Here is a 50,253-nt window from a genome sequence, read left to right as displayed (position 1 = left end):
GGTGCCTACAGCGACTATGTCTATGTGGGAAGTCCGACCGCAGCGGGTAGCTACAAGGTTCAAGCAACCGCGACTGGCATTGCCACCGGCACGTCGGCGGTGCAGACGGTGAGTGCTCCAACGTTGCGCATCTTCAATGCGAACAACCAAACCACCGCCGTAGCCGGCAAGGGCATGCGCTCGTATCCATATGAAGTGCGGGTTCAGCGCATTGCGAATGGACAGGCGTTCAATGGAGCCTCACCGCTAGTCGTCAATCTGACCAGCAATGATCCGAGCAAGTTGACGGTCCCGGAGACGGTCACGATCCCGGCCAACGAAAGCGAGGTCATTTTCCCGATCACGGGTGTGGATCTGACGTCTGGCACACCGGTGACCGTGGACGCTTCAGCCGAGGGTGCAACATCGCCAGTGACCAAGTTGACGGTGAGCGTGGTCGCACCGATAGCAACGATCGAGTCGCTGGATGGGAATCGTGCGATAGGCAACGCGCGGGATAACTTCCGTGTTCGCCTGTACGTCCCAGGAACGGTTTACCAAGGCAATGAAACGGCTGCTACTAATCTGCCGTTTGACCTAGCCAGGGTGGAAGCCAGCCCCGCCGACATTGTCGATGGGTTCTACAGTGCACTGACCGGTGGTTCTGCGATCACCCAGGTCGTGGTGCCGGCCCGCGGCGACTACGGCGGTGCCTACAGCGACTATGTCTATGTGGGAAGTCCGACCGCAGCGGGTAGCTACAAGGTTCAAGCAACCGCGACTGGCATTGCCACCGGCACGTCTACGGTGCAGACCGTCAGTGCACCTGCATTGCGCATCCTCAATGCGAACGGCCAACCGAAAGTCATCGTTGGCAAGGGAATGAATTCATATGTGAACGAGGTGTACGTCGAGCGCACGGCGAACGGACAAGCTTTCAACGGAGTACTACCACTGGTCGTTAACTTAACCTGCAGTTCCACCGCAGTCTGTTCAGTTCCTGCGACAGTCACTATTCCGGCCAATACTAGTTCGTCTTACTTCTACGTGAGCGGTGTCGGACTAGGCACCACTACGGTCACCAGCACTGCAACAGGTTATCTCCCATCACCAGACGTTCCGGTGACGACCGTGCTTGCAGAGTTGTTATTCAATGGGTTGTCTGCCAGCACCAAAGCGGGGATGAACGACAATTTCAGCGTTTATCCGAGAGTTCCCGGGGCAGTCTATGCCGGTAACGAGACGGTCAGCTCCAGCCTGGTCGTTAACCTGACCAGCAGCGCACCTGGCGTAGCCACAGTTCATGCCGCGACGCCAATCGCGGCCGGAGACAGATTCTCGGCATTAGTGAACCTCACCGGTGTCGCTCCCGGCACCACCACCGTCACCGCCAGTAGCTCGGAAACACAGAGCGCGACCAGCGGCACGATCACGATTACACCCTGAGGCAGTGATGACCATGCATGGAGCGAATCTAGCCTCTCCGGTGAAGTCGACGCGACCAGCGCGCAGCTTCTCCAGAACGTCTTTGTACGCGACAGCGGTAGGCGTGCTAGCTGCGGCCGCGTCGCTTTCAGGACAATCGGCCGAGCTGATTGTCGACGAAGGCGTGGTGGTGAAGTTCGGCGATCAGGCCCAGCTGGTAGTGCGCGACAAGGTGGTGGCTGGCAAGGGCATCATCCTCACCAGCCAGAAGGACGACCAGACGGGCGGCCAGGTCGAGGCCGCGGCACAAAGCGCTGCGGTGGGGGATTGGAATGGCTTCAGACTGGAAAAGTCTTCGGCTACATACGGAGCTCTGACGCTGGAAGATCTGGCTGTCCGCTATGCGGGCCCTACGGTTGGCGACAAGACCGAAGCTGCGGTCACCGTGCGTGGCGTGAATCCAAGCTTGCGCTACGTGCAAGTGACCGACAGCGGGATAGGGATGCGCCTTCTCGATGGCGCGTCGCCGGCAATCGAAGGATCCAGCTTCCTGCGCAACCGCATCGGTCTGGAACTCAATAACAGCAGCAAGCCTTCAATCGCAGCTACCCAGTTCTCAACGAACAGCGAGTACGCGGTTCTCAACAACACGCCGGCCACGTTAGTGACAGCGACCGGGAACTGGTGGGGGCATTCCACCGGACCCAAAGACATCATCGCGAACCCGGCCGGGCAGGGCGATTCCGTATCGGCTGGGGTGAACTACGGAAGCCATCTTCTTAGCGCTCCATTGCTCAATCCCAGCATCGTGCTCGTCGCACCGGCTCCGTACTTCGAGCAAAGTCTGGTCGCCCTTCAGTTGTCTTGCGTGAATGCAACCGAATACCGCATTGCCGAGAACGGTGCCTTCGCGGGCGTGCCCTTCGTCGCGCTAGCCAGTGGCCGCACGACCCTCGATTTCCCGGTTTCTCCGGGCGATGGCCGTAAGACCCTCTCCGCCCAGTTCCGCAATGCCAGCGGAACCGTCGTTTCCGCGACGCTTACGGGTGGCGTGTTGATCGATAGCGCCGCCCCGATCGTCACCTTGACCAACCCGGCTTCAGGCAGCTTCATCAGCGAACCCATCGTTATCGAAGCCACCGCCACCGATGGATCGGGCATCAAACAGGTCAGGCTGTATCGCGACCAACAACTGCTGGTCACCAAGACCTCCGCACCTTACACCTACAACTGGGACACGAACGCGGTGGCCGAAGGCACCTACACGATCCGCGCCGTGGCCACCGACGAAGCGGACCGCACCAGCGAGCAAAGCGTCGATGTGACCATCTCGCGGGCGCCTCCGTTGCCCGATACCGAAGGTCCGCAAGTCGTCAACGTCGCGGCGGGAGGCAGTCCGTTGGCCAACGGTGCGACTTTCGCGCAGAACACGCCAATTACGTTCTCCGCGACCGACCGCAGCGCGATCTCGCGCATCGAACTGCTGATGAATGGCGCCGTGGTCGGCACTGCGTCGGGCAATGGCAACTACACCGCTCTCCTGAACCTCGACACCGTTGCCAACGGCCCGCACACGCTGGGCATTAGAGCCGTCGATTCCCTTAGCAACCTTTCCACAATCGAATACTCGATCACTGTCGCCCACGCGGCTCCGGCCGCTCCCACGTTTACCCAGCCCCAGAATGGGTTGACCACACGCACCGCCGCGCTTCAAGTAGCCGGCAATGCACTGCCGGGCGGCAGCGTTCAACTGATGCTCAATGGCGTGGCGGCCGGCGATGCGGTGACCGCAGGTACGGATGGCCGCTTCCTTGCGACGGTTTCCCTTGCGCCGGGTGCGAACTTGATTCAAGCCACAGTGACGGATCAGTACGGCACCAGTGCGCTGTCTGGCGGTGTCAACGTCACGCTGGATGTCACCGTTCCCGCCTCGCCGGGTGCGCTGACTGCCTCGAGCCTTGCCGCGGGCAAGATCCGCCTCGCATGGACCGCCGCCAGCGACCCGAACGTCGTCGCCAATGAAATCTATCGTGCAACCAGCGATTTCACCGTGATCGGCGAAGCGACCAAGCTGGCGCGCGTTTCAGCGACAACCACTACTTATGAAGATGTGCCCCTCAGCGATGGGCGGTACTTCTATCGCGTAGTGACGGTCAATTCGGCCGGCACGCCCAGTGTGCCGACCAATCAGGTCAACGTTTCCGTCGACAAGACCGCGCCCTTCGCGCAGAAGATCGAATACCAGACCGACGGTGCCTATGAACCGTCCGGCCGGATCTACGGCCAAGGCCGGATCACCGTCACGGTCACTGTCAATGAAGCCTTGGTCGGCGCACCGTACTTGAGCCTGGTGCCCGAGGGCGGGTTGCCTATCCCCGTCGACCTGGTCAAGCAGGACGACACCCATTATCAGGGCGCTTTCAACCTGGGCGCCGGGGCAGGTGTCGGCATCGCCAACGCCTTGTTCTCGGCACGCGACCTGATCGGCAACCGCGGCACCGAGGTGCTGGAAGGCGCCACGGTGCCGATCGACACCCAAGGTCCGGAAGTCGACGAAATCGTGTTGATTCCCGCTGCACCCATCAAAGTCGATACGTCCCGCCAGGTCACGGTGACTTTCAAGTTCAATGAGCCGCTCGCCGATTCCCAGCCGCCTGCGCTGCAATACCAGCTGTCCGGGGTGGGCCGTACTCCCGTCGTGATCGCGTCGCCGCAACGGCTTGCGGCGGACGAATGGCGCGTCGTCTTCGACCTGCCGCTGGATGCCGGTCAAAGCGCGCCGGAGCGCCTGCAGTTCAGCCACGTTTCCCGCGATGGCTTGGGCAATCTGTCCAACCTGATCCGCATAAGCAATGAATTCCAGGTCTATCAGGGCGAGCTGCCTGCTTTGAATGTTCCCTTGGGACTCCAGGCAAGTGCGCTTCCCGGCGGCCGAGTGGGCCTGCAATGGCAAGCGGTAGAGGGCGCCAGCGCCTATCAGCTCTACCGCCAAGCCCCGGGTGAGGATCAGCGTACGCCGCTGAGCCGCAGCACCTCGGCAAGCGCGACGGACCAGACTGCGGTGGACGGCTTGTACCGTTACTCGGTCGCCTCGGTTCGCACTTCCAATGGCCAGGAAACGCAGAGCGGCGAGTCCTCCGTAATCGAAGTCACCACCAGCCGCACCGCGCCGGGCGCGCCGCAGAATCTGGAGCTTTCGTTGACCAGCCAGGGTGTGCTCGCCACCTGGCAGCCGCCGGTGGGCACAGCCCCCGCCAGCTACCGGCTCTATAGAGCCGCCGGCGAGGCGATCACTTCGGTGACTGGACTGACCCCCATAAAACAGGGCCTCAAGGTCACCCAGGCGGTAGACGCATCGCCTTCCGAGTTGGAACACGCCTATGCCGTGACCGCGGTGGATAGCGCGGGCAACGAGTCCGCTATCTCCAATTCGCCGTATTTGAACTTCAGCCTGTTGCCGGTGAAGCGCTTGGAGGTGCAACAGCTCGGTTCCGAATTGCCGGTACTGGCATGGACCGCCAATGGCAACGGCGCCATCGGCTATGACGTTTATGTAGGCGAGGGCGATGCGCGGATCAAGCTCACCGCTACTCCCACTACGGCCATGACGCTGACCGACAGCGGGTTCACCAGCGGCGAGCGTCGTTACACGGTCGAGGCGGTGGACGAGGGCGGCGCGCGCCAGGCCCGTACGCTGGTCATGCCCAACGTCAATGCGCAGATCGTCAGTGGCCTGCCGCTCAAGCGCAATGTGATGAATCGCCTCAATGTGCAGGTTTCGAACCTCTCCGCGCTCCCATTGAACACGGCTCGCGTCACCCTGGCCTTGGGTGCACGCACCTTCGCGTCCGAAGACTTTGCGCTGGCTGCCAATGGAACCCGCGTGGCGTCGGTGATCGTCGGCGGCTATCCGGACTTGCCCGGCACGGCCGCGGCCATGCTCACCGTCGAAAGCGCACCCAACGAAGGCGAACTGGCCCGTGTCGGCACGCAGAAGCAGCTGTCGGTGGTGGACAGTGCGCTAGTGGTGGGTCTGGATGCGGAAGAGTTCATCCGCGGCGCCAGCGGTAAGGTGCGCTTAAGCGTGGAGAACACGTCCGAAGTGGAGGTGGAGTTATTGACCGCCACCGGCAACGGCAGCAAGGCCTCGACCGACCTGCGCCTGAAGCTGATGGACAACGACGGCAATCTGCTCAGCAGCGTTCCCTATCAGCAGGTCACCGGCAATGGTGTGGTGACGCTGGCCAGCGGACAGACCGTAGCGCGCATCGGCGCCGGTCAACGTTATCTGTCCGACGCCTTCTTGATGCCGGTGCCGGCCAATAGCCCGGATCAGGTCAAGCTGCGGCTCGAAGTGGACAAGCTGCGTTACAACACCGGCCAGCCCGATGAGATTTCCATCCCGGGCATGGGCAGCGAACGCACGCTGTCGCTCAGCGAAACGCCTTACTACGGCGAAATCACCAATGTGCAGCCGGTAGTGTCTTACGGACAGCAGGACATCACCATCGAAGGCCGGGCACTGGATCGCGCCACGCAAGCGCCGGTGTCCAATGCCCCACTGAAGCTGGCCATCAATCAGGAAGGCTTCGAGCGGATGGCGGAAGTGATGAGCGCGGCGGACGGCTCTTTCCGTTACGTGTTCAAGCCCACCCTGACCGATTCGGGTACTTATCAGGTGGGTGCGATCCATCCGGACATGACCGACCGCCCGGATCAGTCGCGCTTCACCGTCAACCGGATCAACGTCAATCCAGCCACGTTCAAGTTGACGGTGCCACGCAACTACGCTTATCGCATCGAGTACCGAGCCATCGCGGGTACGGGCTCGCAGGCCAGCGGCTTGCGCATCGCCTATCTGCCCGAGTTCCAGCCCAGTGGGTCGCTGGCGACCGGTATCAAGGTATTGCCAGCCGCACCAGTGGCCATCGTCTCCAAACAAAACCTGGCGCTGCCTGTCAGCGTTTCCGGCGATAACACCTCCGCGCCCAGTGGCCGGATCGTGTTGGCCGTGCTGGCGGAAGAGACTGGCGCGCAACCCTTGGCCTTGCTCAACGTGGACTACACGCTGACCGAGGCTACCCCAGCGCTCTTCGTCACTCCCAGCTACGTGGAGGCAGGTCTGGCGCAAGGCCAGTCGACGATCGAGAACGTCGTCATCGAGAACAAGGGCTTCGTTGCCATGAACAACGTGTCTCTGGCGTTGCTCGATGAGAGCGGCGGTCCGGCCCCGGCCTGGATCACGCTGGCGTCAAACCCGGTACTGGGCAACATCGCGATCGGCGAGAAGCGTAGCGTCGATTTGAATATCGCGCCCGGCGCACAGGTGAACGAGGGCGTGTATCCGTTCAAACTCCGCGTTAGCGGCGATAATCTCACGCCCGAGAACGTCAACGTCTTCGTCTCCGTGACGCAGTCGGGACAGGGCAGCGTGCTGTTCAAGGCCGCGGATATCTACACGGCCACGCGCGACAAGAACGGCAATCTGATTCCGGGCTTGGCCGGTGCGCGAGTGACGCTGCAGAACGAAAGCGTGATCAGCCAGAACTACGAGCTGACCACCGATTCGTTTGGCGAGGCGTTCTTCCAGAATCTGCCGGCCGGCAGCTACAAGTTCAGGGCCAGTGCCTCAAACCACCAGGAAGCTTCCGGTCGCCTGTCGATCAAGCCAGGGGTCACCAGCAACCAGTCCATTTTCCTCGAGTACACGCTGATCAACGTGGAGTGGTCGGTGCGCGAAGTCACCATCGAAGACCGCTACGAGATCACCCTCAATGCGACTTTCGAGACCGACGTGCCGGCGCCGGTAGTGGTAATGCAGCCGACCAGTATCAACCTGCCGAAGATGGCACCAGGTGAGGTGTTCCAGGGCGAGTTGGTGTTGACCAACTACGGTCTGATCCGTGCCGATAACGTGGTGGCGCGCCCACCGGGAGCGGATCAGTACTACAAGTTCGAGTTCTTGACGCAGCCGCCTGCCAGCCTGGAGGCCAAGCAGCGCGTGCGTTTACCGTATCGCGTGATCGCGTTGCGCCCTTATGGTTTCTATGAAACCCCGCCCGATGGTGGTTCTGGGGGTGAATCTGGTAACGGCGGCGATGGTGGAGATGGTGGCGACGGCACCGGCGGCGGTATCGAGGCCGGTCAGGGCAATGGCGACGGATCCGGTCAGAACCCGGGCGGCAGCGTCAGCGGACAACCGGGCTGCTACACCTACACCGCTCGCTATCCCGTGGCATGCAAATACATCTGCGCCAATGGTCAGGAAAGCAGCAATTGCGGATCAAGCGCCAACTGGTTCTTCATGGATCGCTCCGCGTGTCCTGTCGGCACCCCTGCACCATCCGGGTCGGGTGGAGCTGGCGGTGGCGGCTGGGGTGGGTCGGGTGGTCCTGGATATGGCAGCCTGCCGGGCATACCGCTTTGCGCCAAGGGCAGTGGCGATTGCGACGACCCAGGCGGCAAGGAAGACGGCAAAGAGGGCGGGGAATGATCGTGGGACCTATCGGGAGTGCGTTGATGTCGTGGCACCGAAATACCTGTATTGCGAGTGGCGTGGGTCTTGCCCGCGCTGCACGTGGATGGCTGCTCTTCGGATTGCTCCTAATCCCGGGTTTGCTGTGCGCCCAGACACAGTTCCCGCTAGGCGGCAATGGCTGGATGGGGCTCGGCAACCGCAATGGCGATTTCTTCATTGAGCAGGATGATCTTGAAGTAAAGGTGCCGGGCGGCTATGTGCGCATCAACCGCGACTATGACGGCAAGTACTGGGTGTTCAACAGGCAGTGGTCAGGCTTGGCGCGGCCCTCGTACAACCAGGGCAGTTATGCGTCGATAGGCACCTTCCTGAGTTGCACCAGCATCGATGGGATCAGCAGCTGTGACAACACGGCCACTGCAAGCGTGGCGGCGCGGGAATTCCTCGACGGCATCGAGGAAGCGCGGATCCCCAACGATCCGCTCTTCGGCCGCGGTGCGGATGGGCAGGCTCTATCTGACCCGTATTCGACCGAATTCGTGGCGCGCAAGGGTGTGGGTTTTTCCCGCAGCAGCGACGGCACTTCATGGGTCAGTAGCGACCATCCACGCTTCGTCGTCCGGCCGATGTCGGTACCGACCTTGCCTGCCAGCAACGGATCGGATGCGCATCCGGCCGCAGGCAAGCCGGGAGCTGGGGGAGTGCCGACGACACTGGTCAACGGCTTTCGCTGGATCGACCGCTCCGGGCAATGGATCGAGTACGACCAACTCGGGCGAATCAGCAGCTACGGCGATCGCAACAATGTGCGGGTGTGGTTCCAGTATGGCTCGCACGGGCAGGTGGAGCGAGTACTCGACGACAACGGTCGTACCGTACTCACCCTCCTGTACGCGGACGATGGCAAGTTCGTCAGAGAGGTGCGTGACCATACTCCGGTAGACGGCAGCGTGCGGAACGTGCGTTACGACTACGATGGGCAAGGCAGGTTGCGTCATGTAGTCGACGCGCGGGGTAACACGACCACGTTCGAGTACGGCGGTATAAGCAACGAGGCCGTCGAATATGGTGGATCAATCTACGGATCCACCGGTAGCTCCAGTGGCGATGCTCTCCGGATGAGTGTGGACCTGCGCAACAAGGTCACGAAGGTGATCGATGCGGCGGGCCGGGCGACGGAGATCGGCTACGGCGTTACCCAGCGAGTCGCGCGGATCAAGGCGCCGGATGGGGGCGAAACCCGGTTCGACTACGCATACGACAAGCTGAAGAAGGAGTTCAGCACCACTGTCCGTTATCCGCAGACCGATGCCGGGCAGAAGATCGAGACGGTCCGTTTCGACCAGGAAGGCCGGCCGGTCCTGCGCGAGATCAACGGTAAGACGGTGATGTCGGCGACCGGTAGCGGTCGCACGCTGACGTTCGTCGACGAACGAACCGGCAGCACTACGGTGCAGCGCGACAACTTCGACGAGATCACGCGAATTACCTATGCCGATGGCAGTTCGCAGAGTTACACGTACGAAGCCGGATCCACTGATATCCGCGAATTCACGGATGAGGCGGGCACGGTGTGGCGTTACCGTTGGGACGGGCGCGGCAACCTGCTTGATGTAAAGGCTGCGGTGGGCAAGCCCGAGGAGCAGGTTACCGAATACATCTACAACGGTCGCGGCGAAGTGGAACTGACGCGCCGAAAGGGCGGCACCAATCCCGATGGCTCGACCGACAACGACGCAGAAGTCCGCCTCACCCGCGATGATAACGGCAATATCGCGACGCTGCTCGATGGCGAGGGAAAGCGCTGGGAGTTCGAGTACGACAATTTGGGCAACGTCATCGAGGTTACCGATCCGTTGAGCAAAGCGTGGACCTATACCTATGATGCCCATGGCAACGTGCTGAGTGAAACCGATCCGAACCAGCATGCCGTCACCTACGCCTACGATCCCACTGGCCTGCAGTCCAGCGTGACGGACGCGCGGGGCAAGACCACGCAGTTCAGCTACGACGCAGCAGGCCGCGATGCCAGTATAAAAAATCCCTATGGCAATACGTTCTTAGACCAATACGACCAGGCTGGCCGCTTGGTTTCGCGTACCGATGCGTCCGGGCAGAGTTCCACCTTGTCTTATGACAGTACCGGCCGCCTGATCAGTGTAGTCGACGGCGAGAACTATCAGAGTCTGTTGGATTATGCGGAAGGCGATGGCGTCGACCGTGGTGGTCGTCAACCGGGCAAGATCAGCTATCCGACCTTTCAGCGGTTGATGCGCTTCGACGAGCGCAAGCGGCCGACACAGCAAACCGACCTCCTGGCCGACGACTCGTTGACGATTGGCGCCAGTTACGACAGGCGTGGATTGCTGAGAACGCTGACCGACCCCAATGGCCACACGCAAAGTACCGAGTACGATGCGTTGGGGCGTGCCGTGGCGGTGATCGATGCACTAGGCGGCACCGTTCGGATGGGTTACGACCACCGTGGAAACCTGGTTAGCGTGACCGATGAGAAGAACCAGGTCATGCGCATGACTTACAATGGCCGTGGCCTGTTGACCAGCGAAACCAATGCGCTCGGTCAGGTCACGCGTTATGTCTATGACGATGCGGGAAATCTGACCGAAGTGCAGCGACCGAATGGCGCGAAGATCGTCAGCCAGTACGATCCCGCCGGCAGGCTGGTGCAGCAGCAGGGTTACCGCGCTACCGACGGAGCGCTGGAACAGACCCAGACCTTCCAGTGGGATGCGGCCGACAATTTGACGGGCTGGACCAGCGACCGCGCCAGCGGCACGCTGACTTACGATGATGCCGACCGACTGCTCAGTGAAGCGGTTACCGTCGATGGCGTCACGTTGTCGCGGGGCTACACCTACCATCCGAATGATCAGGTAAAGACCTACACCGGTCCGGATGGGGTAACGCTGACCTACAGCTACGACGGCAACGGCCAACTAGAGCGCATTGACATCCCGGGCGAGGGTTCGATCAGCGCCACCGAGTGGAACTGGCTGGCACCAAAGAAGATCGTCCTGCCCGGCGGCACGGTGCAGGAGATGGACCGCGATGGCCTGATGGGATTGACCCGGTTACGGGTGAAGAGCCCTGGTCAGGCGGTGTTATTCGAATTGGAGAACCGATTCGGCAAGCTGCGCGAGCTGACAGAACGCAGCGCTGACGGCAAGGCCACGCGTTACGAATACGATGAGGCGGTGCGACTGGTTGAGGCCGATCCGGCGTTCGCCGGCGGCACCAGCGAAACCTATGTAATCGATGCAGCGGGCAACCGCGAGCAGCACAGCCTGGTTAGCGGCACCTGGGAATACGACGCCGCAAATAGGCTGCAACGCCGGGGCCAGGTCAGCTACGACTACGATGGTGCCGGCAACCTGATCCGCAAGGTTGACGCCAACCTGGCCGAGCCAGTGCGCACCACGCGCTATGCCTACGATGCCTTCAACCGCCTGGTCGAAGTGCGCGATGGGGCCGATGCGGTAGTCGCCACTTACGCCTACGATCCGTTCGACCAGCGGTTGGCGAAGGAGGTGCTGGTCGCCCGCAACGGCACGGCTATCGGCAAGACGCTGTATTTGCACGGCGAAGAAGGCTTGCTGGCTGAGGTCGATGCAAGCGGAAGTGTGATGCGCAGCTATGGTTGGCATCCGGAAGGCGAGTACGCGACCGCACCGCTATTTCAGCACACCGGTGCCGGCTACTTCTATTATCACAACGACCACTTGGGCACGCCATGGCGTGTGACCAACCGTGATGGAGTAGTGGTGTGGTCGGCCAGCGACTACACCGCGTTCGGCACGGCCAAGGTCGCTGCTGGCGCGCAGATCGTGCAGCCATGGCGATTCCCGGGCCAATACCTGGACCTGGAAACGGCACTGCACTACAACCTGCGGCGCTATTACGAGCCCGACAGCGGGCGTTACGTCACCGAGGATCCGCTGAGGCTGGAGTCATCGAGCAACTTCTACGCCTACGTTGGTCACTCGCCGACCAACAACATCGACCCGACCGGTGAAATCCTGCCGGCCGCCGGCGCCGCAGCGAGATGGGCCTTCTGGCGCTACAGCACCTGTTTGCTGGAATGTGCCGCGGTTGATGCGGCAATCGACTTAATCCGTAACCCTTGCAACATCGATGTCAGCGACTGTTTGAAGGAGTGCCTGTGGAGTCTTGTGCCGATCAAGGTGCCTTGTAAGTTCAGGGGAATGCTGGGTTCTTTGGCGGGCGCTGCGGCAGGCATGCTCAACAGCTTTACGGCCGATACCGAGGTGGCGACGCCGGAAGGTCTGAAGCGCATCGCCGATCTGCGGCCGGGCGATAAAGTGCTGGCGTACGCGGAGTGGAAGGATGAGACACAGATCGAGGAGGTGACCGATCTGATCCTGTCGCATCACGAGCAGACGATCGTGACATTGACGCTGGCCAGCGGCGAGAAGCTGGAAGTGACGGGCGGGCATCCGCTGCATACGCCGACGGGGTGGCGGGCGGCGCAATTGCTGCAAGCGGGCGGTCAACTCGATATCAAGGGGCCGGACGGAAACTTGCGGCCGGTCGGGATTGATGAGGTTGAACTGCGCCAAGAAACAATCCCGGTCTACAACCTAGAAATAAGCAATGCACATACGTTCTTTGTCGGAGCGGATGGCGTGCTAGCTCATAACGCTGTTCACCATGTTTGCACCAACAAAAACAAGAAGTACTCGGACAAGTTTCGTGATCTATTCGAGAAAAACGGGCTCGGAAAATTCAAGAATGGAAATAGCCGAAAGGATGTGTTAAACGATCCATTAAACAGACTCGATTTACCAGGTCACCAAGGCCCACACAATCCGGAGATGAATCAACAGACACTTGACCGGCTGAGAGATGCAGATAGGAATGGGCCAGGTGCGTTTAGGGATGAACTTGAAAGAATTCGCCAGGAAACAGCAACGCCTGGAACGCCGATGCATGATTCGGCCACCGGAAATTGGAGATAGCGATCGTGACGAAGAAGAAGCTCTTCCTTCTTACCGAGGACGGATCCGACAAGAAGTGGAGCGGCAAAGAACTTCTTAAAGATTCCGTTTTTAATGCCGATGGTATCGATGTAAGCAATGAAATTGCCTATGGCAAAGAGCGTTGTGATGAGGACCACTATTATTGTGAATTCTTGAGGCGCGGGAAGCCCGCACCAATACAATTCATACATACAACCAGAATACTGGCAATTTCCAGTGAGGTGACCGATCTGCATTTTGACAAAGAGATTGAAGCTGTGCGGCTTCTTGAGCGAGAAACTGACCGGCGGTTCAATATTTTTCGCCCAGCTTGCGCACTAAGCATTGTTGACTTTGAGAAATCAAGAATAGATCGATGGCCAGATGATGCTGATCTTCGACCTTGGCATGACCCGAGAGGACGAATGTTCCTAGAGCCCGCGCTGCGCTGGGACGATATCCCATCTGGAGTGACGGCATTTCGGCTGGCAGATTGGCCCGGTATCTCGAACATAGTTGTTTCTGATGGTTACAAAAAACAAATCGAGGCTAGGATTGAAACTGGATACATCTCATTTCGAGAGCTGTCTCTCTAATTGATTCGAACGACATGGGTTCATTCTCGGTTGAAAGCAGGCTCTGGCAATCCGATATTTTGCATATCCCTTGTCTTGCTGTTTGCGAGAGGATTGATATGGGTGAGTTTTCCGTAGTGAATAGGTCGGATATGAATGCATTAAAGCTAATTGCTTCGCTAGTACTTTTAGTCGTGGCGACTGCGCTCTGGAAGTTCGGAGTGTTGGATGGAATTAGAAAGCGAGTCGATGGTGCAACACAGCGAGTGGGTTCAACTGGATTCGTTTCTATCCCGATGCCAGATGGAATGCCCTCGCAAGGAATCGTGATATTCGCTCCCGAGAATTGCCCGTCCGATGCCGCACAGCGAGCCAGGAAGCTGGCCAGCTTCTTGTCGGACCGTCATATCGGTTATGTCCATTCAGAATCCGCCAACTACAACAATCTTTCGTCGCAGGAAGAGGTCTCACAGGTGATGTCGGTAATGAATGGCCGGATACCGATCGTTTATGTCAACGGGAAGGCTAAGGCAAACCCGACCCCGGAAGAGGTCGAAATAGAATTCCGGCGATCCAAGTCGGGATGAGATAGCTGGAAATAACTTCACATCGAAGGAAACGTGGCCGACTTGCAAGGCGGCTCTTGGGGAAGGAATAAAAGGGGTAACAGGATGAATTGGGGCGTACGAAAGTCCGTTGGCGCGGCAGTGGTAGCACTGTGTCTGCTCGGCTTGGCCATTGCGCCAGTCGCCGCGCAGGAGTCCGTCTGCGCGCGGGTCAAGATCGAGATCAAGCAGGAACTCACCCTGGAGCGCCAGGCGTTCGATGCTGAGATGCGCATCACCAACTCGTTGCCCACTACGCCACTGACCGAAGTCAACGTGGAGGTGCGCGTCACCGATGAGGTCGGTACGGCAGTTGCGATCACTACCGATCCCAATGACCTGACCGCGAAGTTCTTCCTGAGGCAATCGCAGACCCAGAACATCGACAACGTTTCCGGCACCGGCCAGGTGGCGGCTCAAGCCACCGCGATCGTCAATTGGTTGTTGATCCCCGCACCGGGTGCGGCCGGCAATACCCCGTTCGGCAAGCGTTACCTGATTGGCGCCACGCTGCGCTACAAGTTCGGCAACGAAACCCATGTGATGGAGCTCAACCCCGATGCCATCACCGTCAAGCCCTTGCCCTCGCTGACCTTGGATTACTTCCTAACTCGCGACGTTATTGCCGACGACCCGTTCACCACTCCCATTGAAGCTCCCGAGCCCTACACCTTGGGCGTACGCGTCAAGAATAGTGGCTTCGCTGCGGCCCGGCAGCTCAAGATCAACTCGGCCCAGCCCCGTATTATCGGAAATCAGCAAGGTCTGCCTATCAACTTCGTCATCCTGGGCAGCTACGTGCAAGACGTGCCTGCGACCAGCTCACTGCTGATCGACTTCGGCAATATTCCGGCTAGCGGCAGCAAGATGGGGCGCTGGCAGATGGAGAGCAACCTGGCCGGCACCTTCGTCGACTTCAGCGCCACCTTCACCCATTCCGATGAACTCGGCGGCGCGTTGACTTCACTGCTGCAAGCCACCAATGCCCATTTGCTGGTACGCGATGTGCGCGTGGATCTGCCGGGACGCGATGTGGTGCGCGACTTCCTGGCGGTGGAAGGCTCGGTCTATCGCCTTTACGAATCCGAAGGCCAGGACAATGCAGTCACCGATCGCTCCGCCGAAGCCGTCCTGACCACGGCCAGCGGCGCCTACCAGTTGAACCTGCCGCCGTCGCAGGGGTTCTTCTACGTCCGCAAGCCCGATCCATTCCAAGGCCAGAAAGCCCTGGGCCCCGTGCTGCGCGCCGACGCCAAGGCCATGGCCGTGGAGAATGTCTGGCTGTCCAAAACCAAGAATCCCGACACCCAGCAGTGGGAACACTGGTTCAACGTGTTCGACGTCAATTCGCCGGGTAGCTACAACGTCGCTTTCAAGGATCTGGACCAAGTGCCCCGGCCACCGGCCCTCCAGTTCATTCCCGATCGCGTGGTCAAGGAAAACGAGCAGATCTCATTCCTGGTGGAAGCCTCCAGCCCCATGGGCAAGCCTGTCGTACTGTCCGCCGCGCCATTGCCTACCGGCGCCACGTTCCACGATCAGAGCGATGGCGTAGGCGTGTTCGACTGGACGCCGGAAGTTGGGCAAGCCGGCAGCTACCTCGTCAATTACCTGGCCAGCGATGGCACGTTGTCGGCCTCGCGTTCGGCCAAGATCCGCGTCGAATCGCTCGAGCCGCCGCCGGGCCCGGCGATTCCGCAGATCGTCGCACCGCTGCCGGGCGCCGAGATCGCCAGCCTGCGTCCGCAGTTCCAGGTGCTGACCGGCGAGGCCAGCAACGATCCCACCGTATCGGTGCAGTTTGAACTGTATGCCGACGCCGGCTTCACCGAGAAGCTGGGAGAAGCCGTCGTCGCGGAGAACACGACAGCAGGCCAACCGACGACATGGACGCCAGGACAGGATCTCAACGACAACACCCATTACTACTGGCGTGCGCGTGGTGTCGCCGCCGGCGTGAACAGCGAATGGACCAATGGCGCCTTCTTCGCCAACCTGTTTAACGATGCGCCGGAAAGCTTCAACCTGACCGCGCCTGCGGCAGGCATCGATGTCGACAGCTTGACGCCAGTACTTTCGGCCACCAATGCGGTCGACCGAGATGGCGACACGGTCACCTACGGCTTCGAGGTATACACGGATTCGACCTTGACCGAGCGCCACGACGGCGTCTCCGATATGCCCGTCGATACCGGAGGCACGACCCAGTGGACGGTCGCCATTCCGCTGACCAACAACGCCACGTACTACTGGCGCGGTATCGCCACGGACGAGCACGGCGCGCAAACGCAAACGCCGGCGCGTAGCTTCCGTGTGTCTACGGGCAACCAGGCGCCGACAGAGCCGACCATCGTCAGCCCGGCGCCGGGATCCGATGTAACGACTCCAGGTGCCGCCCTTCTACGCGTCAATAACGCCACCGATGCCGATGGCGACGTGATGCGCTACGTGTTCGAGATCGACACAGTCAACACTTTCGACTCGTCCAATCGGCAGTCGTCGGGTGCGATCCCCGCGGACAGCAGCGGCATTACCGGTTGGCAGGTGACCGGGCTGACGGAGAACGAGCACTACTACTGGCGCGCCAAGGCGAGCGACGGCCGCGCCGATAGCGGCTGGGTGGTGGGCGACTTCGTCCTGGATGCCAGTAATGACGCGCCAACTACACCAGTAGTTGCGAACCCTGGCGACCGGGCCTGGGCAGCCACTTTGACCCCGATGTTCGAGGTGCATCCGTCGATCGATCCCGAAGACGACGAGGTGCACTACCGCTTCGAGGTGTACCGCGACGCGGCGTTGACCAACCTGGTCGCCTCCGGCACCAGCAACACAGGCACCTGGCAACCCACTACGTCCCTGGTCGACAAGACCACGCACTACTGGCGCGTGCGTGCCGAGGATGCCAGCAATAACGCCAGCGCCTGGTCGACGACTAGCGTACTGTTCGTCAGCACGGGTACCTACGTTGCACCCATCCTGTACATGAGCGGTTTAGGCAATGCCCGGGACGCGCGCGATGGCGATCTAAACATCCGATGGATGGGTACCGGCTATTACAGTATCGAGCCGACGGTTGCCCTCTATTACGATCAGATCGGTTCTGGTTTCGCGGGTACCAAAATTATCGACGGGATCCAAGATGTCGGCTGGATGGGCAGCTACGTCTGGGATTTGGCAGGACTGTCTGCAGGGGTGTACTACGTCTACTCTGTCATCTACGACGACAAGGGCCTGTCCCGTTCGTACGCGTCGGGCTCTCTGGTGGTACCTACCAATCCGCAACAGGGCGTTTTGCAAACGACTGCAAGCCCGAGTCTCGACTTGAGGGAAGGGACGGATATCGGACATATTTCGGTAGTGCTCGGAAGGGCGCCCACCAAAGACGTGGTCATATCGGTCACGTCGAACGACTCGTCCGAAGCTTACGTGCAGACTAGCCTATTCAACCACGTGACCGCATCAGGCGAGCTCAGATTCACGCCCGATAACTGGTCGACGCCGCAGCCGATCAAGGTGATCGCCGTGAAAGACAATTCGGTGGATGGTGACCAGAGCTTCGCGGTGACTTTGGGCAAGGCAGTGAGCTTGGATCCAGACTACAACGGTTTGCCTGCGCAATCCTTCTCTGGCGTGGTGCGCGACCAGGATACGAGTTCGGGTGTCGGGCTGAGCGTGTCGGACTACATCCTGACACGTAAGGAACAACAACAGGACGGTCAGTGGGACTACCACTATAAGGTTGTGCTCTCCAACAATGGACGGGCTATTTTTTGGGCAATAGGTACTGCACTCAGCGCGCAAGGTTTTACGATCGTTGCCCCACAAATATACTTTGGCTCAACAGAACAGAACGGGGTCACGGTAAGCGCTTCCGAACTCATCCTCCGTAGCACTTCGGACGTGACGATCGAACGACCTGAGGTCGTATGGCAACTGGAGCCGTCCTCATTATGAAACGGAGCATCCGCTGCAAATCAGGTGGCTTCACCCTGATGGAACTGCTGGTGGTGGTGGTCATCATCGGCCTGCTAGTCGCATTGGTGGCGCCGCGCTACTTCCAGCAGATCGGTAAGTCCGAGCGCACCGCAGCCATGAGCCAGATCGACGCGCTGCGCAAGGCTATCGATACCTATCGAATGGACACCGGCCATTTTCCGGCGACAGAACAGGGCTTGAGTGCGCTGACCGTCAAGCCCGATGCCGAAGACAAATGGAATGGCCCCTATCTGCAGAAACAAGCACCGCTCGATCCATGGGGCAACGGGTACGTGTACCGCACTCCCGGCGCTGATGGCGATTACGACCTGTTTTCCTATGGCAAGGACGGCAAGCCCGGCGGGCAGGGCGAAGAAGCCGATATCGGAGCAGGTGGGCAGTAACCAATGAAGCACAGGGTTCTTGTTTCTGTCGGCGGCGCGTCGCAGTGGGTGGATATCGAGGCGGACTCGGTGGCGGCCGCCGCGACGGCTGCAGCGCGTACCGGCGGCAGGATTCTGCGAGTCGAGTCGGAGACAGCGCGTGTGCCCACGCTGCGCGTGAGCTTTGCGCCAACCGTGTTCTTCCAGGAAGCACTGACCTTGCTCAAGGCAGGGTTGAATGTGGTGGAGATGCTGGAAGCGCTCGAGCGCAAAGAGCCCAACCCCGGTTTTAAAGCCGTGCTGGGGCGTTTGCTGACGAAGTTGCGCGAAGGCGCCTCTTTCTCGCAGGCGCTAACGCAAGAGTCCAGCCTGTTTTCCCCGGTGCTGATCGCCGGAGTGGCCGCCAGCGAAACCACCGGCGGTCTGGTCCAGACCCTGGAGCGGTACCTGGATTACGACCAGAAGATCAACCTGATCAAGCGCAAGGTCACGGCCAGCGCCATCTACCCGCTGCTGTTGATGGCTGTAGGCGGAGCGGTGATCCTGTTCCTGATTGCGTACGTGCTGCCAAAATTCGCGTCGATCCTGGATGGATCGGGACGCGAGGTGGGCTGGGCGACGGTGCTGCTGCTGCGCTGCGGCGAGTTGATCCAGGGCCACCCTTGGGCTTTGGTTGGCCTCATCGGTCTGGCGGTCGCTGCCGTTGTGTGGCTGGTTGCGCATGAGCAAGGCCGTCGTTTCGGGTTGCAGGCGGCGGCGCGGCTGCCCGTGCTGTCGGAGATCCTGACTACATTGGGACTCTCGCGCCTGTATCGCACCTTGGCGCTGTTGCTGGACAGCGGCATCCCGCTGCTGCAGGCGCTGGACATGGTCAAAGGCATCGTCAGCCCGAAGCAGGCAAGCGAGCTGTCCGCCGCCGCCCTGAAAATACGCTCGGGTCAGATGCTGACCGAGTCGTTGGCCGGCAGCAGCCTGATTCCCCCGATCGCCGAGAGCCTGTTGCGCGTGGGCGAACGCAGCGGAGCGATGGCCGAAATGAGCGACAAGCTGGCCAACTTCCTGGACATCGATCTGGACCGCAAGGTCGAAACATTCTCGCGCCTGTTCGAGCCCCTGCTCATGGCCTTTATCGGCATCGTCATAGGCGCCATCGTGGTGATGATGTACGCGCCGATTTTCGATTTGGTAGGGAGTGTGGGTTCGTGAGCGCGACGCTGGTTGCCGAGATTCCTATATTGACGGCAGCGCAGGTGCGCACGGCTCGCCACAAATCGCTCACGGCCGATCGAGCTTGGCTGGCCTTGGTACAGGAAGAACTGGCCACCGACACGGCAGGACTGGTGCGGGCGCTGGCCGAGTTGTCCCGGATCGAGTCCATCGATTCCGTGCAGCTGTACGCCTCCACCCCTGACTTCGACCTGCTTCCCTATGTGGAATGCGCCCGCCGCGGCTGCGTGGCATTGCGCGATGGGGATGCCGGCCTGACGCTCGTGCTGGCGGATCCGTTTTCCGAGGAACTGGCGGCATGGGCACGCGCCACCATTGCCGAGCCGTATCGGGTGCGGCTGGCGCACTTCGAGGATATCGCCTCGTTCCTGGCCCAAGCCGAACAAGCCGTGCGCGCCACGGAGCAGACGGTCGGGGATACGCCAGGGGCCGAAGAGCTTGCCGATGGAGAAGTCCTTTCCCTTGAAAACATCGAAGCAGATGCCAGTCCAGTCATCCGACTCGTCAGTTCCGTTCTCTACGATGCGCTCAAGCAGCAGGCCTCGGACATCCATCTGAAATCCACGCCAGTTGGCATGAGCGTCAAGTTCCGCATCGACGGCGTGCTGATTCCGGTGTCGGAAGTGTCGGGAGTCGACACTGCTCAGCGCCTGATCTCACGCATAAAAGTAATGTCCTCCTTGGATATCGCCGAGCGACGCGTTCCGCAGGATGGACGTTTCCGGGTGCGGGCACGCGGCGGACAGGTGGATTTCCGCGTTTCCATCATGCCCAGCATCCACGGCGAGGACGCCGTGCTGCGCTTGCTCGACCGCAGCGCGTTGACCGGCGATCGCGCGCATCTGCTGCAGCTGTCGGATCTGGCGATGGAACCCGAGGCCGTCAACGCGCTCAGGAAGCTGATCGTGCAGCCCTACGGCATGATCCTGGTAACCGGCCCCACCGGCTCAGGCAAGACCACGACCTTGTATGCGGCCATACACGAGATCAACAGCGGGCAGGAAAACATCATCACCATCGAAGATCCGGTGGAGTACCAGCTTCCCGGTGTGTTGCAGATTCCGGTCAACGAAAAGAAGGGGCTGACCTTTGCCCGCGGCCTGCGCTCGATCCTGCGCCACGACCCGGACAAGATCATGGTGGGCGAGATCCGCGACGAGGAAACCGCACAGATCGCCGTCCAGGCGGCGCTCACCGGCCACCTCGTGCTGACGACCGTGCATGCGAACAACGTCTTCGATGTGGTGGGCCGCCTGCTGCACATGGGCGTGGATGCCTACAGCCTGTCTTCGGCCTTGGTAGGCGTCTGGGCGCAGCGTCTGTTGCGGTTGAACTGTACCGAATGCTCCCAGCCTTACTCGCCCGATGAGGAGACGCTGAACCTTTCGGGGTTGAAAGCCGAAGACCTGCTCGGCAAACCCCTTCGTGCGGGACGCGGCTGCGGGCATTGCCGTGGCACCGGCTACAAAGGTCGGCGCGCGATTTCCGAGTTCTTGGTTATGAACGACGCCTTGCGCGAACTGGTGGCGTTGAAAGCCCCAGTGACCGCCATGCGCGCTGCTGCTGCGCAAGTGGGCAGTCGGAGCCTGCGCGCGGCGGCGCTGCAGTTGTTCTATCGCGGGGAAACCACCTTGGCCGAAGTCAACCGGATCACGTTCGCAGAGTAGGCCGTGTTCAAGAAACCCATTCATCTCTATATCGCCACCTCAACCTGGTTTGCCAGCACGGGAGCTGGCGAGTCGAATCGACTGCAAGGCGAACATGCTGGCTCGATGGACGGCGATTGGAACTCGCTGGGCAAGACATTGTCTTCGCATTTCGGCACACGCCGCAAAGTCAGCTTGGTGCTGTCGACCGCGTACTGCCGCTTCATGGTCACGCCCTGGGTGTCGTCGAACTACACCCACAACTCCATTCGTGCACACGTGATCGATACGTTCGCCCGCAACCACGGTGTAACGGCCTCCAGCCACCATATCCGCATCCATTGGCCGAAGTACGGCGCTCCTGTGCTTGCCGTGGGCTATCCGCACCACGTGCTCGATGCGCTGCGGACGTGCCTTGGCCAAGCCGGCATGACGCTGGCTGAAGCAACGGCCAGCGTATTCGCGATTCATCGTAAATATGCTCCATCGCTGCCTTCCGGCGATTCCCTGCTGGCTTACGCCGAGGACGATGGCCTCGCCGCCATCACCCTTGAGCAAGGAGCGCTAACACAGGTGGAGTGGCTGCCTGCCCAAGGGACATCCAACGGGCTGGATGGAATCGAGATCTGGTCGTCGCGCAAGCGCTTTGGGTTTGCCGATGACCAGCACATGCGCTGGTTGGCCAGTAGCGAAATGCCCAGCGTTTTCCCCGGGAAGCTGCTGCAGCTCAAGGGCATGGAACAGGCGGTCAGCCCTGCGCATGCCGTAGTGGCGGCATGCCAGTGAATCACGGCAACGCTATGCGCATTGACTTCCGCAAATGGTCTTTGCGCCCGTTCGTTTTTTGCATGCTGACGGCGACGGCGCTAGGAAGCTTCACGTTGCTACGCATGAACCAAGCGCTGGACCGCGAGATCCAAGCTGTCGAGATTCAGCTTGATCGTGCGTCGCAATCGACGACGAGAAGACGGGTCGTACCGCAGACAAAGGAACCCGATCTGGGCGCAGTGGGCGAACGCCAGTGGAGCGAGCAAATGGCGCTGCTGAATCGAGACTGGAGCCAGTTGTTGAACGCGCTAGTCCCTTTGGACAAGCAAACCAAGTTGCTGGGTATCGATGTCAACCCTGCAACCGGGGTGGTGCGGGTATCCGGCGTTACCGACTCTGCGGATCGGGCGAATGCCTACGCGGAGGCACTGGACGCCAATGCGCGGGCGGTCTCGCAGGTGCGTGTGTTGGCCCTAAAACGCAATGGCGAGGTAGTCAATTTTGAAGTGAGCGCGTCATGGCGCGAATAGACGGCCGACGGATAGTCTGGGCGATCAACCGCCAGTTCCTGTTGCACGGTGCAGGTCTTTGGATAGGAGTGATCGGTGGAGGCATCCTGCTCACCCTGGGCATCACGCTATCGCTATCGCAGATGCGGCTCAGAGAGGCTCGTACATTGCTGACCGGGCCAGCCAGCTCCAGCGAGCCGCTGGCGATCGTGCCAACCACCACATCGAAACCATCTTCATTGCCGCAGGCAGACGCCCGCTTCGACAGCACGCGAAGGATGCTTGGTGTTCTAAGAAAAGGCGGTCTGGAGCCTGTACAGATCAAGTTCAAATACGAACGCAGCGAAGATTCCGGGCTGTATCGGCAAGTCGCGGATTTCTCGGTGCAGGCGCCGTGGAAGGTAGTAGGGGAGACCCTTCAGTCTCTTCAGACTACCGACCGCGCGGTTTATATCTCAAAGCTGCGCTTGACCAGAGAATCGATCGAACAAGAAACGGTAGAGGCTGAAGTACAGCTGTCTCACGTCTTTTTGGATCGTCAGGCTGAGCCCGCGCGATGAAGAAATATGCCCGCCCTCTAGGCTACTGCGTCATCGTCATTCTGTTGGCACTGGCGGTGTTCAACCGAAAATCTCCACAGGCTTTAGAGATAGTCGAGGCTTCGCGTCCTAGTGCTGGGTCGGCCTCCCGATCAGCGCCGCCGTCGGAGCAGGCTGAAATGATACGGCGACGTAACTCGTCTTTGTCGCTACAGCTTTTTTCCTCGCCGGCCAAATCACCCGTGCCGCCGCCCGCTTCGTTCGAGGCGATACCGGTGGCTCCGCCAGCGGACATCAAAGTGCTCGGCTGGATGCTATCCGAGGCGGTGCCGTATGTATTTGTGGAGTGGCAGAACGAAAGCTACACGCTATCGCCCACTCAATCGGCCGGAGATACCTATCGGTTCGACAGAATCGGCGGTGGTTTCGCCGATTTCACCTACCTTCCCACCGGTGCCACTCGCCAGTACGTGGTGAGCGACCCCGAACTGACCGAATAAGACAGGACGCTTAATGCACGCCGTACCGAGTTCCACCAGATCGATTAAGCGCATCCTGACGCTAAGCGCGATTCTGCTCCTTGCCGCATGCGGTTCGGCCGGAGACTTTCGCAAGGCCAATCGTTTGTTTGAAGAGGGCGACTATGTCGAATCGGTCAGGAAGTACCAGTTGGCCTCCGATGCGGCGCCCAACAACGTCGGTTATCGACAACGTTACCTGCTGAAGAAGCAGGAAGCATTGAACCTGATCTTCGCCGACGCTGAAAAGCAGATGGCATCGGGGGATTCGGCTAAAGCTGAAGGCCTGTACCAGATCGCGCTGCAGATCGACCCGCAGAACGCAGCGGCTCAGGAGGCGCTGCGACGGTTGGCCGCCAGACGCCGGCATAGCGAGAAGATGGTGGAGGTCGATGCGCTGATCGAATCCGGCGCGCTTCAGGAGGCCGAGCGAATGGCGAGAGAGGTGCTGGCCGAGGCTCCGGGTAACCCGCGTGCGATCAACAGCCTGGATCGGATACGGCTTGCGTTGAGCGAGAAAAAACGCGCACCCGACGGTCTGGATGCGAAGTTCAAGAAGCTCATTACGCTTGAATTCCGGGATGTACCGGCCAAAGTCGTGTTCGAAGTCTTGTCGAAAGCCTCTGGCATCAACTTCATCTACGACCAGGACATAAGGCCGGATCTGAAAGTATCGGTATTCCTTCGCCAAACCCCGATGGACGAGGCCATCCGCATGATCGGCCTTTCCACGCAGCTCGAAACGCGAGTGATCAACCAGAACTCGATGCTGGTATTCCCCAGTATCGCGCAGAAAATAAGCGACTACCGTCAACTAAGCGTGCGTAGTTTCTATCTCGCCAATACCGATGCCAAAAAGATGGCGGAAACGTTGAAGGCGATCCTGAAAACGGAAAACGTGGTGGTCGACGAGAAGTTGAACCTGCTGATCATGCGGGACAGCCCTGAAGCCATTCTGTTGGCCGAGAAGCTTGTGGCGCTGCAGGATGTAGGTGAGCCGGAAGTGATGCTGGACGTCGAGATACTGGAGATCAAACGATCGACTTTGCTCGACATGGGCATCAGTCTTCCCAAGGAGATCGGAGTCACCTTGAATGCGCCGGGTCAGACTTCCAACTTGATCCCCGTCGATACATTGCGCGGGCTGAACTCCAGCAGCATCTATGCTTCCATTCCCAATGCCTCTGTCAAGTTGAACGATGAGCGCTCCGATGCCAGGATTCTTGCCAATCCAAAGATCCGGGTTAAGAGCAAGGAGAAGGCGAAGGTGCTTATCGGCGACAAGGTGCCTGTCATCACTTCCACATCCACATCGACCGGCTTCGTGTCGGAAACCGTGAACTACGTGGATGTGGGCTTGAAGCTGGAGGTGGAGCCCAGCGTTTTCTCCTCGGACGAGGTGTCCATAAAAATCAACCTGGAAGTCAGTAATCTGGTCAGAGAAATCCTCACCAAGTCCGGAACACTTTCTTACCAGATAGGTACCCGCAATGCGGAAACCACATTGCGGCTGAAAGACGGCGAGACTCAGGTACTGGCAGGATTGATCAACCGCGAGGACAGAAGAGTGGCCAGTGGCTGGCCCGGCATCTCGCGATTTCCTATTCTGAATCGTATCTTCGGTTCACAGAAGACCGATAAGCAGAATACGGAGATCGTCCTTTCCATCACCCCAAGACTGGTTCGCGGTGTGCGACGCGCCAGCCTGGACGAGCTGCAATTCGAAAGCGGTACCGCGACGCGCTTGGGTGGGAACATAAACATGACGAGCAGTGCGCCCCTTGCGCCGGACACTGCTGCCGGCGAAGCCAATGCTTCTGTGGCTGCTGACGCCGGCTCGGCCGCATCCGTCATCCCCGTGCCGGAGCCGCAAATCGCGGCCGGCGAGTTGCCGAACGGCCCCCAGGTGCTGTTGAACTGGAGCGTGCCGGCTGAAGTCAGGGCGGGTGAGCAGTTCACCGCGGTACTCAATATCAGCGCGCTCCAGGCGGTCGACCAGATGCCGGTGATGATCGGCTTCGACCCACAGTTGCTCCAGGTCGTCAACGTCGAGGAAGGCCCATTCATGGCGCAAGGGGGAGGGCAGAGCAGCCTGACCAAACAGGTGAATCTCAGCGATGGCAAGATAATCGCCACCGTCGTACGCCAAGGCAGCGCCGTATCGGGCCAGGGTAATCTGCTGCAGGTGACGTTCAAGGCCTTGGCTTCGACGGAAGCCACCGAGATCAAACTGTTGTCTGCCGAACCCAGCCCAAAGGTCGGCGAAGCCAGGCTGGCTAATGCGACGTTGAGAATCCGGTGAGGGCGCAACGCAGCGTTGGCTTCAGTTTCATCGAGCTGATCGCTACGCTGGCGATCATCGGCGTGCTGTTGCTCATCGTTATACCGTCCGCACAAACGGTAGTGAAACGACACCGGGAGACCGAGTTGAGGCTGGCACTTACCCAGATACGCGGCGCAATCGACCATTACAAGAAAGCGGCGGAAACAGGAAGGATTGCGGTGGAAAGCGGGTCGAGCGGTTATCCGCCCAATCTGGAGGTGCTGTCTGAGGGAGTGGTGGATGTAAGCAGTCCCTCAGAAGCGAAAATCTATTTCTTGAGACGGCTGCCTGCTGATCCGTTCCATCCCGGAACCGGAAAATATTCTGCAGAAACCTGGGGGCTGCGCAGCTACGAAAGCCCGCCGGACGCGCCCGAAGCTGGGGAGGACGTATTCGACGTGTACAGCACATCGGCCGGCGTCGGACTCAATGGCATCGCTTACCGGGAGTGGTAGAGACCAATGCGCACCGCCAGAAGCAACGGATTCAGCCTGATCGAGCTAATCGTCGTCATTGCGATCATCGCGATGCTCCTGGTCGTGGCTTTGCCGCGATATCAGGCGTCTATTGATCGCGCCGAATTGGTCGCGTTGAAAACCAACCTGCGAGCACTGCGGGATAGCATCGATCGATATGAAGAGGACAAAGGCGAGTATCCAGATTCGCTTCAGCAGCTGGTCGAAAGCCGCTATTTGAAATCCATTCCGGTCGACCCGATTACCGATAGCGCGCAAACCTGGATGATTGTGGAAGACACCATTGACGACAAGAGCGGGGTAGTGGACATACGCAGCGGTGCCAAGGGCGCCACTTCACTTGGCGTCGTTTACGCCGAACTCTAATGAAGACCGCGGCCGGATTCGCCTACCTTTATCTTATCTTTCTGATTGCATTGCTGTCGGTGGCAGCCGCGGCAACTACCGCGATATATAGATATGACCGTATCCGTTCGGAAGAGGCCGAACTCCAGCGGATCGGCGCTGAATTCCGGCAAGCCCTGCATCGCTTTCGGGATAGCCGCCCGGAACGGGCCTATCCCGCGTCCTTGGACGAACTGCTGCTGGATCGGCGTAGTTATCCCTACAAAAGGCATTTGCGGAAACTCTATTACGACCCCATCACCAGGAAACAGGATTGGGGGTTGGTCGTACGTGCAGGGCGCATCGTCGGCGTGCATTCAATTTCGGACAAGGCACCAATGAAGGTCGCCGGCTTCTCAGCCGAGGATGCAGCCTTCAAAGGTTCGGCGCACTACTCCGATTGGGTCTTTCTTGCCGCTCCGGACGCTGGGCGTGGGAAGCCGGTCGATAACGGGCGGGCGAACTAACGAACTAGAGCGCGCCGCAGCCCTTGCTTTGCCCCGGCCCGGATAATCGCTTTTGATCTTGGGCCAACTGATTGCTCAAGAGTTGCGAAAGTCTTTGCTTGCTACCCAACCAGAATAGTACGGTGGTGCCAGCAGGTCGTTGAACCAGCTTCTGTTGCAGATCCGCAACTGGTGTTGTGGCTTCGCCGAGTAGGATCTTCCTGGCTCCCGCCGCACGGTTCTTTATCCCATTCTCCTTCAGAACCGGTTCGAACGAGGTTGCGATCGCGCTTGCGGCATTGCCGGGATCCAGGATGGCCGTCGCCACCTCCTGATCCGAAAGCTGGCTCAGTGCGACCTTTTCCGGCAATCCTCGCGATTGGGCCCAGGCCGCAATGCCGCCATCCAAGACCTTGAAATTCTTCATGCCCGCCCGCCGGAGCCTGTCGCACAATACATAAGCATCGGATCGGAACTTGCCGCTCTCATAGACAACTACCTGCTGCTTGTTCGATTTTGGCATGGTGATCAAGGCGTTGCTCGATAGTGACGTCGCCCCTGGGATATGGAACTTCAGGAATTCCGCCCTGTCCCGAGTATCGACAAGCGAAGCTTTATCCAGAGCGGCGCTGGCAGCATCTATCAGGCAGCTTGGATCCTGTTTGACTAGATCAGACGGTGCCGAATAGGAGGCCGTCGCCCCAATGCTAAGAGGGCATGAAGGAGCCTTCTCTCTTCCATCAGAACGCCCTGGGAGTACTTGTCCCGATGCTGCGAATGAAACGGCAACGGTGAATGCGAGCGGTGCGATATACCCCACCAATTTCACCCTCATCTGTTTTCCTTGCCGTCCAAATATCTCGTACTTTACAGAAGAGTAGCCAGACAAGTGTACTGAAGATCGGCGATCTCCAGTTCGATTCAACGACTGGGCTGGTGCAAAGTCAGGGCGAGCGATCGGACCCCGCGTCCACATGGCTGAAGCTGCTGTGCGTGCTGATGGTGGCCGCACCGCGACTGGTGAGCCGCACGGAGCGGGAAGCCCGTTAATGGGGTCCCAAGACCAACGTGCGTAAACAGATCCATGCCCTGCGCGCGGTCGTCGACAAACCGTTCGACAGCCACGTTGATTCGAACCTGCCACAGCGTTGGCTATCGCTTGGCCGTGCTGCATTCGCGGCAACCCGCGATCGAGTCCCGACTTCGAAGCTGTTGGCCGACTTCTCGATACCTGCGGCCTTCTCTGCCTTGCGGTGTTCGCCAGGGTCTACGCCAGCTGCAAGTAGCTTGCGTGGGTTATCGCGCTTGTCCCTGGCGGCGGCCAGGCTAGTATCCGGATACGTGCCAAGGGACAGACGCTTCTCTTTGCCGTCGCTCCGGTACTTCAGTCGCCACCACTTTCCGCCAGTTGGCGATATTTCCAGATACATGCCGCCTCCACCGAATAGGCGCTGCGTCTTGTTTGTAGGCTTCGTTTTGCGGATACCGGCGGCGAGTGGCATTGGGGGCAAGTAATGACGGCCATAGGCCTATCGCCCCCAAGATTGCCCCCCATAGATATCTGGATTTCAAGGGACGCCATTGGACATAAAAAAGGCCGAACCCCCTATTTTTATTGGGAATTCCGGCCTTTCTTGAACTTCCCTGGACCACCTATTGGTGGAGCGGAGGGGGATCGAACCCCTGACCTCCACGATGCGAACGTGGCGCTCTCCCAGCTGAGCTACCGCCCCAGGTACCTGCATAGTTTAGCTGCGTCAGATAGGGCTGCGCCAGCCCGTCCTGCGCTGCCCCCCGGAGCTGCTCCGGCAGAGAACTCTTTGGCCTCAAGGGCTTCCGGCCTCCGCGCTTCCCGATGGGGATGGTCCCCATCCATCTTCTGGTTCCTGCCTCCGATGCGTTGCGCTCGCAACAGACCGGGAACTCCAAACATGCGCGCACAGCGCACCAAACGACTCCTAGCGACCAACTTGGGCCGCCACCGACCTAGTCGGCGCTCATGCCGCAACTTCTCAGAATCGGTTCAGCCACTGCACGCTTGAGGCGGGCCGCGCCCGGCAAGACGCGACATTCCCACGACATCCGAAGCCGATCATCGACTAAGACTCGAAGGCGCGCACGCCATAAAACGCTGCGCGGCGACCCTGGCCAAGGACAAATAGGTGGATAGGAAACAACGTCGAATCGCTTTTATCGGAGCGGTGATCCTGGTGGTCGGAGTGCTGATAGCACTTTATTCCGGAGGCGAGACCGACACTGCCCAAGGTGAGGTGGCTGCAACGCCAGTGCTGGCGGTGGTCATGGCGCGGGCGCAGTTCGCCACGCTTCCCAGGAGAATCCCGGCGACCGGCAATATCGCCCCTTGGCAGGAAGCCAGCGTGGGAACTGAGGCCGAGGGTCTGCAGCTCACTGAGGTCAGGGTCAATGTGGGTGACCGGGTTCGGAGGGGCCAGGTTCTGGCCGTGTTCAAGCCGGAGATGGTCGCCGCCGATTTGGCCGAAGCCGAAGCCTCTGTGGCCCAGGCCCAAGCGCAGCTGATGGAGGCTGAGGCCAATGCGGAGCGCGCAAGAAGGCTGGATGCCTCGGGCGCAATGTCCGCCCAGCAGATCAATGCGTATCTGGTGGCGGCCAGGACGGCACGGGCCAGATTGGACGCGGCCAAAGCCGTTGCGCAGAGAAATCGTCTTCGACTGGCGCAGGCGCGCGTGCTGGCGCCTAGCGACGGGATCATCATCGCGCGCACTGCCACCGTGGGCGCGGTGATGCCGGGTGGGCAAGAACTGTTTCGTCTTATCAAGGAGGGTCGCTTGGAATGGCGCGCCACTGTGGCGATGTCGGAGTTGAGCCAACTGGCGCCCGGCCAGGTGGCCGAGATTAGCGTTCACGGCCAGCCGCCGCTCCAAGGTCGCCTGCGAATAGTGGGCCCCTCAATCGATACCCAGACTCATAACGGGTTGGTGTATGTGGATCTGCCGATCAACAGTCAAGTGCGTGCGGGCGCTTTCGCGCGAGGCTTTTTCGAGGTGGGTGAGGGCCAGGCGCTGACGGTGCCGCAGCAGGCCGTCCTGCTACGCGATGGATTTAGCTATGTCATGCGCCTCGACCCCCAAGCAAAGATCCTGATGACCAAGGTCTCGGTGGGACGACGGGTGGGCGATCGGGTGGAGATCACCGGTGGGCTTGAACCGTCCGAGCCTATCGTGGCCTCGGGTCTTAGCTTCCTGAGCGAAGGGGACACGGTCAAAGTAGTAAGCGCCCCGGCGGCCAGCGCGCCTGCGAGCGCTACCACGCTGGCGGGAGGCGCGCCATGAATCTCAACGTCTCCACCTGGTCCATCCATAACCCGGTGGCGGTCATTCTGCTCTTCGTTCTGCTGACCGTGGTCGGGATTGGTGGCTTTTTCGCCATGAAGGTGCAGAACTTCCCCGACATCGATTTCCCGATCATCACGGTGACAGCCGAGCTACCCGGCGCCTCGCCGCCACAGATCGAAAGCGATGTGGCCCGGAAGATCGAAGATGCGCTCGCCAATATCCCGAAGATCAAACACATCAGCAGCACGCTAACGGACGGCACGGCCACCATCACGGCGGAGTTCCTTCTCGACAAGCCAGTGCAAGAGGCCCTGGACGAGGTGCGCGATGCGGTATCGAGCACTCGCTCCGACTTGCCTGCGGACCTGCGCGATCCGGTCATCACCAAGAGCACCTTGGCCGATTCCCCGGTCATGACCTACACCATCGTCTCGACCCGGTTGGACGAGGAAGCGCTTTCCTGGTTCATCGACAATGAGGTGCGCAAGCGTTTGCTGGCAGTGCCGGGGATAGGCGCGGTCTCGCGTGTGGGCGGTGTAGATCGGGAAGTGCGGGTTGAACTGGATCCGGATCGGCTGCTGGCGCTGAATGCGACCGCGGTGGATATCTCGAGGCAGCTTGCCGAGCTCCAGCAAGAAGCCTCCGGGGGGCGCGTGGAAGTGGGCGGGGGAGAGCAGTCGGTCCGCACCATTGCCACGGTGGCCACGGCCCAGGACGTTGCCGCCCTGGACATCTCGTTGGGCGATGGGCGCAGGATCCGGCTGGATCAGGTCGCCACCGTTTCCGATACTACCGCCGAGCCGCGATCGATGGCGATGTTCAACGGCAAATCTGCGGTGGGTTTCGATGTCCTCCGCGCGCGGGGCGCAGGCGAGATCGAGGTGGCCGAAGCTGCCCAAGCCGTGATGGAGGAGCTGAAAGCCGCGCATCCGGAAATTGAGTTCACAGAAGCAGTCAACTCGATCGACCCCATTGTGGACAACTACCACGGCTCGATGACCCTGTTGCTGGAGGGCGCGGTGCTGGCGGTCATTGTGGTGTTTTTCTTCCTGCGCGACTGGCGGGCCACCTTCATTGCCGCGGTGGCGCTTCCGCTCTCCGCCATTCCCACCTTTGCCGTGATGTATCTGATGGGGTTCACCCTCAACACGGTTTCGCTGTTGTCCTTGTCGTTGGTGATCGGTGTGCTGGTGGACGATGCGATCGTGGAGATCGAGAACATCGAGCGGCACCTGCTCATGGGCAAACCGCCCATGCAGGCCTCCATTGAGGCGGCTAACGAGATCGGCCTGGCCGTGATTGCCACGACCTTTACGCTGATCGCCGTTTTCCTGCCCACTTCGCTCATGGGCGGGATGGTCGGCAAGTACTTCGTGCAGTTTGGATGGACCGCGGCGGTGGCCGTGTTCTTCTCTCTGGTCGTGGCGCGAATGCTCACCCCCACGATGGCGGCCTATATGCTGAAGGCGCCTGAGAAGAAGCTAGAGCCTCCACGCTGGAGCGAAACCTATTTGCGATGCGTGCGTTGGTGCTTGCAGCATCGGGGTTTGACGATGGCCGCGACGGGCCTGCTCATAGTAGGCGGCATCGCCCTGGCCTTTACCTTGCCGGGCGAGTTTATTCCCGCAGACGATGGCGATCAGACGCAGGCAACGCTGTCCTTGCCTCCAGGCAGCACTTTGGCGGACACCCGCGCATTGGCCGAGATTGCCCGCGGCGTCATCGCGGAAAGTCCTCATGTGGTGTCGGTCTACACGGCCATCGGCGGCAGTTCCAGCGCATCGGGGGAGCCGGATGAATCAGGATCGGCACCGAGTGTCGGGACGGCCGTGCTGACCATGAATTTGGTGCCCCGAGCCGATCGAGATGGGCTGAACCGGCAGGTGGTCGAGGATCAGCTTCGAAAAGCGTTGTCGGTCGTGCCCGGGGCGCGGATCAGTGTGGGTATGGAGGGGATGGGTGAGGGCTATTCCCTGGCCTTAGGCTCCGAAGATGGCCAATTGCTCGCCCAGCATGCAGCGCTAGTGGAGCGCGAACTGAGAACGCTCCCCGGGATTGGCACGGTTAGCTCCTCGGCGAGTTTGGTGCGGCCCGAGCTAATTGTGCGGCCTGATTTCGCGCGCGCCGCCGATCTTGGGGTCACTTCCGCCGCCATTGCCGAAACGCTGCGGGTGGCCACTTCGGGCGATTACAGCCAGGCGCTGGCTAAGCTCAATCTAAGCGAACGGCAAATACCGATCGTGGTGAGATTGGCCGATCGCGGGCGGGATGATCTGGAGACCTTGCGACGTCTGCCGGTGCCGGGCGCACGTGGCGCGGTGCCTTTGGAGAGCGTGGCTGATCTGCAAATCCTGAGCGGCCCGTCTGAACTCACGCGCTACGACCGCACAAGAAACATCAATCTCACGGTGGAGCTCAATGGACAGCCATTGGGAGAGGTGGAAAAGGCCGCCAACGCTTTGCCTAGCCTTGAGAACCTACCTAATGGTGTGACGATCACATCGACTGGCGATGCCGAGAATATGAGCGAGTTGGCCACGGGCTTCGCTATTGCAATGCTCGCCGGCGTGCTATGCGTCTACATGGTGTTGGTGCTTCTGCTCAAAGACTTCGCCCAACCACTGACGGTTCTGGTGGCCTTGGTGCTCTCGGTGCCAGGCGCTTTCCTCGCGCTGTCTCTTACCGGTTCATCACTCTCGATGCCCTCGATGATCGGGCTGATCATGCTGATGGGCATCACCACCAAGAACGCCATCTTGCTGGTGGACTACATCGTCCTCGCCCGGCGGGATCACGGCATGGATCGGCTAGACGCCATTATCGATGCCTGCCGGAAGCGAGCGCGACCGATCATCATGACCACCATCGCCATGGGTGCGGGCATGCTGCCCATCGCACTGGGGGTGGGCGCCGATGCCAGCTTCCGCTCGCCCATGGCCATTGGCGTGATCGGCGGGCTCATCACCTCCACCGCGCTGTGTCTGCTTGTGATACCCATAGCTTATAGCTATGTCGACGATGCCATCGGATCGATGAAAGCTCGTTTCAAAAACGACGACCGAACCTCGGTGGTAGGCAGCCCGGAGAAATGGGCATGAACGTGCCGGTGAGCGGCCTGCCGACGATCCTGCTCGATAGCTATGCGATGGACAGCATTTACTATGGCTACCAGGTGCGTGGTCGTGTCCGCCATTCCAGCCCGCGACGGCAACTGCGATTGAGCTCATGAGGAAGACAAGCACATGAACAACGAACCTTTGTCCATCCTGATCATCGAAGACAATGCCCAGCTCGCCGCGAACCTGTACGACTATCTGGCCGCTTGCGGACATAACCTGGATGCGGCGCCCGATGGCCTGTCGGGACTGCACCTGGCCTCCTCGAAGGACTACGACGCCATCTTGCTGGATTGGAACCTTCCCAGACTCGATGGCCTCACGGTGCTGCGGCGGTTGAGGCGGGAGACGAAGAAGAAGGTGCCGATCATCATGCTCACCGCCCGAGATCAGTTGGCAGACAAGATCGATGGCTTTGAAGGAGGCTTGGATGACTACCTCGTCAAGCCAGTGGCCTTGCCGGAGATCGAAATCCGGTTGCGCTCGTTGGTAAGCCGCCTTAGACAATCGGCAGCCCCGGACGATGTGCTCACCGTGGGGGATCTTTATTTCGATATTAGAAAGGTGCAGGTGCGTCGCGGAGAGCGGAGCATTCCCATTACCCGCACTGGGCGTCGCCTGCTCGAGGTCTTGATGCGAGAAAGCCCCCATGTCGTGAGCCGGGCACGATTGGAGCGAGCGGCATGGGGAGACATCGTGCCGGGCAACGACCTGTTGCGTTCGCACATGTATGTACTGCGTCGGGCAGTTGATATCGAATCGGAGAAACCGCTCTTGCGTACGGTGCCTGGCGTCGGGTACAGGATTTGCGAAGATGAGTAATCGTTCAAAAATCATCAAGAAAAAGAAACTTCGCAGCGTACATGCATGGATCAGCATGGCTTTGGTGGTGTTCGGACTGGTGATGGTGGCGGCGCTGAGCATGCAGAGCTTCAGCAGCCAATACCTGATTGAGCACAAATTCTGGGTGGATCTGTTGAAGTCCACTTCTGCCGACCACGCGGCCCGCGTGCGCGCGGGCGAGGCGGCCTCGCTTCCCAAGAGCGGAATAGTCCGTTCCTGGTATGTGGAAAACGGGCGCGGCGCCTCGGAAGTCCCGAATTACCTTGCGGATTTGCAGCCGGGCCTGTATTCGACCGAGACCGGATACTGGACATTCCAGGAGAGTGATGCCTTTGATAATCACGGCAGCTTCCATGTGCTCGTGGTTAGCCTGCCGCCCGGGAAGCTGGTGACCATGATCGACGTCGCCCAGCTTGAGGATCAGCAGAACCTGGCTTCTCTGCAAAGCGTCATATGGGCCGCCTTTCTCGTCGTTTGTATCGGCGTGGTCATCTTCTGGCTGCATATCAATCTGGTGAGGCCCGTGAGGGACCTGGCCCAGCGTATGCAAACGATCGTGCCTGGCGCTCCCGGTGCTCGTCTTCCCACGACCTATCCGCGGGAAGAAATTCAGCTGATCGCGCACGCCAGCAATGCGCACTTGGAGCGGGTGGAGCAGTTCATCGAGCGCGAGCGCAGCCTGTTGGACCAAGCCAGCCACGAATTCCGCACGCCTATCGCCGTAATCGCCGGAGCGGTGGATGTACTCAAACAGATCTCTCTACCCGATGCGTCCAAGCCTGTGCTCGGACGCATCGAGCATGCGGTGCAGGATCTTTCGGAAACCATGGTCGCGCTGTTGTATCTGGCGCGTGAGCCCTCATCCACGCCCGAGCCTATGGAGATCACGGTACTCCACGACTTGCTGCCTCGCCTGCTGGCAGACCATGAGCACCTTTTAGGCGATAAGCCGGCGCGGTTGCGTATAGGCGATATGGAACCAACCTTTATTGCCGCGCCCGAGGCTATGGTTCGTATCGCGGTGAGCAATTTGATCCGCAATGCGGTGGAGAGCACGGAGGATGGCGAGGTCGAACTGTCCCTTCGTGCGTGTGTGATCTGCGTTACCGACTCGGGAAGTGGATTCAATCCCGTCGAGGCGGCACGCAGATATCGCGAGAGCTTGCGCCAATCCGTTCCTGTCCGTGGGCAAGGTTTGGGCCTGTTTCTGATCGGCAGAATCTGCGATCGGTTTAACTGGAAACTTACTATCGAGCAGGGCGCCAGTGGCGGCACCCGGGCGGCTTTGGACGTCTGCGCGAGCGAGGTCGACTTTCAAGGCTAGACAGCCTTCATTCAGCGCTTTAAGGGGAATACGCGACATTTAGACGACATCGCCTCGTCATCCTGTGGGGAATGGTTACAGCAACCCGTGCGAACGCACGGGAAAGCTCGCCAAGAAGAGATCCCCCACCACTGAAGAGGTCTGGCGTCCCATGAGAAAACTCCTTTTGACTGCGTTGTTGTCGGCTCTGCCGTTTACCGCCCTGGCCCAGGTGGCTGATCCGGATGAGGCCATTCCGGAGGAGGAAGGTCCGCAGCAAGGGCCGCCCCGCTGGTCTTTGGGCGTTGCCGCCGTGGTCAATGACAGTCCCTACGCTGGCGAAGGAACGCGCATTATTCCAATCCCACTGATCGGCTTCCAAGGCGAGCATCTCTTCTTCCGCGGGCTGTCGTTCGGATGGCAATTCGTTGCGAACGATTCGTTCGAACTGGCGGCGGTGGCGAAGGGCAAGCTCGACGGTTTCGAAGTGAAAGATCTGGGTCGTAGCGAGTTGGCCGCCAACGGTATCGACTATCGCCTCTTGGAAGATCGGGACAAGGGTCTGGATCTTGGCCTGAACGCCAAGTGGAAGGGCGACTTCGGCGAGCTGGAAACCGAGATCTTGGCCGATGCGACGGACACGAGCGGTGGTCAGGAGGTTTCGCTGCAATACAGCTATCCGTTCGAAGTGGGCAAAGGTCAGCTCAGTCCGAATGCGAGTGCGAAATGGCTTTCCAAAGACGCAGCCAACTACTACTACGGCACGCTCGATGAGGAAGTGGCGCGAGGCGTGGTGGATTACAAGCCGGGTTCTGTCGTGATCCCCAGCGTGGGCGTGTCCTACTTCCGCCCAATCGGTGAGAAGTGGTCGTTGCTCGGCTTCGCTAAATACGACTTGCTGCCCGATGAAATCACCGACAGCCCGCTGATCGAGCCTGACACCGACGGCAGTTTCTCGGTATTCGTCGGCTTCTCACGCGGCTTCTAAGTTGCGATCGGCCAGATATCGATCTGGAAAGAAAACAAGAACAAAGCGCCTTCCCACTGCTTTTGAGGAACCGCAATGCACGCTTACAAGCTTAGGGATCAAAACGAGCTAAGAAAAAGCCGAAACCTGCATGTGTTTCAAAACCTCCCCGATTTGCCCTCGCCTGGCTCCGCCCGAAGCGCACGCGGCCACAATCTCTGGCTGCGGCGCATGGCGTTGTGCTTCTTGCTGATCTCACTGGGCTTGGTTATCCACTCGGTGTGGGAAAGTCTGAGCGTAGTCGGCTCATGAAGCCGTTCGCCTGGAAGTTTGGTTTGTGCTTGGCCCTAGCGGCAAGCTTGGCGGGCTGTTCGTCGGTTCCCGATAAACAACCGCCCGCAGCTAACGCTTATGTCGATAGCGCTGCGCCTTTGGTGGCTGGATCGGAACAGGCGCTGGATGAGCCGCCTGGGCGGATCGAAGCCTACCCGGAGCCGGTCGATCCCTCCCGCGATGTTGACTCTGAGCTAGCTGCAGAGATTGGGGCGACTGCTGTGCTCCTGGGTCCTGCAGATCGCGACGCTGTGGAAGACTCTGTCGCGCCATTAGCAGGAGCCCCGGTCGTCTATGATCCCTGGCAGCGCTTCAATCGCCGAATGCATCGCTTCAACGACGCGGTGGACAGGTCGGTGGCGCGCCCCGTGGCCAAGTTCTATGTGAAAGTCGTGCCCGAACCCGTGCGTTCGAGGGTCAGCAGCTTTTTCGATAACTTGAGCCAGCCGGCCACTGCGGTGAACGCGCTGCTCCAAGGCCAGGTCAAGCACTCGGCCTAGGCGATGGGACGATTTCTCGTCAATAGCACGGTCGGTGTGGCCGGACTGTTTGATCCGGCCAGTCGCATGAAAATCCCCGAGCGCGAAGAAGATTTCGGTCAGACCTTGGCGACATGGGGCTGGAGGCGCTCTCGGTATCTCGAACTGCCCTTCTTTGGTCCCAGCACCGTACGGGACGCTTTTGGCATCGCAGCGGATTCGCCCTTGCAGCCGGTGTCGTACGTGGAGGCAGACAAGGTCCGCATTGGATTGACGGCATTGAACTTGGTGGACATGCGAACGCGCCTGATGGCTTTCGACTCGCTGAGGGACGAGGCCAGCGATGACTACCTGCTCGTTCGAGACACTTGGTCGCAGCGTCGCAATTTTCAGATAAAGGGAGGTACGGGCGGCGACGCGTCGCTGCCTGACTACTTGAAAGAATGAGTCGGTTCAGAGAATCGGCGCTATTGCGGTTCGTCGTGTTCGGTAGCGTCCCCTAGGCGGCTGAGGCTAGCCCGTGACTTCACGCGGCGGACTGAGCAAGGGCGAAAGGAGAGGTTCCAACTCAGCGCGACGCCAGCCGGAAAGCGCCGCGGGCCAGTTTCCGGTTTCCTGCAGGGCTTCCAGGTAGCGGCGCGACGCCAGGATGCCGTCGGGAAGGCCGAGCTCCGCACTGCGCGCCGAAACCGCGTCCTGCAGGCGCTTCAGGGCATTCTTGTCGTCGCTGTTGGCATTGCGTGCCCGCGGAGCTTGCAGCTCATCGGCCAGCGGCGTGCTGAGCGCCTGCCAGATCGCATCGCCGAGTTTGCGCGGCGCCTTGGGGTGGGATTCCAGCTGCGCCTGCAGCTGGGCGCGGTCGGCCGGCGGCGTGCGCGCAAGGCCGGTGGCCAATTCGTTGTCCAGGATCCAACTGCGCGGCTTGTCGCTGGCCCGGGCCTGCGCGTCGCGCCAGCGCAGCAGGCGCAGCAGGCGCAACTGCGCGTCGGCCTCCAGGAATTGCGCGCTGCGCATGGACAGGTGTGGCCAGCGTTCGCCTTCTTCGGTGGCGTTGACCAGCATGCGCGCGCCGTCCTGATCCAGCCATTCGCGCCGGCCCAAAGCGCGCAGACGGGAGTCCAGCTCTCGATAGATCGCTCCCAGGTGCACCACATCGTCGGCGGCGTATTCCAATTGCGAATCGCTGAGCGGACGGCGCAGCCAGTCGGAACGGGTCTCGCCCTTGACCAAAGCCACGCCGGTGATTTCCTGCACCAGCTTCTGGTAACCCATGCCTCCCCCCAGGCCGCACAGCGCGGCGGCGATCTGGGTATCGAACAGCGGCGCGGGCAGTACGCCGCAATCGTGCGACAGGGCGACCAGATCCTCGCTGGCGCTGTGCATCACCTTCAGCACGCCGGGATCGGCCAGCAGCGGCCGCAGCGCTTCGGCGATGCCGGGCGCCAGGGGGTCGATCAACAGTATTTCGTCGCCGATGGCCATCTGCACCAGGGCCAGTTGCGGCCAATAGGTGCGCTCGCGAACGAATTCGGTGTCCAGTCCCACCCAGGCGGGCGGGGACTGCAGGCGCGCGCGCAGGGTGGCGGGTTCATCTATCCAAAGGGGCACGAAATCTCCACATGAATGCATCGGTTGCCGGCTCGGGCGACAATAGCCTAACGTCCGGCGTACCGTTTGGGGCCGACATTGTGGAGGAAGATGCACGCAATCCGGTACCCGATGCTGTTGGCGCTGCGGCTTCTATCAAAAGGAGCGTTGTCAGGGGCTGCGCTGGCTTTATGTGCGCTGGCCGCCTGCACGCGCGTGCCCGACAACCCGGTAGCGCCGCCCGCTCCTGTCGCCGAGGCCGTCGATCCGCGCCTGCCCAGCATCACCGTAAGCGGCGATGAGACGGGCGCGGGGGCGTGGAATTGGCAACCGCCCCGACGCGAACTGACCACGCAAGACATCCCGGCGGCCAAACGCGATGCCGCAAGCGCGCTGGCGCAGAACCGGCTGTATGCCGAAGCCGGGGATGCGATTCCTTTGTACATGGCGTTGAAAGCATTGGCGCCGGAGGATCGCCAGGTCGCCGAGGGCCTGAAGAAATCGCTGCGCGCATTGCTGAAACAAGGCGATGCCGCGCTGCGCGATGCCGGCGACGATGCCGACGCCCTGAGCCGAGCCGGTGAAATAGGCGCGGTGGCGCGGGCCTTGGCCCCGGACGATCCCACGGTCGCGGCCTATCTGACGCAAGTGGATAGCGCCGACCAGCTTTGGCGGTTGAATGCCGAGGGAGAGCGCTTGCTGCGCAATGGGCAGATCGGCAAAGCGGGCGAGGCGGCGCTGGCTCCTTTCCGTGAGGTACTGCGCTTGCAGCCAGGACAGGCACGCGCCTTGCAGGGGCTTGCGGCGAGCGAAAGTGCGATGATCCGGCGGGCAGAGGACGCGGCGGCGAGCAGCGACTTCGATGCGGCCTCGCATTGGCTGGCGCTGGCGGCGGAGGTGCGCGGATCTTCCTCCACAATCCCGGCCCCCACCGTGGAAGACGCACGGCGGCGTGTCGGCGCCATTCGCGATGCGCGCATCGCCGCCTTGCGCGAACGCGGTCTCGGCGACCTGACCAGCCTTCGCGGCTTGCGCACCGCAAGGGTATTGCTGGCCGAAGTCTTGCGCATCGCCGAGCCGGGCGACGCGGTGGCGGCCGATTTCCGCACGCGTATCGACCTGGCCACGCACTACGGTTTGTTCAGGCCCGGCCAGGCGTTCACCGACGCCATGGCGGCAGGAGGGCGCGCCCCGGAAATGGTGGTGGTGCCGCATGGCGGTTTCCGCATGGGCGCAAGCGAAACGGAACTCGGTTCGGTGGAATCGGAGAAGCCCGCGCACTACGTGCGCTTCGACCGCGGTTTCGCCATGTCGCGCCAGGCCGTTACGGTGGGCGAGTTCCGGCGTTTCGTGCAGGCCACGCGCTATCGGCCGCGGGCCACCCGGCGCGGGCATTCGGTCGTCTACGACGAGCGCAGCGGCAATTTCGCGCGCCACAGCGGGGTGGACTGGCAATCGGACTATGCCGGGGCAAGGGCGGCCGACAGCTTGCCGGTGCTTCACGTCAGCGTGCGCGACGCCGAGGCCTATGCGCAATGGCTGTCCGCGCAGACGGGCAGGGGCTATCGCCTGCCCAGCGAGGCGGAGTTCGAATACGCCTTGCGCGCGGGTACTCAGGGCCGCTACCCCTGGGGCAGCGATGGAGTGCCGACCGCGCGCTTCGGCAACCTGACTGGCGGCAACGATGTTTCGCCCAGTGGGCGGCACTGGAACAATGCCTTCGTTTCCTATGGGGACGGCTATTGGGGGCCAGCACCGGGCGGCAGCTATCTGCCTAACGCTTTCGGCCTGTACGACCTGGGCAGCAACGTCAGCGAATGGGTCAGCGATTGCTGGCACGCCAGTTACCGTCGCGCACCGGCGGACGGCGCATCGTGGTTCAATCCCGGTTGCCGTTCGCGCGTGGTACGCGGCGGTTCCTGGGCCAGCTCGCCGACCCAGGCGCGTGCGGCATGGCGTTCGGCGTCGGATTCGGATATGACTAGTGCGCGGGTGGGTTTCCGCGTGGTGCGCGGCATCTGAACAGGAGAGGGGAAATGAGCAACGACCCATTCGGCCAAGGCCGCTACGAGCAGCAGCAAGGCGCGCCGCGGCGACGCGGACTGTTCGGCAATGTGCGCTGGTGGATCCTGATCGCGTTCGCGGGCTATGCGGCTTTCAGCTGGATCAGCAGCAAGAGAGTCGATCCCTACACCGGTCAGGACGCGCACTACGGGGCGACGCCGGAAGAAGAAGTCCAACTGGGCGCGCAAGCGTTTCAGGAAGTGATTGGAGATGCGAATTCGCAAGGCGCGCTGCTTCCTCCCAGCAGTCCGCAGAGCCAGCAAGTCGCGGAAATCGCCAAGCGTTTGATAAAGATGGTTCCGCAGGTCAGCGCGGATTTGGCCGCCGCCCATGGCCAGCAGGCGTCCACCGATTACCAGAACTTCGAATGGAGCGCGGCGGTCATCAATTCGCAGGAGGCCAACGCTTTCTGCCTGCCGGGCGGCAAGATCGCGGTCTATACCGGATTGTTGCCGATCACCCAGACCACCGACGCGCTGGCCGTGGTGATGGGCCACGAAATAGCCCATGCGCTGCTACGCCACGGTTCGCAACGCATGGCGCAACAGAAGCTGGTGCAGATGGGGCAGATGGCAGCCGGTGTGTCCGGTATCGATCCACAGGTGATGTCGGCCATCGGCGCGGGCGTGCAATACGGAGTCATCCTCCCGTATGGCCGCAACCATGAAAGCCAAGCCGACGAAGTGGGCCTGATGCTCGCCGCCGCTGCGTGCTACAACCCAGAGCAAGCCATACCGTTGTGGGAACGCATGTCCGAGTTGGGCGGAGGCGCGCGTCCGCCGGAATTCGCTTCCACCCATCCCGATCCCGCCAACCGCATCCAGCATCTGCAGTCGCTGATGCCGCAGGCCAAACAGTTCCAAGCGAAATACTGCCAAGGCGCCGCCGCTGGCGCGACCGGCGGCAAGTGATGCGCGGCGTTCTGATGCTTTTCGCGTTGACCGTCGGAAGCGTCCCGTTTTCGGACGTGCAAGCCAGGATCGTCGATCAGGCGCCCAATGGCTTCACCGTGGAAAATTCGGAATGGGTTCCCGTCGAACCGGATGCCGCATGGAAGGCTTTCGTCAACGATGTGGGCAAATGGTGGCCCGCCGACCATAGCTGGTGGGGCGATGCTTCCAAGCTTTCCATTTCCGACAAAGCCGGCGGCTGCTTCTGCGAAATCAACGGTGCGCAGCAGGCTTGGCACATGACCGTGACCTTCGTCGATCCCGGCAAGCTGATGCGCATGACCGGCGGCTTGGGTCCGTTGCAGGGCATGGGCCTTAATGGCGCGCTGGAATGGCGTTTCGTGGAAGAAAAGGGCGGCACGCGCATTACCCTGTGGTATCGCGCCGGCGGCTATACGCCGGACGACTTGAGCAAATTCGTGCCGGTCATCGACCAGGTGCAGGGACTGCAGTTGGGCGGCTTGGCGAACTATCTGCGGAAGCAGGATCCAAAACCGTAGGTCGGCCCGACGCGGCCGACGCACCGTAAACTCCGATCGCGCATGCTGTCGGGGACGTCGCCCCGACCTACTAGAAGCTCATGAACAATCCGCCATTCACCGGTACGTTCGCGCCGGTGATGTAGCCGGCTGCGTCGTCGGTCAGGAATGCGACCGTGCGCGCGATATCGTTTGGCTTGCCCATGCGTCCGGCGGGAATGGTTGCGGTGATCTTGGTCAATACTTCGGTCGGCATCGCGCCTGTCATCGCGGTTTCTATATAGCCCGGAGAAACGCTGTTGACGGTAATGCCTTTGGTGGCGACTTCGCGCGCCAGCGACATGGTGAAGCCGTGCAGTCCGGCCTTCGCGGCCGCGTAGTTGGTCTGGCCGAAATTGCCGGTCTGGCCGCTGACCGAACTGATGTTGACCACCCGTCCGAAGCCCCGCGCCTGCATGCCGGCCACCGCATGTCCGCAAAGGTTGAACGCGCTGCCCAGGTTCACGTCCAACACCGCGTCCCATTGCCCGCGATCCATCTTGCGCAAGGTCGAGTCGCGGGTGATGCCGGCGTTGTTGACCAGGATATCCAGCGAACCGTGGCGGCTTTCGATATCGCGCACCAGCGCGCCGCAACTTTGGTAATCGGCGACGTCGGCCTCGGCGAAGTGGACGTCATGGCCTTCCATTTCCTGTTTGAAAGAGGCGACGCGCTCTTCCCTGGAATCCAGGTCGACGGCGATGACGGTGCGTCCCGCTTGCGCCAGGGCCTTGCAGATTTCCGTTCCCAACCCACCGATTCCACCGGTGACTACCGCCACGCGCTTGCTCATGCTTCTGTTTCCCCTTGCATTTGTTTTCGATGTCTTCGGCATTAAAAAGGCCCGCACAGCGATGTGCGGGCCCTGCGTTGCGATTCGGCGGCTTCGATTAGGAACTTTCAGCGCGTACGCGATTTCGGCGCTTCGCGCTGCGGCGTTTCCGGCTTGAGTGTCGGCCGGCCCAGGCCGCCGCTCAGATTGCGCTGGAATTCCTGCCACAGCTCCATATTGCGTTCGGTCAGCTGGTTCATCATGGTCCAGGGCGTCTGTCCCAGCATGCCGCCCATCTGCTGGCGGAACTGCTGCTGCTGCTCCATGAACAGCGTCATGCTGCGCTCCAGGTAGTTGCCCATGAAGCCCTGCATGGAATCGCCGTAGAAACGGATGATGTGGCTGAGCAGCTGCGTGGACAGGATCGGCTCGCCGTCCTGTTCCTGCTCGGTGATGATTTGCAGCAGCACGGTGCGGGTCAGGTCGTCGCCGGTCTTGGCGTCGCGAACTTCGAAATCCTCGCCGTCGACGATGAGCTGGCGCACGTCCTCGATGGTGATGTAGCTGGAGATTTCGGTGTCGTAAAGACGGCGGTTCGGATACTTCTTGATGATGCGGATCGCAGCCATTGAGCAATCACTCTAAATCGATTGAGGTGCAGCATGACGCAGCGCAGCACCGCTTGCAACTGCCGGAGGGCGGGCCTGGCCTGTTCAGGGAGATGGAAAATGCTGCGCAGCATTTTTAGATCGATACCGTCTCTACGAGGGCGGGTTCGGAAGGCCGAAGCCCTCCTTGTCGTCATCCCAGCGCAAGCTGGGACCCATCTTGATTTTGATTCTGACGTTGTGGCCGCATATCCGGGGCCAAGTCAAAATGGATCCCAGCTTGCGCTGGGATGATGGGGTCGGAGTGTGTGCCAGTCCTGAATCCCTGCGCCGGTCGGTCGCCTACCAGCCCATGTACTGCCCACCATTGGCGGACAGATTGGCGCCGGTAATCCAGCTGGCTTCGTCGGGGATGAAGAAGGACACCGCGTAGGCGATCTCCTCCGGGCTGCCCAGGCGGCCGGTGGGGATCTGCGCGACGATCTTGTTGCGCACCTCCTCGGGTACCGCCATCACCATGTCGGTGCCGATGTAGCCGGGCGATACCGTGTTGACGGTGATGCCGAACTTGGCGTTTTCCTGCGCCAGCGAAATGGTGAAGCCATGCATGCCGGCCTTGGCTGCAGCGTAGTTGGCCTGGCCGTACTGGCCTTTCTGGCCATTGATCGAGCTGATCTGGATCACGCGACCCCATTTGCGTTCGCGCATGCCCTCGATCACCGGGCGGGTCATATTGAACACGGAATTGAGGTTGGTGTTGATGACCTCGTTCCAGTGCTGCGAGGTCATGCGGTGGAAGGTAGTGTCGCGGGTGATGCCGGCGTTGTTGACCAGGATATCGACCGGGCCGAGCTTGGACTCGACCTCGCGCACCAGCGCTTCGGCTTCTTCCGGGGAAGACACATCGCCCTTGACGGCGGTGATGTCGTAGCCCTGGTCGCGCATCTGCTGCAGCCAGGCCTGGGTCTTTTCCTCGTTGCGGTAGTTGGTCGCCACCTTGTGGCCCATGTCGGCCAGTTTCTTGCAAATGGCGCTGCCGATACCGCCGGTGCCGCCCGTGACCAATGCGACGCGTGCTGTCATGTGGGGTTTCCTTTTCCCGCCGGAAAGCGACGGTCTGCAAGGATTCTAGACAGCGTTGGCGTCAGCCGCGTTGTGCAGTGCAGCGAGCGATAAAGATGTCACGCTCGGCAGTCGATCGGGGGTAAAGGCCTGCTTCGCCGACGCCAGGAAGGAAGCCGCATCGAAGCTCACCTCGACCGCAGAGGAGGCCTGTCCGAGTGCAAGCCAGGCCGCATGGAGCGCCGGTAGCGGATCGCCTGCATCGACCGCAGGGGCTTCGGAGGACTTGGATAATTTCTGCCCACCGGCATCTAAGATGAGCGGCAGATGCAAGTAGCGCGGCGTCGGCAGTCCCAATGCTTGCTGCAGCAGGATCTGGCGCGGCGTGGAATCGAGTAGGTCGGCCCCGCGCACGATATCGGTCATACCCTGCGCGGCATCGTCGACTACCACGGCCAATTGGTACGCCCACAAACCATCGGCCCGCTTCAAAACGAAATCGCCGACCTCGCGCCCTACGTCCTGGGCGATGCCGCCCTGCAGGCTGTCTTCGAAAGAAACCGTGGTGCCCGGCGGCACGCGCAGGCGGATGGCCGGATTCGTACGCTGAGCCTTGCCGGCGCAACGGTGATGGACGCCATTGCTCGCCGCCAGTTGGCTGCGGCTGCAATGGCAGGCGAAGGCTTTCCCCTCGGCTAGTAATCGATCCAGCGCGATTTGGTAAACATCCGAACGTCGGCTCTGCCATTCCACTGCGCCGTCGGAGCGCAGGCCGAAAGCGTCGAGGGCGGCGAGTTGTTGCGCGGCTGCGCCGGCGACCTCGCGCGGCGGGTCCAGGTCTTCCATCCGTACTAGCCATTGCCCGTTGGCATGGCGCGCCAGCAACCAGCTGCCCAGCGCAGCCACCAGCGATCCGAAATGCAGCGGACCGGTCGGCGAGGGCGCGAAGCGTCCGCGGTAGGAAGAGGTGTCGGGCATGGAAAGTCATTTCGGAAAGCTGAATCGTCGGTCAGTAACGCGCTTGAATTCAACTGCCGTCAACCGCAAATCGACATTCGAGCGGCCGTTGCGGTCCGCACTTGCCTACGAATCTACCGGAGTCCGTCGTGTTCAACCGTATTGCGCTGTTCCTTGCCACCAATCTGGCAGTGATGCTGCTGGCGGGCGTGGTCATGTCGCTGCTGGGAGTCAATTCCAGCCAGATGAGCGGACTGCTGGTGATGGCGGCGATCTTCGGCTTCGGCGGCTCGATCATCTCGCTGTTGCTGTCCAAGACCATGGCCAAGCGCGCCACCGGCGCGCAGGTCATCGTGCAGCCGCGCAACGAGGGCGAGCAATGGCTGCTGGCCACGGTGCAGCGCCAGGCGCAGGCCGCCGGCATCGGCATGCCGGAAGTGGCGGTGTACGACGCGCCGGAGATCAACGCGTTCGCGACCGGCGCCAATCGCAATAAGGCGTTGGTGGCGGTGTCGACGGGACTGTTGCGCAGCATGAGCCGCGACGAAGCCGAAGCTGTGCTGGGCCACGAAGTCAGTCATGTCGCCAATGGCGACATGGTCACCATGGCCTTGCTGCAGGGCGTGCTGAACACTTTCGTGATCGTGCTGGCGCGCGTGGTTGGCGGCATCATCGACAGCTATCTGTCCGGCAATCGCGAGAGCCGCGGCCCGGGCTTCGCTTACTACCTCATCGTCATGGCGCTGGAACTGGTGCTGGGTCTGTTCGCCACCATGATCGCGATGTGGTTCTCGCGCCGTCGCGAATTCCGCGCCGACGCAGGCGGCGCTTCGCTGGCCGGCCGCCAGAAGATGATCGCGGCGCTGGAGCGGCTGGACGCCAGTCACCGGCCGAGCACGTTGCCGGCGCAAGTGGAGGCCTTCGGTATCGCCGGCGGTATCGGCCAGGGCCTGAAGAAGCTGTTCCTGAGTCATCCCCCCATGCAGGAGCGGATCGCCGCGCTTCGCAATCAGCCAAGCACCGTCAGCTGACCGGGTCCTCTCGGCGAAAAAAAGCCCGCTTGAAGCGGGCTTTTTCCTGCTTTTTGGCAGGGCACGTCAGGAGAAGTCGTAGTTCATCAGGCCAGAAGGGGCCGCCAAGAAGAACCCTTCCACGTAATCCACGCCGACGCCGAACAGGAAGCTCATCGTGGCTGCATCCTGTACGAATTCGGCGATGGTCTGCATGCCTTCGGCCCGGGCGCGCTCGGCGATCTCCCGGATCTTGGGTTGGTGCTCGGTCATCTTGGCCTGGTCTTCGGTGAAGCCGCGGTCGATTTTCAGGAACGCCGGCTTGAAGTGGGTCAGCAATTGGAACGAATCCAGTCCGGAACCGAACTTTTCCAGCCCTATTTTGCAGCCCAGGCGCGAGGCGCCGGCGAGGAACGCCTGCGCCTGCCGGAGATTGGTGAAAACCTTTGCTTCCTGGACCTGCAGCCAAAGCCGCCCGCCCGGCACGTTCTGTTCGGCCAACTGCTGTTCTATCAACGACAGCAGGCGGTCGTCGGCGAACGAGAACGGGCTTACCTTGACCAGCATTTTTGTTTCCAGGCCAGCTCGGGCCCGTTCGCCGAGTATCTGGATGGAACGTTTCACCACCCAGCGATCCAGTGCGTCGAGCATGCCGTTGTCTTCGGCGATGCCCAGGAACGCGTGCGGCTGGACCAGTTCGCCTTCGTTCTCGAGACGAAGAAACGCTTCGTAGAACTCGCCGGGTTCTCCCTGCAGGCTGACCACGGGCTGGAAATGCAAGGTGAAGCCGTCGCTTTCCAGGGCTTCGCGCATCAGCCTGACCCAGCTCTGCATGCGCTCTTCCTCGGCCCGGTCCACGGCGCCCGGGTCGAAGATTTCGCTGCGATTGCCGCCGAGCGCCGCCGCATTCTGCAGACTCTCGCTGGCGCGGTTGAGGACCTGGCCGACGGTCGCGATCTTTTCGCCGATCTGCACGCCGCCGATACTGGCGGTGATGATGGCCGAGCGCGAGCCGACGTTGGTTGCATCCGAAGCGAAGGCCGCGAGAATCCTTTCGCTGAGATCGGCGGTCTGCGCATGGTCGCCCTTGAGCAGCACGGCGAAACTGCGTTCGCCGAAACGGGCCGTGGTGGTATCCGCTGGCAGCGTTTCGCTGAGGCGCGCGGCCAGGGCGGCGATCAAGGCGTCGGCCGAATCCAGTCCGAAATCCTGCAGCAGGCGCTGATAGTGGTCCGGTTCGACCAGCAGCAGGGCATGTTGACCCTCGCCGCGCGCGGCTTCGCTGACCACGTTTTCCAGCGCATGCAGGAAAGTCGAACGATTCAGCAGGCCGGTGACCATGTCGCGCTGGCGCAAACCTTCGACCTCGCGCGCCAGCTCCGGGTCCTGTTCGAATTCGCGGCGGCGGAACACGACCTGCACGCAGGACTCGCCCTCGTAGCTGGCGGTGGCGAACTCAAGCGAGGCGGGGAAGCTCTGCCCCTCCAGCGTTCTGGCTTCCAGTTCGAAGCGCGCCGGCGCCTCGCCTTTGCTCAGCTTCTTCAACAGCAGTTTGAACTCGGCCACGTATTGCGGCGCGACCAGATCCAGCAGCGACAGGCCTTCCACGTCTTCGAACGACTCGAAGCCGAACATCTCCAGGTAGGCCTCGTTGGCGCGGATGTGCATGCCTTCATGGATGTAGGCGATGGGGTCGCGCGAGGACGCGATCAAGGCGTCGCAGCGGCGCTCGGTCTCGCGCAGCTGGGCTTCCAGCAGACGCAGGGCGCGGCGCGCTTCCAGGTCCGCCCATTCCGACTGCAGCACCTTGAGCAGGTGTTCGTTGCGGCCGCGCAGGGCAATGGCGCGGGCGCCCAGGGCCAGGTCGCCGATGAGTCCGGCTTCGTCGATGGCGTCCGCCAGCGCGATCACCGGAATGTCCTTGCCGCTGGCCGCCACTTGCGCCAGCACGACCTCGAGCGAGATCGTCCGCGAAGACTTGGCGGCCAGGACCATGTCGATGGGTTGAGAAGCCAGCGTCGCGGCCAGTTCGGCCACATCGAGCGGACGGTGGGGACGGATGGCGATGCCGCCATTGCGGAATGCGCTGACGACCGCTTCGGCGTCTTCGCCGCTGTCGTCGACAATCATCAATCGAATCGTGGTGTCTTTGCCGATCTGCATGCAGCATATCCGCCGGGGGAGCGGGTTTAATACACGATGAGTGCGGGGGCGTCCATCTTGGATATCGCCGAAGTGGGCGATCAGTCGCGCCTTGGGCGCTGCCTTAGGGTCAGAGCGGACGCTTTCCCGTATCCCCGGCCACCTCACGCACCAACCTGGGCACCAGATAGCCGGAGACGCGGGCGGCGAGGCCGGCATGCAGGCTTCTGGCTTCCTGGTCCGGAACTTCGAAATGGGCGACGCCGGCTACCCGATCCAGTTGGTGCAGGTAGTAAGGCAGCACGCCGGCAGCGAAGCTGCGCTCGCTCAATTCGGTCAGGGCTTCGACGCTGTCGTTGACTCCGCGCAGCAGTACGGCCTGGTTGAGCAGCTGCGCGCCGGTACCGCGCAAGCCGGCCAGTGCGGCATCCACCTGGGCGTCGAACTCATTGGCATGGTTGGCATGCAGCACGACCGCTACCGGCCAGGGCAGTCGGGCCAACCATTCGAGCAGGCCGGCGTCCACGCGCTCGGGCAGGACGACCGGAAGACGGGTGTGGATGCGCAGGCGTTTGAGGTGGGGGATGCCCCTTAGCGCTTCGGTGAGTTCGGCCAGCTTGGACGTGGCCAGCGACAAAGGATCGCCGCCGGACAGGATCACTTCCTCGACGCTGGCGTCGGCGGCGATCGATTCCAACGCCTCGCGCCAGCCCGCGCGCGCCGCGTTTTCCTCCGCATACGGGTAGTGGCGGCGGAAGCAGTAGCGGCAGTTCACCGCGCAGCTGCCCGTGGCCACCAGCAGGGCCCGGCCGCGGTACTTCTGCAGCAGTCCGGTGCCCGCGCGCGCGGCGGCATCGCCCACGGCATCGAGCGATTCGAAGCCCGGGACCATGCGCATTTCGTCGTTCAGCGGCAAAACCTGGCGCAGCAGCGGGTCGCGGGCGTCGCCCTTGCGCATGCGGGCCACGAATCCGC

General features: G+C 61.1%; 36 protein-coding genes, 1 tRNA gene and 1 pseudogene (1 of these 38 running past the window's edge). 28 read left to right on the top strand and 10 right to left on the bottom strand.

From position 1 onward, the window contains the following. The 17 genes from J2W94_RS07140 to J2W94_RS07060 form a co-directional block, all read left to right on the top strand. A partial coding sequence (locus J2W94_RS07140; RefSeq protein ID WP_310091502.1) for a hypothetical protein occupies window positions 1-1,425 on the top strand: 1,425 nt, incomplete at its 5' end. Window positions 1,426-1,528: 103 nt separating this feature from the next. Then, the gene (locus tag J2W94_RS07135; RefSeq protein WP_310091500.1) at window positions 1,529-7,897 is read left to right on the top strand and encodes an Ig-like domain-containing protein; all 6,369 of its coding nucleotides are present in this window, start codon (window positions 1,529-1,531) and stop codon (window positions 7,895-7,897) included. Between the two features lie 26 nt (window positions 7,898-7,923). Next, the gene (locus J2W94_RS07130; protein ID WP_310091498.1) at window positions 7,924-12,879 is read left to right on the top strand and encodes an RHS repeat-associated core domain-containing protein; all 4,956 of its coding nucleotides are present in this window, start codon (window positions 7,924-7,926) and stop codon (window positions 12,877-12,879) included. A gap of 5 nt (window positions 12,880-12,884) precedes the next feature. Then, window positions 12,885-13,475 carry a hypothetical protein gene (locus tag J2W94_RS07125; RefSeq protein WP_310091495.1) on the top strand — a complete coding sequence of 197 codons (591 nt, stop codon included), beginning with the start codon at window positions 12,885-12,887 and terminating at the stop codon, window positions 13,473-13,475. 14 nt (window positions 13,476-13,489) lie between these two features. Further along, window positions 13,490-14,041 carry a hypothetical protein gene (locus J2W94_RS07120; RefSeq protein ID WP_310091494.1) on the top strand — a complete coding sequence of 184 codons (552 nt, stop codon included), beginning with the start codon at window positions 13,490-13,492 and terminating at the stop codon, window positions 14,039-14,041. A gap of 120 nt (window positions 14,042-14,161) precedes the next feature. After that, a complete protein-coding gene (locus J2W94_RS07115; protein WP_310091491.1) occupies window positions 14,162-18,013 on the top strand; it encodes a hypothetical protein in 3,852 nt (1,283 codons plus the stop codon). Next, window positions 18,010-18,438, top strand: coding sequence for a type II secretion system major pseudopilin GspG (gene gspG, locus J2W94_RS07110; protein WP_310091489.1), 429 nt, complete (start codon window positions 18,010-18,012; stop codon window positions 18,436-18,438). The genes J2W94_RS07115 and gspG overlap by 4 nt, the downstream gene beginning before the upstream one ends. A 3-nt stretch (window positions 18,439-18,441) precedes the next feature. Further along, entirely contained in the window at window positions 18,442-19,623 is a 1,182-nt protein-coding gene (locus J2W94_RS07105; RefSeq protein ID WP_310091487.1) for a type II secretion system F family protein, read from the top strand. Then, window positions 19,620-21,311: a GspE/PulE family protein gene (locus J2W94_RS07100; RefSeq protein WP_310091485.1), complete on the top strand. Its 1,692-nt coding sequence runs from the start codon at window positions 19,620-19,622 to the stop codon at window positions 21,309-21,311. Before J2W94_RS07105 ends, J2W94_RS07100 begins: the two co-directional genes overlap by 4 nt. 3 nt (window positions 21,312-21,314) lie before the next feature. Next, window positions 21,315-22,076, top strand: coding sequence for a hypothetical protein (locus J2W94_RS07095; protein ID WP_310091483.1), 762 nt, complete (start codon window positions 21,315-21,317; stop codon window positions 22,074-22,076). Window positions 22,077-22,090: 14 nt separating this feature from the next. Then, the gene (locus tag J2W94_RS07090) at window positions 22,091-22,588 is read left to right on the top strand and encodes a hypothetical protein (protein WP_310091481.1); all 498 of its coding nucleotides are present in this window, start codon (window positions 22,091-22,093) and stop codon (window positions 22,586-22,588) included. After that, a complete protein-coding gene (locus J2W94_RS07085) occupies window positions 22,576-23,127 on the top strand; it encodes a hypothetical protein (RefSeq protein WP_310091479.1) in 552 nt (183 codons plus the stop codon). Before J2W94_RS07090 ends, J2W94_RS07085 begins: the two co-directional genes overlap by 13 nt. A gap of 158 nt (window positions 23,128-23,285) precedes the next feature. Further along, the gene (locus J2W94_RS07080; RefSeq protein WP_310091478.1) at window positions 23,286-23,606 is read left to right on the top strand and encodes a hypothetical protein; all 321 of its coding nucleotides are present in this window, start codon (window positions 23,286-23,288) and stop codon (window positions 23,604-23,606) included. 13 nt (window positions 23,607-23,619) lie between these two features. Next, complete coding sequence (locus J2W94_RS07075; RefSeq protein ID WP_310091476.1) at window positions 23,620-25,926, top strand: secretin N-terminal domain-containing protein; 2,307 nt, start codon at window positions 23,620-23,622, stop codon at window positions 25,924-25,926. Continuing rightward, entirely contained in the window at window positions 25,923-26,402 is a 480-nt protein-coding gene (locus J2W94_RS07070; RefSeq protein ID WP_310091474.1) for a type II secretion system protein, read from the top strand. Before J2W94_RS07075 ends, J2W94_RS07070 begins: the two co-directional genes overlap by 4 nt. A gap of 6 nt (window positions 26,403-26,408) precedes the next feature. Next, on the top strand, window positions 26,409-26,789 hold the full coding sequence (locus J2W94_RS07065) for a type II secretion system protein (RefSeq protein ID WP_310091472.1): 381 nt from the start codon (window positions 26,409-26,411) through the stop codon (window positions 26,787-26,789). Beyond that, window positions 26,789-27,274: a hypothetical protein gene (locus J2W94_RS07060; protein ID WP_310091470.1), complete on the top strand. Its 486-nt coding sequence runs from the start codon at window positions 26,789-26,791 to the stop codon at window positions 27,272-27,274. The genes J2W94_RS07065 and J2W94_RS07060 overlap by 1 nt, the downstream gene beginning before the upstream one ends. A 4-nt stretch (window positions 27,275-27,278) precedes the next feature. On the opposite strand, the gene J2W94_RS07055 is transcribed toward J2W94_RS07060, so the two are convergent. From J2W94_RS07055 to J2W94_RS07045, 3 genes are all read right to left on the bottom strand, one after another. Continuing rightward, window positions 27,279-28,088 carry a rhodanese-like domain-containing protein gene (locus J2W94_RS07055; protein WP_310091468.1) on the bottom strand — a complete coding sequence of 270 codons (810 nt, stop codon included), beginning with the start codon at window positions 28,086-28,088 and terminating at the stop codon, window positions 27,279-27,281. A 211-nt stretch (window positions 28,089-28,299) separates the two neighbouring features. Beyond that, entirely contained in the window at window positions 28,300-28,755 is a 456-nt protein-coding gene (locus tag J2W94_RS07050; RefSeq protein WP_310091466.1) for an Arm DNA-binding domain-containing protein, read from the bottom strand. A 155-nt stretch (window positions 28,756-28,910) separates the two neighbouring features. After that, window positions 28,911-28,986: transfer RNA gene (locus J2W94_RS07045), tRNA-Ala, on the bottom strand. A 429-nt stretch (window positions 28,987-29,415) separates the two neighbouring features. On the opposite strand from J2W94_RS07045, the gene J2W94_RS07040 reads away from it, so the two are divergent. The 7 genes and pseudogenes from J2W94_RS07040 to J2W94_RS18145 all read left to right on the top strand — a co-directional run bounded on the left by J2W94_RS07040 (window position 29,416) and on the right by J2W94_RS18145 (window position 38,055). Next, on the top strand, window positions 29,416-30,564 hold the full coding sequence (locus J2W94_RS07040) for an efflux RND transporter periplasmic adaptor subunit (protein WP_310091464.1): 1,149 nt from the start codon (window positions 29,416-29,418) through the stop codon (window positions 30,562-30,564). After that, complete coding sequence (locus J2W94_RS07035) at window positions 30,561-33,665, top strand: efflux RND transporter permease subunit (RefSeq protein WP_310091462.1); 3,105 nt, start codon at window positions 30,561-30,563, stop codon at window positions 33,663-33,665. Before J2W94_RS07040 ends, J2W94_RS07035 begins: the two co-directional genes overlap by 4 nt. Beyond that, window positions 33,662-33,796, top strand: coding sequence for a hypothetical protein (locus tag J2W94_RS07030; RefSeq protein ID WP_310091460.1), 135 nt, complete (start codon window positions 33,662-33,664; stop codon window positions 33,794-33,796). The genes J2W94_RS07035 and J2W94_RS07030 overlap by 4 nt, the downstream gene beginning before the upstream one ends. A gap of 28 nt (window positions 33,797-33,824) precedes the next feature. Continuing rightward, a complete protein-coding gene (locus J2W94_RS07025) occupies window positions 33,825-34,505 on the top strand; it encodes a response regulator transcription factor (protein ID WP_310091621.1) in 681 nt (226 codons plus the stop codon). After that, window positions 34,498-35,850 (top strand): sensor histidine kinase, encoded by a 1,353-nt coding sequence (locus tag J2W94_RS07020; protein WP_310091458.1) that lies wholly within the window; start codon window positions 34,498-34,500, stop codon window positions 35,848-35,850. The genes J2W94_RS07025 and J2W94_RS07020 overlap by 8 nt, the downstream gene beginning before the upstream one ends. Before the next feature lie 64 nt (window positions 35,851-35,914). Further along, entirely contained in the window at window positions 35,915-36,817 is a 903-nt protein-coding gene (locus J2W94_RS07015) for a MipA/OmpV family protein (RefSeq protein ID WP_310091456.1), read from the top strand. A 287-nt stretch (window positions 36,818-37,104) separates the two neighbouring features. Beyond that, window positions 37,105-38,055: pseudogene (locus J2W94_RS18145) on the top strand (MlaA family lipoprotein). 66 nt (window positions 38,056-38,121) lie between these two features. On the opposite strand, the gene rnd reads toward J2W94_RS18145, so the two are convergent. Then, a complete protein-coding gene (rnd, locus tag J2W94_RS07005) occupies window positions 38,122-39,216 on the bottom strand; it encodes a ribonuclease D (RefSeq protein ID WP_310091454.1) in 1,095 nt (364 codons plus the stop codon). A gap of 114 nt (window positions 39,217-39,330) precedes the next feature. Here rnd and J2W94_RS07000 point away from each other — a divergent pair, with 114 nt between their 5' ends. The 3 genes from J2W94_RS07000 to J2W94_RS06990 are packed head-to-tail and all read left to right on the top strand — an operon-like array spanning window position 39,331 to window position 42,709. Beyond that, the gene (locus J2W94_RS07000) at window positions 39,331-41,217 is read left to right on the top strand and encodes an SUMF1/EgtB/PvdO family nonheme iron enzyme (RefSeq protein ID WP_430540568.1); all 1,887 of its coding nucleotides are present in this window, start codon (window positions 39,331-39,333) and stop codon (window positions 41,215-41,217) included. Window positions 41,218-41,231: 14 nt separating this feature from the next. Then, a complete protein-coding gene (locus J2W94_RS06995) occupies window positions 41,232-42,170 on the top strand; it encodes a M48 family metallopeptidase (RefSeq protein ID WP_310091450.1) in 939 nt (312 codons plus the stop codon). Window positions 42,171-42,184: 14 nt separating this feature from the next. After that, complete coding sequence (locus tag J2W94_RS06990) at window positions 42,185-42,709, top strand: SRPBCC family protein (protein WP_310091448.1); 525 nt, start codon at window positions 42,185-42,187, stop codon at window positions 42,707-42,709. Window positions 42,710-42,779: 70 nt separating this feature from the next. Here the strand turns inward: J2W94_RS06990 and phbB are convergent, their stop codons facing one another. The 4 genes from phbB to gluQRS all read right to left on the bottom strand — a co-directional run bounded on the left by phbB (window position 42,780) and on the right by gluQRS (window position 46,147). Further along, window positions 42,780-43,520: an acetoacetyl-CoA reductase gene (gene phbB, locus J2W94_RS06985; RefSeq protein WP_310091446.1), complete on the bottom strand. Its 741-nt coding sequence runs from the start codon at window positions 43,518-43,520 to the stop codon at window positions 42,780-42,782. A 107-nt stretch (window positions 43,521-43,627) separates the two neighbouring features. After that, window positions 43,628-44,128, bottom strand: a complete 501-nt coding sequence (gene phaR / locus J2W94_RS06980; protein WP_310091444.1) for a polyhydroxyalkanoate synthesis repressor PhaR — start codon at window positions 44,126-44,128, stop codon at window positions 43,628-43,630. Window positions 44,129-44,449: 321 nt separating this feature from the next. Continuing rightward, complete coding sequence (locus J2W94_RS06975; RefSeq protein ID WP_310091442.1) at window positions 44,450-45,190, bottom strand: beta-ketoacyl-ACP reductase; 741 nt, start codon at window positions 45,188-45,190, stop codon at window positions 44,450-44,452. Window positions 45,191-45,235: 45 nt separating this feature from the next. Further along, window positions 45,236-46,147 (bottom strand): tRNA glutamyl-Q(34) synthetase GluQRS, encoded by a 912-nt coding sequence (gluQRS, locus tag J2W94_RS06970; protein ID WP_310091439.1) that lies wholly within the window; start codon window positions 46,145-46,147, stop codon window positions 45,236-45,238. A 128-nt stretch (window positions 46,148-46,275) separates the two neighbouring features. Here gluQRS and htpX point away from each other — a divergent pair, with 128 nt between their 5' ends. Next, window positions 46,276-47,157 (top strand): protease HtpX, encoded by an 882-nt coding sequence (gene htpX / locus J2W94_RS06965; RefSeq protein ID WP_310091436.1) that lies wholly within the window; start codon window positions 46,276-46,278, stop codon window positions 47,155-47,157. A gap of 66 nt (window positions 47,158-47,223) precedes the next feature. Here htpX and J2W94_RS06960 read toward each other — a convergent pair whose 3' ends face one another. After that, window positions 47,224-49,299: an EAL domain-containing protein gene (locus J2W94_RS06960; RefSeq protein WP_310091434.1), complete on the bottom strand. Its 2,076-nt coding sequence runs from the start codon at window positions 49,297-49,299 to the stop codon at window positions 47,224-47,226. A 109-nt stretch (window positions 49,300-49,408) separates the two neighbouring features. After that, window positions 49,409-50,253 carry the 3' portion of an EF-P beta-lysylation protein EpmB gene (gene epmB, locus J2W94_RS06955; protein WP_310091432.1) on the bottom strand. 193 nt of this gene lie beyond the right edge of the window, so the window shows 845 of its 1,038 coding nt (coding positions 194-1,038); its start codon lies beyond the right edge, outside the window; it ends in the stop codon at window positions 49,409-49,411.

It is taken from the genome of Pseudoxanthomonas sacheonensis (assembly GCF_031455975.1).
GTDB lineage: Bacteria > Pseudomonadota > Gammaproteobacteria > Xanthomonadales > Xanthomonadaceae > Pseudoxanthomonas_A > Pseudoxanthomonas_A sacheonensis_A.
This window is presented reverse-complemented; position numbering and strand designations above follow the sequence as displayed.

Bases quoted from the DNA above. Each gene is read 5' to 3' on its own strand.
- J2W94_RS07130 (WP_310091498.1), top strand. From the start codon at position 7,924: ATGTCGTGGCACCGAAATACCTGTATTGCGAGTGGCGTGGGTCTTGCC.
- J2W94_RS07120 (WP_310091494.1), top strand. From the start codon at position 13,490: ATGGGTTCATTCTCGGTTGAAAGCAGGCTCTGGCAATCCGATATTTTG.
- gspG (WP_310091489.1), top strand. From the start codon at position 18,010: ATGAAACGGAGCATCCGCTGCAAATCAGGTGGCTTCACCCTGATGGAA.
- J2W94_RS07105 (WP_310091487.1), top strand. From the start codon at position 18,442: ATGAAGCACAGGGTTCTTGTTTCTGTCGGCGGCGCGTCGCAGTGGGTG.
- J2W94_RS07090 (WP_310091481.1), top strand. From the start codon at position 22,091: ATGCGCATTGACTTCCGCAAATGGTCTTTGCGCCCGTTCGTTTTTTGC.
- J2W94_RS07085 (WP_310091479.1), top strand. From the start codon at position 22,576: ATGGCGCGAATAGACGGCCGACGGATAGTCTGGGCGATCAACCGCCAG.
- J2W94_RS07080 (WP_310091478.1), top strand. From the start codon at position 23,286: ATGATACGGCGACGTAACTCGTCTTTGTCGCTACAGCTTTTTTCCTCG.
- J2W94_RS07075 (WP_310091476.1), top strand. From the start codon at position 23,620: ATGCACGCCGTACCGAGTTCCACCAGATCGATTAAGCGCATCCTGACG.
- J2W94_RS07065 (WP_310091472.1), top strand. From the start codon at position 26,409: ATGCGCACCGCCAGAAGCAACGGATTCAGCCTGATCGAGCTAATCGTC.
- J2W94_RS07060 (WP_310091470.1), top strand. From the start codon at position 26,789: ATGAAGACCGCGGCCGGATTCGCCTACCTTTATCTTATCTTTCTGATT.
- J2W94_RS07055 (WP_310091468.1), bottom strand. From the start codon at position 28,088: ATGAGGGTGAAATTGGTGGGGTATATCGCACCGCTCGCATTCACCGTT.
- J2W94_RS07050 (WP_310091466.1), bottom strand. From the start codon at position 28,755: ATGCCACTCGCCGCCGGTATCCGCAAAACGAAGCCTACAAACAAGACG.
- J2W94_RS07035 (WP_310091462.1), top strand. From the start codon at position 30,561: ATGAATCTCAACGTCTCCACCTGGTCCATCCATAACCCGGTGGCGGTC.
- J2W94_RS07030 (WP_310091460.1), top strand. From the start codon at position 33,662: ATGAACGTGCCGGTGAGCGGCCTGCCGACGATCCTGCTCGATAGCTAT.
- J2W94_RS07020 (WP_310091458.1), top strand. From the start codon at position 34,498: ATGAGTAATCGTTCAAAAATCATCAAGAAAAAGAAACTTCGCAGCGTA.
- J2W94_RS06995 (WP_310091450.1), top strand. From the start codon at position 41,232: ATGAGCAACGACCCATTCGGCCAAGGCCGCTACGAGCAGCAGCAAGGC.
- J2W94_RS06990 (WP_310091448.1), top strand. From the start codon at position 42,185: ATGCTTTTCGCGTTGACCGTCGGAAGCGTCCCGTTTTCGGACGTGCAA.
- phbB (WP_310091446.1), bottom strand. From the start codon at position 43,520: ATGAGCAAGCGCGTGGCGGTAGTCACCGGTGGAATCGGTGGGTTGGGA.
- phaR (WP_310091444.1), bottom strand. From the start codon at position 44,128: ATGGCTGCGATCCGCATCATCAAGAAGTATCCGAACCGCCGTCTTTAC.
- J2W94_RS06975 (WP_310091442.1), bottom strand. From the start codon at position 45,190: ATGACAGCACGCGTCGCATTGGTCACGGGCGGCACCGGCGGTATCGGC.
- gluQRS (WP_310091439.1), bottom strand. From the start codon at position 46,147: ATGCCCGACACCTCTTCCTACCGCGGACGCTTCGCGCCCTCGCCGACC.
- J2W94_RS06960 (WP_310091434.1), bottom strand. From the start codon at position 49,299: ATGCAGATCGGCAAAGACACCACGATTCGATTGATGATTGTCGACGAC.